Annotated in this window: 51 protein-coding genes (1 of these 51 cut by a window edge); 38 read left to right on the forward strand and 13 right to left on the reverse strand. The window is 38.5% G+C overall.

From position 1 onward, the window contains the following. Positions 1 to 252, forward strand: a 252-nt coding sequence (locus XM47_RS11690) for a hypothetical protein (protein WP_172656527.1), incomplete at its 5' end; no start/stop codon positions are given. Between the two features lie 405 nt (positions 253 to 657). On the opposite strand, the gene asnS is transcribed toward XM47_RS11690, so the two are convergent. Further along, the gene (asnS, locus tag XM47_RS11695; RefSeq protein ID WP_048692691.1) at positions 658 to 2,052 is read right to left on the reverse strand and encodes an asparagine--tRNA ligase; all 1,395 of its coding nucleotides are present in this window, start codon (positions 2,050 to 2,052) and stop codon (positions 658 to 660) included. Between the two features lie 179 nt (positions 2,053 to 2,231). Here asnS and XM47_RS11700 point away from each other — a divergent pair, with 179 nt between their 5' ends. Together XM47_RS11700 and XM47_RS11705 are read left to right on the forward strand one after the other, a co-directional pair. Continuing rightward, positions 2,232 to 2,606, forward strand: a complete 375-nt coding sequence (locus XM47_RS11700; RefSeq protein ID WP_048692693.1) for a hypothetical protein — start codon at positions 2,232 to 2,234, stop codon at positions 2,604 to 2,606. 117 nt (positions 2,607 to 2,723) lie between these two features. Next, positions 2,724 to 3,362: an RpiB/LacA/LacB family sugar-phosphate isomerase gene (locus XM47_RS11705; protein WP_048692695.1), complete on the forward strand. Its 639-nt coding sequence runs from the start codon at positions 2,724 to 2,726 to the stop codon at positions 3,360 to 3,362. Between the two features lie 54 nt (positions 3,363 to 3,416). Here the strand turns inward: XM47_RS11705 and XM47_RS11710 are convergent, their stop codons facing one another. The 6 genes from XM47_RS11710 to rpsT all read right to left on the reverse strand — a co-directional run bounded on the left by XM47_RS11710 (position 3,417) and on the right by rpsT (position 8,357). Continuing rightward, a complete protein-coding gene (locus XM47_RS11710) occupies positions 3,417 to 4,205 on the reverse strand; it encodes a phosphotransferase (protein WP_048692698.1) in 789 nt (262 codons plus the stop codon). Position 4,206: 1 nt separating this feature from the next. Further along, the gene (gene pnuC, locus XM47_RS11715; RefSeq protein WP_048692700.1) at positions 4,207 to 4,779 is read right to left on the reverse strand and encodes a nicotinamide riboside transporter PnuC; all 573 of its coding nucleotides are present in this window, start codon (positions 4,777 to 4,779) and stop codon (positions 4,207 to 4,209) included. A 7-nt stretch (positions 4,780 to 4,786) separates the two neighbouring features. Then, positions 4,787 to 5,047 (reverse strand): YkoF family thiamine/hydroxymethylpyrimidine-binding protein, encoded by a 261-nt coding sequence (locus tag XM47_RS11720; protein ID WP_048692701.1) that lies wholly within the window; start codon positions 5,045 to 5,047, stop codon positions 4,787 to 4,789. A 65-nt stretch (positions 5,048 to 5,112) separates the two neighbouring features. Beyond that, positions 5,113 to 7,206, reverse strand: coding sequence for a TonB-dependent receptor (locus XM47_RS11725; RefSeq protein WP_048692702.1), 2,094 nt, complete (start codon positions 7,204 to 7,206; stop codon positions 5,113 to 5,115). 233 nt (positions 7,207 to 7,439) lie between these two features. Beyond that, the gene (locus XM47_RS11730; RefSeq protein ID WP_048692705.1) at positions 7,440 to 7,898 is read right to left on the reverse strand and encodes a globin family protein; all 459 of its coding nucleotides are present in this window, start codon (positions 7,896 to 7,898) and stop codon (positions 7,440 to 7,442) included. A gap of 198 nt (positions 7,899 to 8,096) precedes the next feature. Further along, the gene (rpsT, locus tag XM47_RS11735) at positions 8,097 to 8,357 is read right to left on the reverse strand and encodes a 30S ribosomal protein S20 (RefSeq protein WP_048692707.1); all 261 of its coding nucleotides are present in this window, start codon (positions 8,355 to 8,357) and stop codon (positions 8,097 to 8,099) included. Between the two features lie 291 nt (positions 8,358 to 8,648). Here rpsT and murJ point away from each other — a divergent pair, with 291 nt between their 5' ends. The 16 genes from murJ to adk all read left to right on the forward strand — a co-directional run bounded on the left by murJ (position 8,649) and on the right by adk (position 28,418). Then, positions 8,649 to 10,211 carry a murein biosynthesis integral membrane protein MurJ gene (murJ, locus tag XM47_RS11740; RefSeq protein WP_048692709.1) on the forward strand — a complete coding sequence of 521 codons (1,563 nt, stop codon included), beginning with the start codon at positions 8,649 to 8,651 and terminating at the stop codon, positions 10,209 to 10,211. 115 nt (positions 10,212 to 10,326) lie between these two features. Next, positions 10,327 to 11,253: a bifunctional riboflavin kinase/FAD synthetase gene (ribF, locus tag XM47_RS11745; protein WP_048692710.1), complete on the forward strand. Its 927-nt coding sequence runs from the start codon at positions 10,327 to 10,329 to the stop codon at positions 11,251 to 11,253. Between the two features lie 37 nt (positions 11,254 to 11,290). Continuing rightward, positions 11,291 to 14,101: an isoleucine--tRNA ligase gene (gene ileS, locus XM47_RS11750; protein ID WP_048692712.1), complete on the forward strand. Its 2,811-nt coding sequence runs from the start codon at positions 11,291 to 11,293 to the stop codon at positions 14,099 to 14,101. 20 nt (positions 14,102 to 14,121) lie between these two features. After that, the gene (lspA, locus tag XM47_RS11755; protein ID WP_048692714.1) at positions 14,122 to 14,643 is read left to right on the forward strand and encodes a signal peptidase II; all 522 of its coding nucleotides are present in this window, start codon (positions 14,122 to 14,124) and stop codon (positions 14,641 to 14,643) included. Position 14,644: 1 nt separating this feature from the next. Next, complete coding sequence (gene fkpB / locus XM47_RS11760) at positions 14,645 to 15,079, forward strand: FKBP-type peptidyl-prolyl cis-trans isomerase (RefSeq protein ID WP_048692716.1); 435 nt, start codon at positions 14,645 to 14,647, stop codon at positions 15,077 to 15,079. Positions 15,080 to 15,099: 20 nt separating this feature from the next. Continuing rightward, on the forward strand, positions 15,100 to 16,029 hold the full coding sequence (gene ispH / locus XM47_RS11765; RefSeq protein ID WP_048692717.1) for a 4-hydroxy-3-methylbut-2-enyl diphosphate reductase: 930 nt from the start codon (positions 15,100 to 15,102) through the stop codon (positions 16,027 to 16,029). A 334-nt stretch (positions 16,030 to 16,363) separates the two neighbouring features. Then, positions 16,364 to 16,909 (forward strand): type IV pilus modification protein PilV, encoded by a 546-nt coding sequence (gene pilV, locus XM47_RS11770; protein ID WP_048692718.1) that lies wholly within the window; start codon positions 16,364 to 16,366, stop codon positions 16,907 to 16,909. Between the two features lie 10 nt (positions 16,910 to 16,919). Then, positions 16,920 to 17,981 carry a PilW family protein gene (locus XM47_RS11775; RefSeq protein ID WP_245623462.1) on the forward strand — a complete coding sequence of 354 codons (1,062 nt, stop codon included), beginning with the start codon at positions 16,920 to 16,922 and terminating at the stop codon, positions 17,979 to 17,981. Continuing rightward, positions 17,969 to 18,454 carry a pilus assembly PilX family protein gene (locus XM47_RS11780; RefSeq protein WP_048692721.1) on the forward strand — a complete coding sequence of 162 codons (486 nt, stop codon included), beginning with the start codon at positions 17,969 to 17,971 and terminating at the stop codon, positions 18,452 to 18,454. The genes XM47_RS11775 and XM47_RS11780 overlap by 13 nt, the downstream gene beginning before the upstream one ends. A gap of 14 nt (positions 18,455 to 18,468) precedes the next feature. Further along, on the forward strand, positions 18,469 to 22,179 hold the full coding sequence (locus tag XM47_RS11785; protein ID WP_245623463.1) for a pilus assembly protein: 3,711 nt from the start codon (positions 18,469 to 18,471) through the stop codon (positions 22,177 to 22,179). Further along, the gene (locus tag XM47_RS11790) at positions 22,179 to 22,622 is read left to right on the forward strand and encodes a type IV pilin protein (protein ID WP_048692725.1); all 444 of its coding nucleotides are present in this window, start codon (positions 22,179 to 22,181) and stop codon (positions 22,620 to 22,622) included. The genes XM47_RS11785 and XM47_RS11790 overlap by 1 nt, the downstream gene beginning before the upstream one ends. Before the next feature lie 31 nt (positions 22,623 to 22,653). After that, a complete protein-coding gene (locus XM47_RS11795) occupies positions 22,654 to 22,908 on the forward strand; it encodes a TapY2 family type IVa secretion system protein (RefSeq protein WP_412731124.1) in 255 nt (84 codons plus the stop codon). A gap of 378 nt (positions 22,909 to 23,286) precedes the next feature. Continuing rightward, a complete protein-coding gene (gene tkt / locus XM47_RS11800) occupies positions 23,287 to 25,281 on the forward strand; it encodes a transketolase (RefSeq protein WP_048692728.1) in 1,995 nt (664 codons plus the stop codon). Positions 25,282 to 25,356: 75 nt separating this feature from the next. Further along, positions 25,357 to 26,364 carry an erythrose-4-phosphate dehydrogenase gene (gene epd, locus XM47_RS11805; RefSeq protein ID WP_048692824.1) on the forward strand — a complete coding sequence of 336 codons (1,008 nt, stop codon included), beginning with the start codon at positions 25,357 to 25,359 and terminating at the stop codon, positions 26,362 to 26,364. A 58-nt stretch (positions 26,365 to 26,422) separates the two neighbouring features. Then, positions 26,423 to 27,598 carry a phosphoglycerate kinase gene (locus tag XM47_RS11810; RefSeq protein WP_048692730.1) on the forward strand — a complete coding sequence of 392 codons (1,176 nt, stop codon included), beginning with the start codon at positions 26,423 to 26,425 and terminating at the stop codon, positions 27,596 to 27,598. A gap of 175 nt (positions 27,599 to 27,773) precedes the next feature. After that, positions 27,774 to 28,418: an adenylate kinase gene (gene adk, locus XM47_RS11815; RefSeq protein ID WP_048692732.1), complete on the forward strand. Its 645-nt coding sequence runs from the start codon at positions 27,774 to 27,776 to the stop codon at positions 28,416 to 28,418. Between the two features lie 82 nt (positions 28,419 to 28,500). Here the strand turns inward: adk and XM47_RS11820 are convergent, their stop codons facing one another. Further along, a complete protein-coding gene (locus tag XM47_RS11820) occupies positions 28,501 to 30,567 on the reverse strand; it encodes a beta-propeller domain-containing protein (protein ID WP_048692733.1) in 2,067 nt (688 codons plus the stop codon). Between the two features lie 164 nt (positions 30,568 to 30,731). Between XM47_RS11820 and XM47_RS11825 the strand changes: the two genes are divergently transcribed. The 19 genes from XM47_RS11825 (at position 30,732) to flhB (ending at position 47,915) form a co-directional block, all read left to right on the forward strand. Further along, positions 30,732 to 31,694, forward strand: a complete 963-nt coding sequence (locus XM47_RS11825) for a MipA/OmpV family protein (RefSeq protein ID WP_048692735.1) — start codon at positions 30,732 to 30,734, stop codon at positions 31,692 to 31,694. Beyond that, the gene (locus XM47_RS11830; RefSeq protein ID WP_048692736.1) at positions 31,684 to 32,088 is read left to right on the forward strand and encodes a DUF3019 domain-containing protein; all 405 of its coding nucleotides are present in this window, start codon (positions 31,684 to 31,686) and stop codon (positions 32,086 to 32,088) included. The genes XM47_RS11825 and XM47_RS11830 overlap by 11 nt, the downstream gene beginning before the upstream one ends. Before the next feature lies 1 nt (position 32,089). Continuing rightward, positions 32,090 to 32,788, forward strand: a complete 699-nt coding sequence (locus XM47_RS11835) for a response regulator (RefSeq protein WP_048692738.1) — start codon at positions 32,090 to 32,092, stop codon at positions 32,786 to 32,788. Positions 32,789 to 32,790: 2 nt separating this feature from the next. Then, positions 32,791 to 34,056, forward strand: a complete 1,266-nt coding sequence (locus XM47_RS11840; protein ID WP_048692740.1) for an ATP-binding protein — start codon at positions 32,791 to 32,793, stop codon at positions 34,054 to 34,056. Between the two features lie 104 nt (positions 34,057 to 34,160). Beyond that, positions 34,161 to 34,499 carry a flagellar hook-basal body complex protein FliE gene (gene fliE / locus XM47_RS11845; protein WP_048692741.1) on the forward strand — a complete coding sequence of 113 codons (339 nt, stop codon included), beginning with the start codon at positions 34,161 to 34,163 and terminating at the stop codon, positions 34,497 to 34,499. Between the two features lie 20 nt (positions 34,500 to 34,519). Beyond that, entirely contained in the window at positions 34,520 to 36,232 is a 1,713-nt protein-coding gene (gene fliF, locus XM47_RS11850; protein WP_048692743.1) for a flagellar basal-body MS-ring/collar protein FliF, read from the forward strand. Then, a complete protein-coding gene (gene fliG / locus XM47_RS11855) occupies positions 36,225 to 37,253 on the forward strand; it encodes a flagellar motor switch protein FliG (protein ID WP_048692745.1) in 1,029 nt (342 codons plus the stop codon). The genes fliF and fliG overlap by 8 nt, the downstream gene beginning before the upstream one ends. A 42-nt stretch (positions 37,254 to 37,295) precedes the next feature. After that, positions 37,296 to 38,087, forward strand: coding sequence for a flagellar assembly protein FliH (fliH, locus tag XM47_RS11860; RefSeq protein ID WP_048692746.1), 792 nt, complete (start codon positions 37,296 to 37,298; stop codon positions 38,085 to 38,087). A 113-nt stretch (positions 38,088 to 38,200) separates the two neighbouring features. Next, positions 38,201 to 39,523 carry a flagellar protein export ATPase FliI gene (gene fliI / locus XM47_RS11865; protein WP_048692747.1) on the forward strand — a complete coding sequence of 441 codons (1,323 nt, stop codon included), beginning with the start codon at positions 38,201 to 38,203 and terminating at the stop codon, positions 39,521 to 39,523. Next, positions 39,523 to 39,957: a flagellar export protein FliJ gene (fliJ, locus tag XM47_RS11870; RefSeq protein WP_245623464.1), complete on the forward strand. Its 435-nt coding sequence runs from the start codon at positions 39,523 to 39,525 to the stop codon at positions 39,955 to 39,957. Before fliI ends, fliJ begins: the two co-directional genes overlap by 1 nt. Positions 39,958 to 40,088: 131 nt before the next feature. Then, on the forward strand, positions 40,089 to 42,419 hold the full coding sequence (locus tag XM47_RS11875) for a flagellar hook-length control protein FliK (RefSeq protein WP_048692748.1): 2,331 nt from the start codon (positions 40,089 to 40,091) through the stop codon (positions 42,417 to 42,419). Positions 42,420 to 42,502: 83 nt separating this feature from the next. Continuing rightward, positions 42,503 to 43,045, forward strand: a complete 543-nt coding sequence (gene fliL, locus XM47_RS11880) for a flagellar basal body-associated protein FliL (RefSeq protein WP_048692750.1) — start codon at positions 42,503 to 42,505, stop codon at positions 43,043 to 43,045. A 30-nt stretch (positions 43,046 to 43,075) separates the two neighbouring features. Continuing rightward, positions 43,076 to 44,149: a flagellar motor switch protein FliM gene (fliM, locus tag XM47_RS11885; protein WP_048692751.1), complete on the forward strand. Its 1,074-nt coding sequence runs from the start codon at positions 43,076 to 43,078 to the stop codon at positions 44,147 to 44,149. 27 nt (positions 44,150 to 44,176) lie between these two features. Further along, a complete protein-coding gene (gene fliN / locus XM47_RS11890) occupies positions 44,177 to 44,581 on the forward strand; it encodes a flagellar motor switch protein FliN (protein WP_048692752.1) in 405 nt (134 codons plus the stop codon). Between the two features lies 1 nt (position 44,582). Continuing rightward, the gene (gene fliO, locus XM47_RS11895; RefSeq protein WP_048692753.1) at positions 44,583 to 44,960 is read left to right on the forward strand and encodes a flagellar biosynthetic protein FliO; all 378 of its coding nucleotides are present in this window, start codon (positions 44,583 to 44,585) and stop codon (positions 44,958 to 44,960) included. Continuing rightward, on the forward strand, positions 44,957 to 45,697 hold the full coding sequence (gene fliP, locus XM47_RS11900) for a flagellar type III secretion system pore protein FliP (RefSeq protein WP_048692754.1): 741 nt from the start codon (positions 44,957 to 44,959) through the stop codon (positions 45,695 to 45,697). The genes fliO and fliP overlap by 4 nt, the downstream gene beginning before the upstream one ends. A gap of 38 nt (positions 45,698 to 45,735) precedes the next feature. After that, complete coding sequence (gene fliQ / locus XM47_RS11905) at positions 45,736 to 46,005, forward strand: flagellar biosynthesis protein FliQ (protein WP_048692755.1); 270 nt, start codon at positions 45,736 to 45,738, stop codon at positions 46,003 to 46,005. Beyond that, positions 46,005 to 46,778 carry a flagellar biosynthetic protein FliR gene (gene fliR / locus XM47_RS11910; protein ID WP_048692757.1) on the forward strand — a complete coding sequence of 258 codons (774 nt, stop codon included), beginning with the start codon at positions 46,005 to 46,007 and terminating at the stop codon, positions 46,776 to 46,778. The genes fliQ and fliR overlap by 1 nt, the downstream gene beginning before the upstream one ends. A 3-nt stretch (positions 46,779 to 46,781) precedes the next feature. Then, positions 46,782 to 47,915 carry a flagellar biosynthesis protein FlhB gene (gene flhB / locus XM47_RS11915; RefSeq protein ID WP_048692758.1) on the forward strand — a complete coding sequence of 378 codons (1,134 nt, stop codon included), beginning with the start codon at positions 46,782 to 46,784 and terminating at the stop codon, positions 47,913 to 47,915. Between the two features lie 148 nt (positions 47,916 to 48,063). Here the strand turns inward: flhB and XM47_RS11920 are convergent, their stop codons facing one another. From XM47_RS11920 to aceE, 5 genes are all read right to left on the reverse strand, one after another. Continuing rightward, positions 48,064 to 49,671 carry a cation:proton antiporter domain-containing protein gene (locus XM47_RS11920; RefSeq protein ID WP_048692760.1) on the reverse strand — a complete coding sequence of 536 codons (1,608 nt, stop codon included), beginning with the start codon at positions 49,669 to 49,671 and terminating at the stop codon, positions 48,064 to 48,066. 175 nt (positions 49,672 to 49,846) lie between these two features. Beyond that, positions 49,847 to 51,934 (reverse strand): RICIN domain-containing protein, encoded by a 2,088-nt coding sequence (locus XM47_RS11925; RefSeq protein WP_048692761.1) that lies wholly within the window; start codon positions 51,932 to 51,934, stop codon positions 49,847 to 49,849. 577 nt (positions 51,935 to 52,511) lie between these two features. Next, positions 52,512 to 53,945: a dihydrolipoyl dehydrogenase gene (gene lpdA / locus XM47_RS11930; RefSeq protein ID WP_048692762.1), complete on the reverse strand. Its 1,434-nt coding sequence runs from the start codon at positions 53,943 to 53,945 to the stop codon at positions 52,512 to 52,514. A gap of 64 nt (positions 53,946 to 54,009) precedes the next feature. Further along, positions 54,010 to 55,926, reverse strand: a complete 1,917-nt coding sequence (gene aceF, locus XM47_RS11935; protein ID WP_048692764.1) for a pyruvate dehydrogenase complex dihydrolipoyllysine-residue acetyltransferase — start codon at positions 55,924 to 55,926, stop codon at positions 54,010 to 54,012. A gap of 16 nt (positions 55,927 to 55,942) precedes the next feature. Continuing rightward, positions 55,943 to 57,671, reverse strand: the 3' portion of a protein-coding gene (aceE, locus tag XM47_RS11940) for a pyruvate dehydrogenase (acetyl-transferring), homodimeric type (protein WP_048692766.1). Its footprint extends 941 nt past the window's final position; the window shows 1,729 of its 2,670 coding nt (coding positions 942-2,670); the start codon falls outside the window, past its right edge; it ends in the stop codon at positions 55,943 to 55,945.

Below are 57,671 nucleotides of genomic sequence, written 5' to 3' on the forward strand. Positions count from 1 at the left end.
GCTGAAGAGCAAGTGATTAAAATGGAAATTTTAACTGGTATTGAAAGCCCTAGCGATTGTCTTGATAAGCGTATGACATTACAAGTTCAAATGTTGTCGAATAAGTTAAATGAAGGTGAAGAGCTTACGCTTGATAGCTTACTTAAGCAGTGGCTTAATGCGACTCAGCTAGATAACTCAACTCTGGCGAAGGCACAATTTGATAGAGTAAAAGCTGCAACATTGGCGAGCTTATCGGCAGAAAGTAAGTAGCATCGCAATTAGAAGTTTAAATACTTACCTGAGAAATAGACTTGGGTAGGTTGCTTAATTCGTTTAATCGTTAGAGCTAAATCAATATAAATAGCGATAGTCAGCTGGAGATAAAAGCCATTTAGGCAAGGCAAGTTGGCACAGGCATAGTGGTTCTATGCCAAGCCGACTTAACGCAGAATAAATGGCTTTTAGCCCAGCCTTTCAGGAACCTCACAGACAGCCCACTTCTGTGTTGTATCATTTTGAAAGGTGCCTACATTCCTGCAATGATACGCCTTGAATTGAACTGTCTGTGATGGCTCTGATACTCGCAATTTATATTGACTTAGCTCTAAATCAATTATTAGATAAAAAAATGCCGCTATATTTAGCGGCATTTTTATTTGTTGAGCTAAGAAAAATTTAGAAGTTAGCTGATTTAGCTGCTCTTGGGAAAGCGATAACGTCACGAACGTTTGCCACGCCTGTAACATAAGAAACTAAGCGCTCAAATCCTAAGCCAAAACCACCATGTGGGACAGAGCCATAACGACGTAAATCTCTATACCAGTAATAGTCTTCTGGATTTAAGCCAGATTCAATCATACGCGCGTCTAAGATATCTAATCTATCTTCACGTTGACTACCACCTATAATCTCACCTATACCAGGCGCTAAAACATCCATAGCGGCAACGGTTTTATTGTCGTCATTCATACGCATATAGAAAGATTTAATTTCTTTTGGATAGTTTTGCAAGATAACTGGACCACCTACGTGCTCTTCAGCTAGATATCTTTCGTGTTCTGAAGATAAATCGACTCCCCACTCAACAGGAAATTCGAATTTCTTACCACAATTTTTCAATATCTCAATTGCGTCTGTGTAATCCATGCGAACAAAACTTGTTTCAGATAAAGTTTCTAAGCGTTGGATTAATCCTTTTTGTACACGTTGATCGAAAAATTCTAAATCGTCTTTACGCTCATTTAGTACTGCTTTAAATACGTACTTAAGCATGTCCTCAGCACACTGAGCAACAGTTGCTAAATCAGCAAATGCAATCTCAGGCTCTACCATCCAAAACTCTGCTAAATGGCGACTTGTGTTTGAGTTTTCCGCGCGGAAAGTTGGACCGAAAGTATAAACTTTAGACAGTGCACAACAGTATGTTTCAACGTTTAATTGGCCAGAAACAGTTAAGAAAGCTTCTTTACCGAAAAAGTCTTGGCTAAAATCAGTTTTACCTTCATCCGTTAATGGTGGGTTGACTGAATCTAGTGTTGATACGCGGAACATTTCACCAGCGCCTTCACAATCACTTGCAGTGATTATCGGTGTTGCTATCCATTGGAAGCCGTCTTCATTGAAGAATCTATGAATCGCTTGCGCAAGTGTATTTCTGACACGTGTTACAGCACCAATTAAATTTGTACGTGGGCGTAAATGCGCATGTTCTCTTAAATATTCTACAGAGTGGCGTTTTGGAGCCATAGGGTAAGTGTCTGGGTCTTCAACTAAACCTATGATTTCAATAGAGTCAGCCTGTATTTCAAAAGATTGGCCTTTACCTTGAGATTCAACAATTTTACCTGTAACGCTAAGTGAACAACTGGTTGTTAACTTCATAATTTCAGCGTAATTGCTTAAATTTTTATCTGCTACAATTTGAATAGGATCAAAACATGAACCATCATGTAAATTAATAAATGAAAAATTAGGATTAGCACGTACAGTGCGGATCCAACCTTTTACTGTGATTATTGATTCAACTGGGTATTTACCCGCTAACACATCACTTATTGAGCTGTGACTCATGTTTGATTTGCTCCGGCAATTAGTTATATTGGTTATTTATAGCCAAGCTATTTTTGATTGCACAATCGAAAAATTGACGCAATAACCTTGGATATTTTTAAAGCGGATATGTTACCGATTGAAATAGGATTAACAAGCTTAAAAATGAAATTTAGCCTAGATTCACTAAGATTTTTACAATGAAAGTAGCAGATAAACGTAAAGGACCAGATTGGGTAATCAAAACACTCTGGATTTTAACTGTTTTAGCTTGGCTTGGCTTTATTCTGTCATTATTTTCATATCACTTTGCTCGGCCCGAATTAGTGCCTGGCTATGCTGAATATATACAAACAACCCAAGAGTATAGAACTGAGTGGCTCAAAGACTGGACTGCCATTTTAACCTATCAACTTATCTTTTCTGCAATTGTGAGTTTGTTAGCGATTATCGTCAATTCACGAAGGCTTAAACGTAAAACTGATAAATTCCATTTTAACCTAGTCTTGCTTGCATTGGCCTCTGTATCTGCCTTTAGTTATATTTGGGTTGAAGTTTTACCTTTATTAGCTTGAGACCAAAAACTAATGGCTTAAGATTGATATGGCAGCTAATTTATGTACAATTGACACCGGTGGCAAGGTGGTGAGTGATACCATTTTGAAGAATGAAATTTAAATAAGGGTAAATCCATGAAAATCGCATTAATGAACGAGTTTAGCCAAGCGGCTAAAAACGCGACAGTCTTAAAAGAACTGCAAGCTGTAGCTCAAGAACAAGGTCATGATGTGTTTAATGTTGGTATGAGTGATGATAATGATCACAGATTAACTTATATTCACTTAGGTATAATTGCGAGTTTATTATTAAATTCAAAAGCGGTTGATTTTGTCGTGAGTGGTTGCGGTACTGGGCAGGGGGCTTTAATGTCTTTAAATGCATACCCAGGCGTTACTTGTGGCTATTGTATCGATCCTGCAGATGCGTTTTTATTTGCACAAATTAATAATGGTAATGCTTTAGCACTGCCATTTGCGAAGGGCTTTGGCTGGGGTGCAGAATTAAACATTCGATATATTTTTGAGAAAGCTTTTACGGGCGAAAAAGGCCAAGGTTATCCACCTGAGCGTAAAGAATCTCAAGTCGAAAATGCGGGCATTCTAAGCCAAGTGAAATCTGCGGTCGCGAAAGACTTTTTAGCAGGTTTAAAATCTTTAGATCCTGAGTTAGTCAAAACTGCTGTTGGTGGTGAAAGGTTCCAAGCATGCTTTTTTGAAAACTGCCAAGATGAAGCTATCGCTGAATTTGTCAGAAGTGTGATCGACGCTTAATTTAAAGTTAAAGAAAACGTTAGTTTAGATAAGCTAACGTTTTATTTAAAACTGCTAGTCGCTTTCGCTAAGGTGCCATAACTTGTTGATTTCAGTAAACACAATTTGATAATCAGTTATTTTATCTATAGAGATTCGCTTGTTCGCCATTGCTGCTTGATACTTTTCAATTAAGCTTTGTTGTTGCGCTAGAGTCAATTGATTGATGACAATTGAGCTGGCTAAATCGTATTCTACTTCTGCTAACCTAGCATATTCCCAATCAATTATTTTGTTTTCACTGCCTAGTAATAGGTTTTGAAATGACATATCACCGTGACAAAGACAATTGAGCTGACTGTTTTCGTCCAGTTTTTTACAGAGTTGAATTAAATTTTTGTAGTCTGCAGTTGACCGCTGCGCTCTTGCTATGAGTAGAGACGACTCGTGAGTTAAATCTTGTTTTGTTAATTTAGTGTGCGGTTGTAATGCTTGCTGGTGTAATCGAGCTAAGCAGGTGGCAACTTGCTGTATTTTGTCATCCATTGCTAAGTTAGAGCTTGCAAGATCGCCCGCCACTTCAAAGCGCTGAATGAGTAGGTTTAATGTTTGGCTGTAAAAAAATGTCAGAGGCGATAAATTTACACTTTCTGCCCATTGCCTAACTTGTTGCTCGTTTTGAATGGCCTGTTTATCTAATCTGCTGAGATTAAATTTTTTAACGAAGAATAACCCAGTTTGGGTTTTTACTTTAAAGCAGTTGTTAGTTAAACCTGAGGTTAAAACCTTGATAGAGTGAACTGAGCCGACTTTCTCTTCAATCCACTTGATATCTTCAGCGCTGATTTGTGTTGGCTTAATCATTCTATTGCTTAAGGTAGGTTTGTCGCCATTGCCAATAACCCCAGATTGCAATCAGGGTGTAACCAATAAATAGGTAGCTTGTGGTGTCGAGCGATTTAGAGGTATATAGATAGACTGAAATAGCATCTATCACTATCCAATATAACCAGTTTTCTAAAACTCTCTGTGCAACTAGATAGGTTGCAAACACAGCAAAAACAGTCGTTAAAGTATCTAAATAAGCAAAATCTGCCTGAGTATAATTCGCCATGATAAACCCTAGCGTCAGTGTTAATAAGCCTAGGGTGGTTATCCAGATAAGGTGTTGTTTCTTACTCCAACTTTTTATTTGGATTTGAGCTTGGTTTTGGCTCTGGCTTTTTTGCCAGTTAAACCAGCCGTAGATGGCCATAGCGATATAGTAAACTTGTAGCCCACTGTCCATTAAGAGGTTTACATCGAAGAATAACCAAGTATAAATCGCAGTTGAAACCAGTGCAGCTGGCCAGCACCAAATGTTCCCCTTAGCGGCAAGTAATACATATATTAGACTAAGCAGTGCTGCTAGGTTTTCTAAAGTTACAATAGCGTCCATGCTCTAATTATTCTTCAACACTGGATCTATCACCTGGAACGTATTTGCAGACAAAAATTGCAGTGCCAGTTTGTTCGTAGGTTGCTTTAATTTCTTTTTGCAGACATGCCATTACGTCGTCATATTCTCCAAACACTTGGCTACTCATGCCGTTTGTGACTATGTGAATGTTTGAGTATTCGCGAATGCGTTTTATAAAAGCCCAAATTAAGTCTTCGAACTGAGTTTCGGCAAGCGGGTATAAACTGATTTCAACAGACAGTTGCATTGTTTCGCCTTATTAGGTGAACCGCTAACTTAGCTGTTTAAGCTAGCGGTAAAGTTGTAAGAGAATTAAAAGCTATATTCAGCTGTTACACCAAATACGCGAGGCTCACCGTATTGAACCCAAGACTGTTCTGGATATTCAGTTCTCGGGTCGTTAGGGAATGAAAAACCTTGCGTGTAGGTATCTTGATCAAATAAGTTTCTACCCCAAACTTTAACTGTTAGTGCGTCGAACTCTATATTTAATGAAGCATTGACTAAGTTTTTACTGAGCGACATGGTATCGTGATCATCAGAGAATCTAAATTCATCTTTTCTATCTAACTCTAGATTTAACCAAAGTTGATCTGTAATACTTAAGTTTAGCCCTAGGTTTAAAGTATAAGTTGGTGTTTGTGAAAACTCGCCCGCTTCAATTGCAGCAAAGTCACCTTCAGCAGGTAGATTTTCAAATTCAGCGACTAGATAACCAAGGTTTAAGTACATCTCTAATGCGTTGGTTGCAAACCAGTTAGTTTCTAACTCCAAGCCTTTAGAAAAGCCAGTTTCTGCATTGGTTGTATAAGGGATAAAAGTGGATGAATTGTCTTCATTAGTAATAACTTTATTTCTGGTGATTTGAGCCGCCTCTCTATCCATATAAAATGCTGCTAATCTGACGAATAAGCTTTCGTTTTGATATTTTAAACCTGTTTCGTAATTCCATAAAAACTCTGGTTCAAAAGTTCTTTCTTGTTGTGTTAGGTTAGCATCTAAACTAACACCACCTGTCATATAACCGCGGCTAACCAGTCCATAAGCATACAAATCTTGAGTGAGTTTGTAGCCCAATGAAACTTTACCGCCTAGCATATTATAATCTGGTGAGGCAGTGATCTTGTTAGAGTCAGCAAATGTCATTTGGTGCTGCTCATATCTGAAACCGACACTTAAATCGAAATTAGCTGAAAGCTGGCTATTAGTTTGTACAAATAAAGCTTGTTTTTCATTTTCAAAGTTAGAATCAAAGTAGGTGTAAGACGGTGTTTCTGTGTCTATATCAAATTTGGTATACCTGTGATTTAACTCATCTTCTGATTTTTGATAATAGGCGCCAATAACCCAGCTAGTTGTATCGTTAAAAATCAAACCGGCTTCTTCAGACATAAATCTAAATTCGCCAGTGTAATTAGATTTATCTCTTAAATTTTGTTCGTATTGACTGTATTCCCATCCTGGCGCTATGCCGATATATGACCAGTCGATATCAAACTCGTAAGCGATTTCACTTTCTGCATAGGTGAAAATAGATTGGAACGACGCTGAATCAGATAACTTGATCTTTAAATTAGAGCTGATGGCATTACTTTTTTGTGCATCACGACCTGGCTGGTCAGAGTAAGTTACCCGAGTATTATCTAAACTGAAAGCATCGTAGCTATTATCAATATTGATATGATACAGGTTTAAATCCCAGACAAAGTCTGCTGACGGGCTAAACCTGAGGGTTCCTTTTAAACTCAGTTCATCTCTATTATTGGTGTCTTCTGCTTTTAGATAATCATTTCGGATAAAACCATCATTTTTAAATTGATGAGCTGATACACGATAGCTGAGGTCTTTGGTGAGCCCATTAGAATAAGCTAAACCGATTTCTTTGGTATTGTAATTACCAACACCTAGCTTTAATTTTCCTGATGCTGTGTTAGTTGGCGCATTAGACTTTAAGTAAATTAAACCAGCAAGCGCGTTTGCGCCAAATCGAGTGCCCTGTGGCCCTCTAAAAACTTCCACTTGGTTAACGTCAAATAAGGTTGCACCAGATGCCATCACACTAAAATCAATGTCATCTATATATAAACCTACTGGATAATTAACAGGTGCAAAGTATTCGCCTTGAGCACCTAAACCTCGGATTTGAAAAAATCTTGCGCGAGAAGTACCGCCTGCAAAATTTAGATTAGCCGCACTTGTTAATATTTCTTCTAGATGCGTTGCTGATTTTCTGTCGATTGCTTCACTACCTATTATACCGATAGAAGCGGGGGTAGATTTTAAGTTTAGAGTTTTAAATTCACCTTTTACTTCTATTACCTCAATATTTTGAGTATCTTCGGCAAAAGCTGGAAAATGTAAGCTAGATAAAATTGCGCTGGTTAAAACGGCTTTGTTGAATTTCATGCGTATCTCTAAATTATACGCTGAGTTGAGAAGAGCATCCTTATCCATCCCTCATCAGCATTATCTAATGGGTAAAGGGTATTATCTCAGCCATTTACACTAAATTGTAAAAGCACCCCTTGGAATTTTCGCGAACTATACCACATAGGCGCTAGTCAGACGAGTAAATCAAATTATTGGCTTGGATATCTCTATTTTTGAAGGTACCAAGCTATTCATTTCTGGACCTTGAGTTAGTGATTATAACTTTTATGATTTTTGTAAGTATTGGGATTGAAGTTTGGATAGGCCGCAGAGCGCATAACATCAAAAACAACTTTTAACAGACTCGTCCATGCCTGCTTTAATTCAGGGGTAAAAGCAGAACCTAATCCTTGCTTTAGAGTATAAATTAGAGCATTGCCAACCGGTGTATAATCATCAACTTTGACCCCATAATCTAAGTGTTTTATAGCCAATTTTTCAAGTACAGGCACTAAAGCATTTAAGTCTCGCAAAGCACCAACAGCAACGCCTAAGGTTTGCATTAACTTTTTGCCTTGTTCATTTAAGTTAGTTTTAAATAATCTTCTTAATTCGGGGTCATATTCAAATAACTTATTATAAAAAATGTTAGCGGCTTGGTCCGCGATTGGAGCTACCTGACTAAAGCTTGCTTGAATTAATTTTATTTGTTCGTTCGACAAACTCATATTATCTATCCTTAGCGATTCATTTTGATTAAGAAGGTACTTGAATAAATAATAGACCTAATTGAAAAACTTGCAGTAGAAGATATCGAGGAAATGGAGTTGACAGGTTTTGTTAGCTGAAATTTAGATATAAAAAAACCAGAACTAGGTTCTGGTTTTTAGTTAATTAGATAAACTAATTAGTGCTTAGATATTTTATTAAAGCGCTTTAATTTGAGCAGCTAAACGGCTCTTATGACGAGCAGCTTTATTCTTGTGGATTAAACCACGAGAAGCAAAACGATCTAAAATTGGTTGTACAGTAGTGAAAGCTGCTTGAGCTTCTTCTTTTTTACCTTCAGCAATAGCTGAAACTACTTTTTTCAAATATGTGCGCATCATTGAGCGGCGGCTTGCATTGTGCTGACGACTCTTCTCAGATTGAACCGCACGTTTTTTAGCAGACTTGATGTTAGCCAAAACTAAACTCCTAAAATTCGATGATCAGGGAGACCTGGTATAAAGGCGCGAGAATATGCCTTTAATCAGGTCAAATGTCAATTATTTTCGTTTAAAAAATAAACTTAAATTAGCTTCTTTTAAATATCGCCTGATTTACTTTACTTTTACTTGGAATAAAAATTCAAATTTAAAATTAAGTTCAAACAACAAGCATTTTAAAATAAAGCGAAACAGGTATACTCGCTGGCGCATATTTTACTGATTTTTTAGGTACTGCATATATCTAATTGCAGATTTTAGGAAAAAATTTTGGCTAAAGGTTTAATTCGTTCTGGTTTATGGTTCAGCGCCATGACTTTAGTATCACGTATCTTGGGTTTAGTGCGTGATGTGGTTATTGCAAATATTTTAGGGGCTACTGCAGCAGCAGACGTCTTTTTACTCGCAAATAAAATACCTAATTTTTTACGCCGTTTGTTTGCGGAAGGTGCATTTGCGCAAGCTTTTGTCCCCGTTTTAGTTGAATATAAAGAAGGGAAATCAATAGACGAGACTAAGTTATTGATTGCTAAGGTTGCGGGTACTCTGGGAACTTTAGTCTTTATTACAACCATATTGGGTGTGATAGGTTCACCTCTTGTTATTGCATTATTTGGCACCGGCTGGTTTTTAGATTGGTTATACGATGGTAACGGGGCGGGCGCAGATAAATACTTATTAGCCAGCAGTATGCTAAAAATCACCTTTCCTTATTTATTCTTTGTTGCTTTAACCGCGTTAGCTGGTGCGATTTTAAATACTTGGGGAAAATTTGGCGCGGCGGCTTTCACTCCCGTGTTGTTAAATATATCAATGATAAGTCTTGCCGTTTTTGGCGCGGATCACTTTTCTGAGCCAGCTTATGCATTAGCTTGGGGGGTCTTTTTTGGCGGATTTTTACAATTGTTTTTTCAAATCCCTTTTTTGAAAAAAGCAGGCGTTATTGTAAAACCTCAGTGGGGCTGGAATGATGCAGGGGTTAAGAAAATTAGATTGCTGATGATCCCAGCTTTATTTGGAGTGTCAGTGAGCCAAATTAATCTATTATTTGACACTGTATTAGCGAGCTTTCTGCAAACGGGTTCTATTAGTTGGCTTTATTACGCTGACCGATTGCTTGAGTTCCCGTTAGGTTTGTTTGGTATTGCGATAGCCACCGTTATTCTACCTCAGCTGTCGAAAGACCATGTTAAATCTAGCCCTGAGTCTTTTCAAAATACGATGAGTTGGGGCGTACTCATGGTTGTATTGTTGGGGTTACCATCTAGCATTGGCTTAATTCTACTTGCTGAACCTATGTTGATGGTTTTATTTATGCGGGGTGAATTCACCGCTTTAGACGCAGCTCAAAGTCAATCAAGTTTAATTGCCTATGCGAGTGGTTTATTATTTTTTATGCTAATCAAGGTATTGGCATCTGGCTTCTTTTCTCGTCAGGACACTAAAACCCCAGTTAAAATAGGTATTCAAGCTATGGTTGCCAATATGGTATTTAACTTAGCTTTAATTTTTCCTTTACAGCATGCGGGTTTAGCACTTGCGACTACCTTATCCGCATTAATGAATGCGAGTTTACTCTATTATCATTTAAATAAATTAGGTGTATTTGTAATTACACTTGAGTTACGTAACTTACTAATTAGAATTGTGCTAGCCGTTATAGCCATGAGCGCTTGTTTATATGTGTTAATTCCTAGCAGTGCCGATTGGTTGTCCTTTAGTCAGTTAGAGCGCATTTCTTATTTAACTATTTATATAGGCCTTGGCGGCGGCATTTATTTGCTCTCTTTATTTATGATTGGATTTAGACCAAGGCATATAAAAGCTAAATAAGCAGAAGCTTGTTAAGAAGCGAGATGATGAAAGTTGATTTTGATGCTTGCTAAACTCGCATTAACAGGCCTTTTGGGTATATAATCCACGAGTTTTTTAGATTAGACGGTTAAGCATGCAGTTAATCCGAGGCATTCATAATATAAAACCAGAACATTCTGGTTGTGTATTAACAATTGGCAATTTTGATGGTGTACATAAAGGTCACCTATCAGTTTTGGCGCAATTGAAAAAAAAAGCTGAACAGTTAGCATTACCAGCAGTTGTGATGACATTTGAACCGCAACCTGTTGAAGTATTAGCGCCTGAATTTGCTCCGGCGAGGCTGAGCCGTTGGCGCGATAAATACCAGCTATTGTCTAATCATGTTGAAAGAATGCTATGCGTTCGATTTAATCCTGAATTTGCTCAATTAACGGCGGACCAATTTATTGGCGAGCTATTAGTTGAGAAACTAGGAATTAAACATATTGTCGTAGGTGATGATTTTAGGTTTGGAAAAGGTCGCATTGGAGACTTTGAAAAACTTAAGCAAGCGGGCAAAGTCTTTGGTTTTACCGTTGAAGATACCCAAACCTGTGAACTAGAAGGCAAGCGTGTCAGCAGTACAGAAATTCGTAAAGCTATTGCAGGTAATAATTTTGAATTAGCTGAACAGTTATTAGGTCGTGAATTTAGTGTTAGTGGGACTGTTGTCCATGGCGAAAAGCGCGGTCGAACCATAGGCTTTCCGACTGCAAATGTGTTATTACATAGGAAAGTGTCACCTGTATCTGGTGTATATGCAGTTCAAATTCAATTTCAAGATCAAGTATTTAATGGCGTTGCCAATGTTGGTTCAAGACCGACTGTTAATGGGCAGCGCCAACAGTTAGAAGTACACATTTTTAATTTTACTGGAGATTTATACCAGCAAAGAGTAAATGTGTTGTTTAAAAGCAAAATCAGATCAGAACACAAGTTTGCATCATTTGATGCTTTAAAGAACCAAATAAAACTAGATGTTATTGCTGCGCAAGATGTTTTAAATTGTGCGCAATGAAATATACAACCTGAGTTGTTAGGAATAGATTAATCTAATGAGTGATTACAAACATACTTTAAATTTACCGCAAACTGACTTCGCGATGCGCGGAGACTTAGCAAAACGTGAACCAAAAATGTTAGCTGCATGGCAACAAAAAGGTTTGTATAAAGCAATTAGAGCTGCACGTTCTGGTCGAGACCAATTTATTGTGCATGATGGCCCTCCTTATGCCAATGGTAATATTCACTTAGGTCATGCGGTAAATAAAGTACTGAAAGATGTGATTATTAAAGCGAAAACTTTGTCTGGCTTTGACTCTCCTTATGTACCAGGTTGGGACTGTCATGGTTTACCAATTGAATTACAAGTTGAGAAAAAAGTTGGTAAGCCAGGTCGTAAAGTGACAGCTGCTGAATTTAGAGAAAAATGCCGAGCTTATGCAACTAAACAAGTTGATGGCCAAAAAGCGGACTTTATTCGTTTAGGTGTATTAGGTGAATGGGAAAATCCATATTTAACTATGGATTACAAATTTGAAGCTAATATCATTCGCTCGTTAGGTAAAATCGTTAAAAACGGCCACCTAGAAAAAGGCTTTAAACCGGTTCATTGGTGTACAGATTGTGGCTCTGCTTTAGCTGAAGCTGAAGTTGAATATCAAGATAAAAAATCACCAGCAATCGACGTTAGATTTAAACTCGCTGACTCTATTATAGAAAAGTTCTCTACTACTGAGAATCAAGGTGAAGGCGATATCTCTATTGTTATCTGGACGACAACGCCTTGGACTTTACCTGCAAACCGAGCGGTTGCTGTTCATCCTGAATTGGAATACAGCTTAGTACAAGCGGGCAGTGAAAGATTAGTATTAGGTACAGACCTAGTTGCATCTGCAATGCAAAGATACGGCATCGAAAGCTATGAAATCTTAGGCCACTGTAAAGGTAGTGACTTAGAATTAAGCCAAGCGCAACATCCATTTTATGATTTTACTGTACCTGTGATTTTAGGTGATCATGTTACAACTGAATCAGGTACAGGTTGTGTACATACTGCGCCAGGCCATGGTCAAGACGATTTCGTGGTTGGTAAGCAATACGATTTAGAAGTGGCAAATCCAGTAGGCCCTAATGGGGTTTATTTAGAAGGCACAGAGGTGTTTGCTGGCCAGCACGTGTTTAAAGCTAATCCGAATGTAGTTACTTTACTTGAAGAAAAAGGTTCTTTACTACTACATAAAGAATACGAGCACAGCTACCCGCATTGTTGGAGACACAAGACTCCGATTATTTTCCGCGCGACGCCTCAGTGGTTTGTTGCTATGGATAAAGCTGGATTACGTCAAGATTCAATTGAAGCGATTAAACAAACTAAATGGATTCCAGCTTGGGGTGAAGGCCGAATCCATAACATGGTTGAAGGTCGTCCAGATTGGTGTATTTCACGCCAACGTACTTGGGGTGTGCCGATCGCTTTATTAGTTCATAAAGAAACCGGTGAGCTACATCCAAATACACTTGAGTTAATCGAGAGCGTTGCAACTCAAGTTGAAGAAAAAGGCATTCAAGCTTGGTTCGATCTAACCGCTGAAGATTTAGTCGGTGAAGATGCTCAAACTTACGTTAAAGTACCAGATACCTTAGACGTATGGTTTGACTCTGGTGTAACTCATGCTTGTGTTATTGATGCTCGTGCAGAAACTTTTGGTAAATCAGCTGATTTATATCTTGAAGGTTCAGATCAACACAGAGGCTGGTTCATGTCATCTATGATGACTGGCATAGCGATGAAAGGCGAAGCACCGTACAAAGAAGTATTAACGCATGGTTTTACTGTTGATAAAGATGGTCGCAAGATGTCTAAATCAATTGGTAATACGGTTAGCCCGCAAGAAATAATTAATAAATTTGGTGCTGATATTTTACGTTTGTGGATAGCATCGACTAACTACACTGTTGATATCACAGTATCTGATGAAGTATTCAAGCGTTCTGCGGATGCTTACCGTCGTATTCGAAATACAGCTCGTTTCTTATTATCAAACTTAAATGGTTTTGATCCTAAGACAGATATGGTTGCGCCTGAAGATATGGTTGAGTTAGATCGCTGGGCTGTGGCTAAAGCAAATCAAATTCAACAAGAAATTATTGAAGCTTACGACGAATATCAATTATTAGTGGTTGTGCAAAAATTAATGCATTTCTGTTCAATTGATATGGGTAGCTTCTATTTAGACGTGATTAAAGATCGTCAATACACAGCGAAATCTGATGGTTTAGCTAGACGTTCATGTCAAACCGCACTTTATTTAATCGCAGAAGCACTAACTCGCTGGATGGCGCCAATTATGAGTTTTACTGCTCAAGAAATTTGGCAATCATTACCGGGTGAAAGAGAAGAATTTGTTTTTGCTCAAGAATGGTATCAAGGTTTAGCGCCATTGGCTGAAAACTCAGAATTTAATGATGAGTTTTGGTCTCAGGTTATGTCGGTAAAAGATGAAGTAAACCGTGTTATTGAAGCAGCTCGTCGTGAAGAGTTAGTAGGCGCTAGTTTAGCTGCTGAGGTAACTTTATATGTTAAACCTGAGTTACAAGCTGTTCTATCTAAACTTTCAGATGAATTAAGATTTGTTCTCATTACATCTAAAGCTGCCATTGCCGAATTTGAGCAAGCACCTGCAGATGCTAGAGAAACTGAAATTTCAGCATTAAAAGTACAGATAGAAAAATCAGCTGGCGAGAAGTGTGATAGATGTTGGCACCACAGAGAAGAGGTGGGCACAATTGAAGCTCACCCTACAATTTGTTCTCGTTGTGTTACTAATATTGAAGGCGAAGGCGAAGCTCGCCAATTCGCTTAGTACTTAATATAGGAAAGTTAATGAGCCAATTTAAAAACACTGGCATAGCTTGGATTTGGATTGCGATTTTAGTTTTTATCTTTGATCAGGTAACAAAAATCGCAGTTTTACAAAATTTTGCTTTGTATGAAAGTGTCAAAATTACAGACTTTTTTAATCTGATCTATGTTCAAAATTTTGGTGCAGCATTTAGTTTTCTAGCAGATCATAATGGTTGGCAACGCTGGTTTTTTACAGCGATTGCAATTTTTGCTGTTGGCTTAATTAGCTATTGGTTAACTAAAACTGAAAAAAATAAATTGTTATTGTGTATTGGCTTTAACTTAATTTTGGGTGGTGCGTTAGGAAACTTATATGACAGAGTTGCTTATGGCTTTGTTGTTGATTTTCTTGATTTTACGATCCCTCTATATGGCCGTTGGCCTGCATTTAATATTGCAGACATGGGGATAGTAATTGGTGCTGGCTTGATTTTATTGGATTCTTTTAAAAATCCAGAAAATGCCGAACAAGATAAAAAAGAACAAACAGCAGGAAAGTAAGATGACGACACAAATTAAAGCTGGCAGTGAAGTGGTGATGCACTTTTCGATCAAACTAGAAGACGGCACAGCGGCAGAAAGTACAAAAGTTGCAAATAAGCCTGCCAAGTTTGTTATGGGTGATGGTTCATTAACTAAAAGTTTTGAAGATTGCTTACTAGGATTAACAGAAGGCCAACAACAAAGTTTCAAGCTTGCGCCTGAAGATGCTTTTGGTTTATCTAATCCGGATAATATTTATCATTTAGATCGCAGTAAATTTTCGTCGGATACTCCGGCGGAAGAGGGATCTATTGTTGCTTTTGCTCAGCCAGATGGTTCTGAGCTACCAGGCATTATCCGAAGTGTAGCTGGGGATTCAGTTACGGTTGATTTTAATCATCCTTTAGCTGGTTTAACTGTTGAGTTTGATGTTGAAATCCTGTCTGTAAATTAGTCGCTTAAAAAGAGTTTATTATGCAAATTGAATTAGCAAACCCACGTGGCTTTTGTGCTGGTGTAGACAGAGCAATTAGTATTGTTGAAAGAGCACTAGAGATATTCGAAAAGCCGATTTATGTCAGACATGAAGTTGTACACAATAAATACGTTGTAGATGGCTTACGTGAACGTGGTGCAGTTTTTGTTGATGAGCTTAATGAGATCCCAGACGATAGCATAGTGATTTTTAGTGCTCATGGGGTTTCACAGGCTGTGCGCAAAGAAGCAAAAGATAGAGGTTTGAAAATATTTGATGCAACTTGTCCTTTAGTCACTAAAGTACATATGGAAGTGACACGTGCCAGTCGAAAGGGGATCGAGTGTATCCTAATTGGTCATCATGGTCATCCTGAAGTAGAAGGGACTATGGGCCAGTATTCTAATGATGATGCCGGTATTTATTTGGTTGAGAATGTTGAAGACGTTAGCAAATTAGAAGTGAAAAATGCTTCAAATTTATATTATTGCTCACAAACGACCTTATCTGTTGATGATACTTCTGACATCATAGATGCTTTACGCGCTAAGTTTCCTGAAATTAATGGTCCACGTAAAGACGACATTTGTTATGCAACGCAAAATCGTCAAGATGCAGTTAGAACCCTAGCTCAACAAAATGATGTAGTTTTTGTGGTTGGCGCAAAAAACAGCTCGAATTCAAACCGTTTAAGAGAATTAGCTGAAAAAGTAGGCTGTAAAGCGTTTTTGATTGATACAGCAGAAGACATTGAATCTGACTGGCTATTAAATGCTAAATCAGTGGGTGTAACAGCAGGCGCTTCTGCACCTGAGGTATTGGTTCAGCAAGTCATTGATAAATTGAAGAATTACGGCGGTGTTTCGGTAAACGAAAACCAAGGTATCGAAGAAAATGTAGTTTTTTCTTTACCAATTGAACTGAGATAACGGTACTAATTCTCAAAAGTTTAATTAACATTTCGCACTCTCTCATTTCTTGACTATAGTTAACTGTGGTTTTAAAAATTATTTAGGAATGAGAGATTGTGTTGTACTCATTTTTCAGCAAACTTAATTTATTAAGTTTACATTCATTTTATGGCGAATTTAAATTCGCTCTGATCTACAAGCTTTTTATTAAAAAGTGCTTTTTGCATAAAGCCTTTAATAAAATCAGGCTTGCACCTTCATTATCAACACATTTCAATTTATATTCTAATTTAATCAATATTCCCTTAAATGCGAACAGCACTCTTTTAGTTACTAATTAAGGATAGTCAGTATGAGGTGTAAAAACTCAGGTTTTTCATTTGTTGAATTGATGATAGCTATGGCTGTGATGGCGATTGGTATTGTTGGCGCTGTTGCAACACAGGCGACAGCCAAAAAAAATGGCATTGATGCAACGCAAAGATCACTAGCGCTTTATATGGCCAATGATATTTTAGAAAAAATGCGTTTAAATAAAACCTTATTGGAATCATACCAAGGCTCAAGTTATGGCACTGCTTCTTTTTCAACAGAGTCGGAAGCTAATTGCTCCATGGCTAATGTATGCAGTGCAGAAGATATGGTGACTTACGACACAGTACAGTGGCACTGGATGCTAAAAGGTGCCAGCGTACTTGATGGTGAAAATCGAGTGGGAGGGCTTATCAAGCCAACGGGTTGTATCGATCATACTAATGGTTATGTCACTGTAGTTGTTAGTTGGTTGGGCCGTAAAGAAAGTATTGACGGTGCATTAAACGCGACTGAATTTGAAGAAAGCTGTGGTACAGGTAGTAATAAACGCCGCCAAGTTACTTTAGCTGCACATATTTATTAATTGGGTAAAAATGATGAGACATAAAATTAAATTTATCCATCCTAGCTATCAAGGCAATAAGGGCTTTTCACTGACAGAAATGCTGGTCAGTATGACAGTGGGCATGCTTGTGTTTGCTGGTGTTATAGGTTTACTTGTAGCGTCAAATGAAACGGTAAGTGACACAGTGCAACGAGGTGAAATGCAAGAAAATGGTCGATTAGCGCTTACTTTAGTCTCTCAAGACATTATGTTGGCAGGTTATTACGGTCAATTTACCGGTATGGATATTCACGAAGCTTCAAGTGCAGATACTGAAATTGTAAAACTGAACCAAGTTAATGGTAACAAGGTTGCAGTGGAAGGGACTGATTGTGTTGGCGACGGAGAAAACAACGGCACTTTTTTTGTTGAGAATAGCGATTTCTTTTTCCGTCATATATGGAGTACGCACACAGAAAGCAGCAGTATTTTTAATTGTATCTCTAGTGCCATTTCGAATACGGATGTTTTACAAATCAAGCGGGTACTTGGTGATGAGATATCAGCAGGAGAAGAATTAGACACTCGATATTATCTTATTTCAACGGATAACCAAGCCGTGTTTTACGCTGGCTCAGATGCCACACCAGTTGTAAACAATGGTGTGATATCTGAATACCAGCATCATATTTACTATATTGAAAATGAGTCTAGAGGCAGTGTTTCTGTGCCTATTTTAAAGCGTAAGTACTTATACAAAACCGAAAATTCAACTGGAAATCAGGCCAAGTTAAAAGCACAAACTTTAGTTGAAGGTATAGAGCGTATGGGCTTTTTATTCGGTATTGACTCTGATAGTGACGGGACAGTTAATTATTATGCTAAAGCAGAGGAATTAACTCGCGAGCATTGGGAGAATGATGGCAGTGAAATATTAGCGATTAAAGCCTATATTTTAGTGCGGGCATTGGAGCCGGATAACAAGATAACCAATACTAAGGTTTATGACATGGGCAGTTATTTATATACGGTGAATGATAACTACCGTCGGATGTTGTTTATTAATACAGTTAAAATTATTAATGCGGGTAAAGAAGTATGGCGCAGTTAAAACAAATAAAAAATAGCCAAAACCAACAAAAAGGCGCCGCGCTTGCAGTTGCCTTAGTGTTGATGACTGTATTAACGACCTTAGCCGTTACTTTGCTTTATAACACTTCGCTAGATACAAAAATGGCGAATGCGGCTGTGCTTAAAAAATCATCTTTGAATGCGGCGATTGGTGGCTCAGATGAATTTGTTGATAAAGCTCACCAAAACGATGAAATATTTGGGGGGGTAAATCCATTAACTAATAATACGGATGTCGATGAAGTTGCTTTAGGTGGCAGTGTGATTGCCGAAGCCGATTCTTTAACTGAGCGGCCAACGACGTGCCCACATTTTAGCCGAAGTGATGCGAATGATGCTTATATTCAATGCAATCGATTTGTCATTGAGGTTGAACATGCCTTTGGCAAAAATGGCAAAGGAAGTACTCAAATTGAAACCGCTATTGCGAGTCAAATTCAAGTTAACAATTAATTAGGAAGTTCATGATGTTTAAACTGAAATCAATGTTGTTGATAGTGACACTTTTGTGTTCTGGTCAATTGATGTCGGAAGATATTGAACTCTATGTTCGGAATATAGGCGATAGGGTTGGTACTGCACCGCAAGTATTAGTCATATTTGATAACTCTGGCAGTATGTCCAGAAGTGAGACGGTAAAATCAGCATACGATCCCAGCCAAACTTACTCAGGAAAGTATACCAATGGTGCAAATGATAGAGCTGTATTTTTTACCGTTGGAGCTGCTGGATTAGAAGACTTGCCTGATCCAGATACAACAGCACGACGATTTAATGAAGCGATTAATGCCTGTAACCAATCTCTTATTCCCTTGTATGGTTTATGGCAACATAACAGTACAAGTGCTGAGTTAACTGGTTATGAAATTGAACAAGCGGGTGACAGCCTGACAGATTACACCTTAATAGAAGGTGGAGAAGGGTATTATGTAGATAGGGTTGGGGAATATTACTCCAATGGACAATTTAAGCAAACTTGGCGCAGTTTACGTGAAAATAATGGTATGAATGCAACCGATATCATGGATTGTTTGCGAGACATAATGGAAGTTGATCAAGCTAACCCAGGTGAATACGGTGCGCAAAATGGAAATGGAACGCCTGTCGGAGACGGATTACCAGTTAATGGTTATTCAACAGGTAGTGGTAAGAATAAAGATGCTAAGTCGCATTATTTAGTTGCTAACCCAAGTGATATTGAAAATGATGCTGGTTACCAACAATACAAATCCCCCTTCACAGACGTTGCTGTGGTGACCCTCTATACAGGTAATTATTTAAATTGGAAAACATCTGCTACAGAAGATGTTGGGACAGATACTAAAAGTCGATTACAAATTGCCAAAGAATCAATTACATCGGTAATTAATGCAACTGCTACTGTCGACTTTGGTTTAGCTCTTTTTAATATTAATTACCCATATGAAGGGCGTAATGATGGCGGTCGGATTGTTTCTAATATTAAGGAACGTAATACGGCTGAGACTAACGATTTAATCGATACTATTAATAGTATACGAGCTGAAACCAATACACCTTTATGCGAAACCTTATATGAAGCTTATCGATATTTTGGTGGTAAATCGGTTAAATACGGAAATGAAAATGGTAACTATGTACCTTATTGGACCAGTGCTAATTTTGTTCATATAGAACCGGATAAAGACACATCGGCAGAATCTGGCGGGAGCTACATTTCTCCTTTTGGTAATAACTGTCGTGACGAAGCTTATGTTATTGTTATTACTGATGGTTATCCAACGCTCGATAATAATGCTAATTCTTTAATAAGTGGCTTGTCTGGCGCTAACTCAAACTCAAGAGTAGATAATAATTATTTACCTGTACTTTCAGAGTGGATGTTCAATCATGATGTAAATAACAATCTAGATGGCGATCAAAATGTGGTTACTTATACGATTGGTTTTGGCGAAGATGCAGTTAGTGCTGAAGCTATATTAGCTGCAGCAGCTGAAAATGGTGGTGGTGAGTATTTCCCTGCTACAGATCCTGATGAACTATCGACCGCATTACAGAAAGCCCTGATTAGTATATTAGAGCAAAGTGCTTCTTTTACTTCACCTTCGGTTGCTTCAAATAATTTTGATAGAACGCGAAGTTTAGACAATGTCTATTATTCAATGTTTTTTCCAGAAGATAAGCCTAGGTGGCCGGGCAACCTGAAGAAATTATCCGTGACCAATAATGTCATAGTTGATTCAAATGGTACAACAGCCATTGACCCGAATGGCAATATAAAAAGCACATCATATTCTTATTGGGGAGCCTCTGCTAATTGTCTAGATGGTAATACGGTTTGTGCTGATGGCAATGATGTTGATCGAGGTGGTGTTGCTGAATATATGGCGGGATTAAATCCAGATGGCCGCCAAATTTATTCTGATATTGGCAACAATAACTCGCTGGCAAACTTCGTTTATGGTAATGCTGCAAGTGCAATCCCTGATTTAGCCGGTACATTGAATGTTTTAGCAGGCGAAGAGGAAACATTATTTAAATGGGCTAGAGGTATTGATGTTCATGATGAAAATGGCGATGGTTCTTCAATCGATACTCGCTCTGACTTATTTGGAGATCCACTACATTCTAAACCTTTGGTGATTAACTATGGTGGTACAGCCGAAAATCAAGATTTGAGAATTGTAGTTGGGACGAATGCTGGCTTCCTGCATATGTTTGAAGATGAAGGCAGCACAGTGAAAGAGAATTGGGCATTTATACCTAAAAGCCTTTACCCTAACTTGGATTTGCTAAGGGATAATATTCCCAATTCAGGTAAAGTTTATGGCGTCGATGGCTCACCAGTCGCTTATGTAAAAGATATTGATGGCACTATTAATAGTGGCGATGGCGATAAAGTTTGGCTATACACAGGTATGCGCCGTGGTGGAAATCAGTATTTTGGCTTTAATGTGACGATTCCTACTTCGCCAAGTTTGATGTGGACAATAACAGGTGGCGGATCTGAGTTTCCAACCCTTGCCAATACATGGTCGCAACCGTCGATTGCTTTGATTAATAAAGCGGGCCATGATGCTTCTGCTCCGGTTCTTATCTTTGGTGCAGGTTATGTTAATGATAGCGATACCTCTTCGGCTACGACACTGGGACGAGGAATTTATATTGTCGATGCTGAAACGGGTGAAAGAATCTGGAGTTTTACGCCTGATGCAAATTTATCGAATAATACTCAAACCAGCATGATAGACGCCATGCCCGGTAAAATAGCGACTTTAGATTCAGATTTTGATGGTTTAGTCGATCGACTATACGCAAGTGATTTAGGTGGTAATGTCTGGCGTGTCGACTTATACGGCAGTGACCCAAGTAATTGGAGTGTGATTAAATTAGCCGCTTTAGCCGGCTCGACTGCAAGTGAAAAACGTAAGTTTTTTAATGAGCCAACAGTGGTTCGAACTTTCTTTAACGTTAAAAAACGCGTCAGTTTAGAAGGTAATGAAGACTCGGATATTATTGTATCTAAAGAAGTGCCTTACGAAGGAATATTACTTGGCAGCGGTGATAGGGCGCATCCAAATAGCTCTAGCGTTAATGATACTTTATATTTAATCCAGGATAGAAATATAGTTACTCAGTCTTTCACGACAGCCCCAACTTGGAGCAATATAACGGAAGCTGATTTATTTGATATGACAGATGATCCAATCAATACGGCGAGTAATGACACAGATTTGCAAGAACTCTTGATCAATATGTCGACTAAGAAAGGCTGGAAAATTGAGTTGTCAGGCACCAACGAAAAATCGCTTTCTTCAGCGCGAGTGATAGGAGGTGTTGCATATTTCACCTCGTATACCCCACCTGCTTCCGGTGTTTTAGCCAATAGCTGTGCGATAAAAGCTGGGGTTGGGACGCTTTATGCGATGGATTTGAGCTATGGTACGCAAATTTATGATTGGGGAACCTCAATGGAAATAGGCAACCGCATACCAGACACGCCAGTTACTTTTGCTGGTGAAAATGATGCTGGAAAAAGTTTACTATCCTTCATTGGCGTTGGCCAAGGGGAAAACCAAACTGGCGTGATACAAGCTAGAAAATCGACAGGTGAGCCAGGTATTCAATGTACAGGTGACTGTGATCCTGAATATGGTTTAGGAACTTATAAATTACATACAAAAGTAACGGAAAATTAATGAAAAAACAGAATAAAATAATGGGGTTTACTTTAGTTGAACTCATGATATCAGTCGGCATTTTGGGTATTTTAGTCATGTTTGCTTATCCAGCGTATGTAAACTACTTTGCTCAAAGTTATCGTGCCGATGTATTGAGAGAATTAGTCAGAGCTGTCAATCGGCAGGAAGAGTACTTTGCGGATCAGCTCACTTATACCGATTCTATGACCAATTTAGGTTTTTCAGCAGACCCTTATACAGTCGATACGGGGATGTACACAATTGATGTCGTTGTCACAGAAAGTACGGATTTAACCGCCGAATTTTTATTGCGTGCTACGGCATCTAGTCAACAATTGTCAAATGATGAAAATTGTAAAACGATAAGTATTAATCACCTAGGTGAAAAAACTGCTACGGATGTAAATAACAATGACTCTACGAATGATTGCTGGTTTTAATATGAAAAACATTGCTTTAATGCTTGCCTGTTTGGCAAGCTTTAACGGCTGGTCGAATGAAGAATATAAGTGCTACTTGTCTTTATCAACAGGTGAAAAAAGAGTGGCTTTGGCACCCAAATCCAATTCGCTTAACCAAATGAAAGCGAATTTAATATCGACAGGTATTTACGCTAAAGACGGTAAAACCAAGCTAAAAGTAACGAAAGTGCATGAATGTGTCCGTTTTAGTCAAAAATTTAGTAACGATAAAGCTCGGACTTTAGATGAAAGAAGCTTATTTTAATTTGTCCATTTTTAATTGGTTCATCGGGGCTGTTTATAATTTGAGTTGATAGCAAATGTAATAATGCTTGTAACAGCTTGGATTTAGTCACAGGGTCTGTATGTAATTAATTTCAGCTAATTTTATTTCGCTCATATCAGCATGGATCAAGTATAATTTTTTATAGTCTATTACTAATTTTTCTTTGCCTTCTTACAAGCCTTCCTACAATTGTCATATTTATATCTCATTATGCTGGGTATAAGTGATAAATATTTGCACTTGCCCTAGTAATTAAGCGAAAATAGCGCTCGATTTTATAAGCTGGCCTAAATTTCTCTTTAAGAGCCAGCCAAGTATTTATAATAAATAATCTTTTTAATATTTTGAGGAGTCAAAATGGCATCACGTAAAGATCTGGCCAACGCGATTCGTGCTTTAAGCATGGACGGTGTTCAGAAAGCAAAATCTGGACATCCAGGTGCACCTATGGGTATGGCTGATATCGCACAAGTATTATGGTGTGATTTCTTAAACCACAATCCAACTAACCCTAAGTGGTCAGACCGAGATCGTTTCGTTTTATCAAACGGCCACGGCTCTATGTTAATTTACTCTTTATTACACTTATCTGGTTATGCTTTACCAATTGAAGAGTTACAACAATTCCGTCAATTACACTCTAAAACACCTGGTCACCCTGAATACGGTTACACAGAAGGTGTTGAAACAACAACTGGTCCATTAGGCGCAGGTATCTCTAATGCAGTTGGTTTCGCAATCGCTGAAAAAACATTAGCGGCGCAATTTAACCGTGAAGGCCATGACATAGTTGACCATTTCACATACTGTTTCTTAGGTGACGGTTGTTTAATGGAAGGTATCTCTCACGAAGCTTGTTCTTTAGCTGGTACTTTAGGTTTAGGCAAATTAATCGCATTTTGGGATGACAACGGTATTTCTATCGACGGTCACGTTGAAGGTTGGTTCACAGAGAACGTACCTGGTCGTTTCGAATCTTATGGTTGGCATGTAATTGCTGATGTTGATGGCCATAACCCAGAAGCTATCGCAGCTGCAATTGAAGAAGCTAAATCAGTAACTGATAAGCCAACAATGATTTGTTGTAAAACTATCATTGGTTTTGGTTCACCAAATAAATCTGGTAGCCACGACTGTCACGGTGCTCCACTAGGTGATGAAGAAATCGCTGCAGCACGTGAATTCTTAAACTGGCCACATGCACCTTTTGAAATTCCTTCAGACGTATATGCTGGTTGGGATCAAAAAGAAGCGGGTACAGCTAAGCAATCTGCTTGGGAAGCTAAGTTTGAAGCATACAAAGCAGCATACCCTGAATTAGCGGCTGAATATGAGCGTCGTGTAATTAAAGGTGACTTACCAGCTGATTTCGCTGAGAAAGCAAATGCATTCATCGCTGAAACACAAGCTAAAGGCGAGAACATTGCTTCACGTAAAGCATCACAAAACACAATCGAAGCTTTCGGTGCGTTATTACCTGAATTACTAGGTGGCTCTGCTGACTTAGCAGGTTCAAACTTGACTTTATGGTCAGGTTCTAAAGGTATCCAAGACGACGCTGCTGGTAACTACATCTTCTACGGTGTACGTGAATTCGGTATGTCTGGTATCATGAATGGTATCTCTTTACACGGTGGTTTCATTAACTACGGTGCTACTTTCATGATGTTTATGGAATACGCACGTAATGCGGTACGTATGTCTGCATTAATGGGTATCCAAAATATCTTCGTATATACGCACGATTCAATTGGTCAAGGTGAAGATGGTCCAACTCACCAACCTGTTGAGCAATTAGCTAACTTACGTTTAACACCAAACATGTCTACATGGCGACCAGCTGATGCGACAGAAGCGGCTGTTGCATGGAAAGCAGCTGTTGAGCGTCAAAATGCGCCAACTTCTTTAATCTTCAGCCGTCAAGGTTTACCTGCTCAAGCTCGTACTGCTGAGCAAGTTGCGAACATTGAAAAAGGTGCTTACGTATTAGTTGATTGTGAAGGTACTCCTGAAGTTATCTTAATCGCAACAGGTTCTGAAATTGGTTTAGCGGTTGCATCTGCTAAAGCATTAGAAGCTGCTGGTACTAAGACTCGTGTTGTTTCTATGCCTTCTTGTGATTTCTTTGATGCACAATCTGCAGAATACAAAGAATCTGTATTACCTGCTGCTGTTACTAAGCGTGTTGCTATCGAAGCGGCTCATACTGACTTCTGGTACAAGTATGTTGGTTTTGCTGGTGGTATGGTTGGTATGCGTACATTTGGTGAATCAGCACCAGGTGGCGAGTTATACAAACACTTCGGTTTCACAGTAGAAAACGTAGTAGAAACAGTTAAAAAATTAGGTTAATTCTTAGTTTTTTGTTGTGAAAGGCAGACCTAGGTCTGCCTTTTTTGACTCTTGGTGTTAATTGCTGGAGATTGGATTATTATTCGCATTGTGATTAATGGCTTTGGCCGAGTTGGCCGGAGTATTGTTAGAGCTATTTACGAAAATGGCTTACAAGATGAGATTCGCATTGTTGCGATAAATGAATTAGCCGAACCTGAGGCGATTGTTCATTTATTGAAATATGATACTACCCACGGCCGATTTAAGGCTGATGTATGTATAGAGAATAACAGATTAAAAGTGAATGATGATTCAATTCATTTGTTGAATGAATCAGATTTAACTCAACTGCCATGGATGAACATGAGAGTTGATGTTGTAATGGAATGTAGTGGTGTTGTTCGAGGTTTTGAAGATTCATATATTCATGTAAGGCAGGGGGCTAAAAAGGTATTATTATCTCACCCAGGCGATACTCACATGGATGCCACCATAGTTTATGGGGTAAATCAGCAAAGCTTGAATGCTAAAGATAAGATTGTTTCGGCAGCGTCTTGTACTACTAATGCATGTGTACCTGTCATTACTGTCTTGGATGATGCATTTGAGATTGATAGCGGTAGTGTCACTACGATTCACTCTGCTATGAATGATCAACAAGTCATTGATGCATACCATACAGATTTACGCAGAACTCGCGCAGCAAGCCAATCTATTATTCCTGTAGATACTAAACTGGCTGTGGGTATAGAAAGAATTTTGCCAAAATTTGCGGGCAGGTTCGAAGCTATTTCTGTAAGAGTTCCAACAATTAATGTCACGTCTTTGATTTTGACTGTAACTGTAAAAGACGAAGTTAAAATTCAAGATGTAAATAATGCAATAAAAAAAGCGGCAACAGGGGCTTTAAAAGGTATACTCGATTATACTGAAGACCCACTAGTATCATCCGATTTTAATCACGACCCTCATTCATGCATTGTTGATGGCACACAAACTCGTGTCAGTCATGGCAAACTTGTTAAAGTACTAATTTGGTGTGATAACGAATGGGGTTATGCAAATCGCATGATAGATGTATGCCGAGCAATGATGAAATAAATCGACAGATTTGACACAAAGTAAGACTAAAATAAATATATAATTATCGGAGAGAAACATGTCAGTAATAAAGATGACAGACTTAGACTTAAACGGAAAAACAGTTTTAATTCGTGAAGATTTAAACGTTCCATTAAACGAAGGCGAAATCACTTCAACTGTTCGTGTTGACGCTGCTATCCCTTCTATCCAAGCAGCATTAGATAAAGGCGCAGCTGTTTTAGTTATGTCTCATTTAGGTCGCCCAACTGAAGGTGAATTCTCAGAAGAATTTTCTTTAGCGCCAGTTGTTGCTTACTTAAACGAAAAGTTATCAGTACCAGTTACTTTAGCGAAAGATTACCTAGATGGTGTTGATGCTAAAGCGGGTGAAGTTGTTGTTTTAGAGAACGTTCGTTTTAATCTTGGCGAAAGTGCTGATGATGAAGTGTTATCTAAAAAATTAGCTGCATTATGTGACGTGTTCGTTATGGATGCATTTGGCACAGCACATAGAGCACAAGCTTCTACTCACGGTGTTGCTAAGTATGCACCTGTTGCAGCAGCGGGTCCTTTATTAGTAAATGAATTAGATGCATTAGGTAAAGCTTTAGGTAACCCTGAGCGTCCTTTAGTTGCTATTGTAGGTGGTTCTAAAGTTTCTTCTAAATTAACGGTTTTAGACGCATTTTCTAAAATTGTTGACGTATTAGTTGTTGGCGGTGGTATCTCAAATACTTTCGTTGCTTCAGCGGGTAACGAAGTTGGTAATTCTTTATATGAAGAAGACTTAATTCCAGAAGCTAAACGTTTACGTGAAACTACAGAAGTTATTTTTGCAACTGACGTACGTACAACAAAAGATGGTTTCAGCGATTGGAGTCATGACTCTAAAACTGAAACTAAGAAAGTTAACGAAATTCAAGCTGACGAAGAAATTATCGATTACGGTCCAGAATCAGCAGCTAAAGCGGCTGAAATTATCAAGTCGGCTAAAACGATTATTTGGAATGGCCCTTGTGGTGTTTTCGAATTTGATGCTTTCTCTAAAGGTACAGAAACAGTTGCACGTGCAATTGCTGAAAGTGAAGCTTTCTCAATTGCTGGTGGCGGTGATACATTAGCAGCAATCGATAAGTTTGATCTAGCTAACGACATCTCTTATATCTCAACAGGTGGCGGTGCATTCCTTGAGTTTGTTGAAGGTAAAGAGTTACCTGCAGTTAAGATTTTAGAAGAAAGAGCAAAAGCTTAATTTCTCTCTATTTTTTGACTTTTAAAAGCCACTTTCGAGTGGCTTTTTTGTTTTTAGTCTTGGTAGATTGTAAACTATTTATCGCGAAAATTAGGGTGCCAGAACAGTTTCAACTTGTAAAAATGGCATATTTTGTGTATCTTTCGCGCCAGTTAATTTTCACTTAGAGGTTATTATGCGAATTATTTTATTAGGTGCTCCGGGCGCTGGTAAAGGTACGCAAGCCCAGTTTTTAATGCAGCAATATGGTATTCCGCAAATTTCTACGGGTGACATGTTACGCGCAGCAATTAAAGCTGGCACTGAAATGGGTTTAGCAGCCAAAAAAGTTATCGATGCAGGTCAATTAGTTTCAGATGAAATTATTATTGGCTTAGTTAAAGAGCGTATCGCTCAAGACGACTGTAAATCTGGCTTTTTATTAGATGGTTTCCCAAGAACGATTCCACAAGCTGACGCTATGCTAGAAAGCAAAATCGATATCGATTTTGTACTAGAATTTGATGTGGCAGATGAAGTTATCGTAGAGCGCATGAGTGGCCGTCGTGTACACCCAGGTTCTGGTCGTGTTTATCACATGGTTTACAACCCACCTAAAGTGGAAGGTAAAGATGATGAAACAGGCGAAGATTTAATGATTCGTCCTGATGATGAGCCAGAAACAGTTAAGAAACGCCTAGATATTTATCATGAGCAAACAGAACCACTAGTTGCTTATTATCAAGATTTAGCTGGCAAATCTTCAACTCAGTATCATAAATTAGATGGTACGCAAGCAGTTGATGCAGTTAGCTCACAATTAAAAGAGTTACTAGGTTAATTCTTAGTTTAATTTCGAGAATTTAAAAACCCCGTTTAGGTTAACCTAAACGGGGTTTTTTATTACATGGGATTAGAAACTACTAATACGGACCATTGGTGACACTAGGATCGTCCCAAGTCGCATGCCAAAATTGATTACCGTGTAGGTAGAAGATACTATCTAACGACAGGCTATCGTCTTTATGTAGTATGGCTCTGTCTTCGTAGCTGCCGATATAAGCATTGCCATCTAATGCTGGCTGCACACTGGATTTATGGTTTAGTGCTGTACTCGAATCCTGTGTCTTAACTTCGAATAAAGCGAGTTCTGTCGTTTCACGCCAAACACCAGTGTCAGCAGTCTGAGTGACCCCCCAGGTTTGTATCGGTAGGGCAAACCTGTGCTCATCATCTGATATTTTTAGGTAAGTTAAAGCATGGTAATTGTATTCGGCAGGGGTGTAACCATTGGGGAATATTTTTTTACCAATTTCTGTTGGGTTTTGTGGATCACTGACGTCAAACAATACAACTTTGGCACCTTCTTGCGTTGGTGGTGCTATGCTAATGTTGTCAGGAGTTGGTTCCCTTAAAAATCGGTTTTGATCAATTTCTTGGCCAATTGCGAAAATGAGCTTGTCAGAAATTGGGTGCAAGTAAGATGAAAACCCTGGGATTTCTAATTCACCAACAATTTTGGGTGCAGTTTCGTCTGATAAGTCGATAACATAAAGCGGGTCTATTCGCTCAAAAGTCACTATATAGGCTTTATCACCATAGTAACGTACCGCATAAATATCTTCATTTGGTTTACCGATAGGGTCGGTTTCAGTTTCATTTGGTAAGTTAGCGATTAAGTCTAAGTTTTTAGTTGCTGTATTGGCTTTCAGTATGTGTAGTTTGTGCTCTAGTCTGTCATTTTCGTTGTTGTTTCTCAGGCTGGTGACAACCCGTAAATAGCCATTGTATTCGCTAAATCTAAGGTTGGTTTGGTTCCAACCAAAGTGTCCTGTTAGCTCAGTTGATGCGATATAGTCTATGTCTTGGCTGCTTACATTAAATTGATGGATAAAAGATTTTTGGTTGTAATCACTACCATACATATAGATTGAGCTGTCAGAGGCGTATATGCCCTGTATATGGCTATTAACGCAGACAGAGTTAACTTCAGCTGGGTTGTCTAAATTAATGCTTGTTAGTGTGACTATTGCGTCATATCCGTCTTTGTCACTGGCATCAGCCGGCAAGTAACAATTATCACTTGAAACTAAGAGTTTGGTTTCGCCGTCTTGGTTGGTATAACTTGGCATTAAGTCAGATTCTTGCAGGCTAAGGACTTTTTTGTAATTTTCGAGTTCTTCATCTTGAGTTTGAGCAAAAACTAAATTATCCACATTTGGACTAAAGCTGCTGATGATAAAGAGCTTATTATCAATTCTTCGGCTAGAAATCATATAGCCTTCAATTTCATAGCTAACTTGGCTGCTTGGTATACTAGGGGTTGTGACATCAAAAAGTGAGAAATTAAACCTTTGTTGTTGACGACGCCAAACATCAATTGCTAAATCTATATACTGATAGTAGTTATATTGTTCAGACAGGACACTAAGCTTGTTATCTGCAAGGTATAGTCCTTTTATGCTCGAATTTGTCTCTGAACTACCAAGCTCGATTTTAGAGAGTTCTGTTAGGCTTTTATCTGCTTCTCTTTGCATTACTCGAATGTGCGAATTAGCGACTGTTTGATTTTCTGTTGCTGGGTTTAAATCATCAGAAAATACAAAATTAGAATACCGATTAGCAGCAATATAAAATATATTACCATCGTATTTTACTCTGTCGGCTTCATCTACCCCTGCTTCTTGAGTAATGGTTTGTGAAAAACCGCCGCTGGCGTTGTCTGATGCTGCGTCTGCTACCATTTCTGGCGCATAGTTTTTGTAATATTGAGATGAAGCGTTTATGTAAACCCCATTTTTTAGGTAGGTTAAAAACTCATTGTTGTTGCTGGGTCTCAGCGCTGTAAATGACAGTTCGCTAGGGTTTAAGTCTGGTACCTTGGTAATTTGAGTTTCAGTGTCGTCAACCGACACTGATGAGCCGTTACAAGCGGTTAAGCCTATTAAGCTGGTGTAGCCCAATAGCGTTATTAAGGGTATTAATTTCATGCCTCTATTCCTTGAATATTGAAAAATGGTAAGTTAAATATAGTGTAGGCTTAGGCATTTTCAGTTGCCAAGTGCAACCAAATGTTATCAAGTGTTACCGAAGACTATGATTGATGATTTAAAGTGCTAAATTTAGCATAGTATAATTTTACGTTGGAATTGTTGTGAAGCTTAAATGCCTATTACCATTATTGTTTGTTTTTGCGCCATATTCTCTAGCGAGTGAGGCTGAGGTGGCGGCTGATCAAAGCTTGGTTAAGTTAAATACTTGGCATATCTCAGTTGCTATGGGTTATGGAGTGAAAACCAATCCCCTACATTCAGGTGATAATTTTCCACTCATCCTTGTTCCTAGCGTAAAATATTATGGTGAACAAATTTACTTTGATAATGGTGATCTGGGTTACACTTTTAATGAAACAGAATCATATAACCTCAGTTTAGTTGCTAAGTTAAATAGAGAGTTTGCCCATTTTGTCGATTGGCATCCAACCAATATCTTAGGATCTGTCTCTTTTAGCTCTGGTCATTCATTAAGTGTTTCATCTGATAACCTAGATCAAACCATATCTGAATTAGAAAAAATTGCGGGTGAAGGCGATTTTGTCACAAACCCAGGCAATGGTGATCCAATAGATGCACCAGCAGACAGTAAAAATTATAAATTAAGTTTCGCTGAACTGTCTAAACGCCAATGGTCAATTGATTTAGGGTTACAAGCTAATTGGTATTTTGCGCAGCAAAGTCAATTAAGTTTAGGTATTTATACTGATGTGTTTAACCGTCATGGCGGACAAAATATAAACTTAAATTTGAGCCATTATAGCTATTATTTCAATCGTTGGAAGGTGAGGTACAAGTTAGGGATAGAATGGCTCAGCTCTGATTTAGTTAATTATTATTATGGTGTTAGCGCGGCAGACAAAGTGCACTCAGATTATTATTATCAAGCTAAATCGGCTGTTTTACCTTATGTTTCGATTAGTCCTAGTTACCCAATTTCGTCTTCATGGCAAATACTAGGCTCTTTTAGTTATCAAAAGCTAGATGAGTCGATTAAATCCAGTCCAATTGTAATCAAAGACAATAGAATGACTCTCTTCGCTGGGGTTAATTATGTTTTTTAGCTTTGGTCGGCATTTAGTAATGCTCCTGGCGTTAATTTGCATAACGACTAGCCTTTTTAGTCATGCTTATACTTCAATTCAAGCTGAATTTTATGTTAAGCCGATTACTTGTGTGGTTTTAAAGCAGGGAGACAAGTGTCGTTTGTTAGCTGAATTTAGTTGGCGTTTACCAGATGCCAAAGCTGTGTGTATTTGGCAAGATGATACCAAGTTAAATTGCTGGAGAGCAAGAATGCAAGCGGTTGAACGTATAATGCTAGAGTTAAATCAAACCAGTCGATTTTATTTACGGACAGAATCTGAACAAGTGATTGCAAAACAAGAGATTCAACTTAATACCCTACAAGCCAAGCAGTACAGACGCAGATTACATTCGGATTGGAGTTTATTCTAGTATGTTACATATTGCTTTAGTCGAAGATGATCAAAGGCTTGCACAGTTAATTAGTCAATTTTTACGCCAAAATCAATTTAAAGTGACAGTGATTGACAGAGGGGATCAAGCGATTGAATTTATTCTGGGCCAAAAACCCGATTTAGTGATACTAGATATAAACTTACCTTACCTTGATGGCTTTACGATTTGCCGCTCAATTCGTAATGTTTTTGCCAGCCCCATTTTATTTTTAACCGCTAAAGACAGTGATTTTGATCATGTTTCTGGATTAGAAATGGGCGCGGATGACTACATTATCAAACCGATTGAACCACATGTTTTATTAGCGCGGATTCATAATGCGTTAAGGCGAGGTCAGCCAAAAATAGAGTCTCAGTCCAACAATCACAAGCTACAATTTGGTAAATTGAGTATAGAAAAACATTCCCGTATTGTGACTTATGATGGACAAGACATCGAGTTGACTAGCCATGAATTTGAGTTGCTCTGGTTACTCGCCAGTCACGCTGGTGAGGTGCAAAGCCGTGACTACATACATAAACAAATGATAGGGCGAGAATATGATGGCTTAGATCGTAGTGTTGATGTTCGCGTCTCTAGGTTAAGGAAAAAACTATTTGACGACATTAATAAGCCCTACCGATTTGTGACGGTTTGGGGGAAAGGGTATGTATTTAGTGCAACTGCTTGGGATTAAATTTGACTCGGTTATTTATTAGTTTATATCTGTTGATTATAGCTGGACTGCTGAGTATTGGCTGGCTTGGTGAACAAGTTTGGCAGGCTTATCAACCCAAACAGGATAATAGATTAGCTTTAATCAAAGGCTACACGGCTTTATTACCAGATTTATTACAGCATGCGATTGTACAAGGTAATGACGAAGCGCTGACTGATAAACTTCTAGAAATAGAAACTAAACTTCAAATACAGCTACAAGTGATAGCCAATGACAAGATTCAACTCAATTTCCCTGATCATCAAGAAGCTATCATTAGTTATACAGACGATAATCAAATGATGATTTATCAAAGCTGGCCTGCACATCATTCATTAATCCAACTTGGCCCAATTAAGTTAGAGCAAGATAAAAGTCACTTAAAATCTGCGTTTCAAGTGTTTAGTTATTTGTTGCTCGCGTTTTTCATTGCAGCTTGGACTTGGCCGCTATGGCGCGATTTAAGAAAACTGCAATCCTCTGCCCAATATTTTTCACAGGGTGAATTTGATTATAAAAACGATATTCACCAACAATCTGTGATTAAACCCATTTCAAATAGTTTTGAAGCTATGGCTGCGCAAATTAAGAGTTTATTAGCAGAGCAAAAATTATTGGTTAATTCAGTAAGTCATGATTTAAGAACACCTATCTCAAGATTAAAGTTTGGCCTAGCTTTATTACCTGAATCTAGCCAAGCAGCTTTACCTGAAATTAAGCAAGATATTAGCGACTTAGAAAACTTGATTGATGAATTACTAAGTTATGCTCGATTAGAACAAGATTCTAAACAACTCAATTTAGAAATGGTAAATGTATCTGAATTATTACTGAATCAAGTTGAAAAACTAACCAAAACGACAGCACTAAAATTAAATACTGATCAGGTTAAGGAATCTAATTGGTTATGTGATGGCCACTTAATTGAACGTGTTATTCAAAATTTACTGACTAATGCAATACGTTTTGCTCGCGAACAAGTACAGTTAAGTGTCTCATCTAACAAGGCGTACTTAGTTATCGTGATTGAAGACGATGGTATTGGCGTTGAATCTAAAGACTATCAAACTGTATTTAAAGCTTTTTCAAGGTTAGATAACAATCATAAAAAATCGAGTGGATTTGGTTTAGGCTTAGCTATAGTCGAAAAAATCTGTGTGTGGCATCAAGGTTACTGCGAGCTGGCTAAATCCGATTTAGGCGGCGCTAAATTTAGTGTTTATATCCCTAAACAATCCATTAATTAAGCCATAGACTTGATTTGCTCACCAAATAAGTTAACTTGGCACACCATCTGCATTAACCAAACTAAATTGACATAAGTTCAATATTTTGACGTTTGGAGACTGTGATGAAAATTGGTGCTGATAATCTATATGCTGAAATGCAAAGTATGGCTTTAAAAGCCAACCAAACTATTCGTCCAGAAATCTCAGTTGAAAGTACGCAAGCCGTCAACCCAAGTACTAATCAGTTTGGCGATTTATTGAGCCGTGCAATCAATAATGTTAATGATCTTGGCCATAGTGCAAAAGAAATCACCAATAGATTCGAACTAGGCGATACTAATGTTTCATTGGCTGATGTTATGATAGCGAAAGAAAAATCGAGCTTAGCATTTGAAGCGACTGTTCAAGTACGCAATAAAGTACTTGAAGCTTATGAAAAAATTATGCAAATGCCTGTTTAATTAGGTTGGAGTAATATTAAGTGGCAGAACAAGCAGCAACAACAGATATCGCGGTAAATGATGGACCTTACGAGGGCTCAGAAGCATTGCCGGAAGAGCAAAAATCTGGCTTTTTAAGTTCATTTACTGGCGTCGATATGTTACGCCAAGTTACCCTTATTTTAGCCTTAGCCATTTGTTTAGCCATTGCCATTTTCATTATCGTTTGGGCCCGAGAACCTGACATGCGTCCATTAGGTAAAATGGAAATGCAGGAGCTCATCGAAACCTTAGACTTCCTAGACACACAAAAAATTGAATATCGTTTAGATGGCGATGTTATCTATGTTATCGAAGATGAATTCCAAGATATAAAATTGCAAATGGCTCGTTCTGGTATGAGCAGTGAGCCAGCAACAGGTGCTGATATTTTATTGACAGATATGGGATTCGGTGTCAGTCAAAGGGTTGAAACTGAAAGATTAAAATACAGCCGTGAGCAAAGCTTAGCTAGAACAATTGAAGAGTTGCACACGATTCAACGTGCTAAAGTTTTACTCGCTATTCCAAAAGAAAATGTATTTGCCCGCCACGAGAAAAAGCCAAGCGCGACTGTTGTTTTGACAATGAAACGCGGCAAAATGTTATCAGCAGAAGAAGTTGATTCTGTTGTTGATATGGTGTCTTCAGCTGTACAGGGAATGGAGCCAACTAGAGTCACAGTGACAGACCAGAATGGTCGTCTATTAAACTCGGGCTCGCAAAATGATTTATCTGCTAGATCGCGTAAAGAATATGAAATAGAACAGCAAAGAGAAGCTGAATATATAGAAAAAATTGACTCTATTTTAATTCCAGTTATTGGTTTAGGTAACTACACTGCACAAGTTGATGTGACTATGGATTTCACTTCGACAGAACAAACTCAAAAACGCTATAACCCTGATTTACCCGCTGTTCGTAGTGAAATGACGTTGGAAACTAATTCGTTAGGCAATGGAGCTATGGGCATTCCGGGCGCTTTAAGTAATCAACCACCGGTCGAATCTGATATCCCAGCAATTGCGAAAGCAGGCTCATCAGCAGGCGCATCACCTAGTAAAAGTCACAGAGAAGCCACTAGAAATTACGAATTAGACACTACCATTAGCCATACGCGCCAGCAGTCTGGCGTTATTCGTCGCTTAAGTGTTTCGGTAGCTGTTGATTACATTGGAAAATTAAATGACAACAATGGTGAGATGGAATTTGAACCAAGAGGTGCGGCTGAATTAACCAATATTCGTCGTTTATTACAAGGTGGGATAGGTTTTGATATTCAACGCGGTGATACCTTAGAAGTTGTTACTATTCCTTTTGCTAAACCAGATTTGGGTGATTTAGAGAAAACACCATTTTGGAAAGAACCTTTATTCTTTAAAATGGTTAAGCTAGCCTTAGGCGCAATCATTATAATCGCTTTAATCTTTGCTGTTGTACGTCCAATGCTACGTAAACTTATCTACCCAGAAGATGTCACTGATGAATTTGATGATGCTTCTATATCATCAGGTGTTGATTTAGGTGACGAAACCATTAGCATGTTATCTACTGATTTTGATGAGAGTGCTGTAGGCTTTAATACAGATGGTACTTTAATGTTACCTGACTTACATCAAGATGAAGATGTATTAAAAGCAGTTCGTGCACTAGTTGCTAACGAACCTGTATTATCCTCACAAGTTGTAAAAGCGTGGTTAAGCGAAGATGCCTGATTCTGAAGAAAGTGGATTTGATATTTCGCGCCTAGATGGCGTTGAAAAAGCAGCAATACTATTACTGAGTTTATCAGAAGAAGATGCTGCTCAAATATTAAAACATTTAGAGCCAAAAGAAGTTCAAAAAGTGGGTATGGCAATGGCGTCAGTCGATGACTTTAGCCAAGCTAAAATTACCGCTATCCACAAACAGTTTATTGATGATATACAGCAATTTAGTACCATAGGTTTCCAAAGCACAGAGTTTGTTCGTAAAGCTTTAACTGCCGCTCTAGGTGAAGATAAAGCCGGTAATTTAATTGAACAAATCGTTATGGGTAGCGGTGCTAAAGGCTTAGATTCGCTTAAATGGATGGATTCTAAGCAGGTAGCTAACATTATTCGAAACGAGCATCCGCAAATTCAAACTATCGTATTAGCTTACCTTGAACCTGAACAGTCCGCTGAAATTATGAGTCAGTTCTCTGAAAAAGTTCGATTAGACTTAATGATGCGTATCGCCAATTTAGAAGAAGTACAGCCAGCTGCATTACAAGAATTGAACGAAATTATGGAGAAACAGTTTGCGGGTCAAGCGGGCGCTCAAGCTGCGAAAATGGGCGGCTTGAAAGCTGCTGCGGACATAATGAACTACCTAGACACGAATGTAGAAGGTCAGTTAATGGATTCAATCCGTGAACATGACGAAGAAATGAGTCAACAAATTCAAGACCTTATGTTTGTTTTTGATAACTTGGCAGATGTGGATGATAAAGGCATACAAGCTATACTTCGCGAAGTACAGCAAGAAGTATTAATGCGCGCGATTAAAGGTGCAGATGAAAGCCTTAAAGATAAAATACTGGGTAACATGTCTAAACGTGCTGCCGAATTGCTATCTGATGATTTGGATGCAATGGGACCAATTAGAATTAGTGAAGTAGAAGCAGCCCAGAAAGAAATTCTTTCACTTGCACGACGCTTAGCTGACTCAGGCGAAATTATGCTTGGTGGCGGTGGTGGTGAAGAGTTCTTATAACTTAGTGATTAATTGCCAACCTTTTTGTGGGATCAAAACCTAATGAGTGATGATTTAAAATTTAGACGCTCGATCCCTAAAGATGATAAAGCGTTAGAAAAACTGAAAACTTGGTCCATTCCTCAAGTCGAGAATGAATTAACCAAAGCCGAACAAGAAAAAACCAATGCTTTAGGTAAAAGTCGAACTTGGGTTTATGAAGCACCTGAGCCAGAGCCCGAAGAAATAAAGCCACCGACGCTAGAAGAAATAGAAGCGATTCGCAAAGCGGCTTACGAAGAAGGCTTTGCTGAGGGTAAAGCGGAAGGTTTTGAAGCTGGTCAAGCCGAAGGCAAAGAAGTTGGACATAAAGAAGGTTTTGAAGCTGGCCAAGTAGAAGGTCACGAAGCTGGATTGGCAAGCGGTACGAGTTTAATGGAAGAGAAAGCTCAAACTTGGAACATGCTGATCGAACAACTCGATAACCCATTAGAGAAAATGGATCAAATTGTTGAAATGGAGCTTGTACAATTATGCCAAGCTTTAGCTAAATCTGTCATTAAAACAGAATTAGTAACCAATCAAGATGTTATTTTACAAAGCCTAAAGTCAGCTGCAGAATTATTACCCTTTAATCATCAAGCCTGCCAAATTTTGGTTAATCCGGAAGACTATCAAGTCATCTCTGAACATTACACTGAAGAAGACCTCACTAAACGTAACTGGCGAATTCATGCAGATCCGACCATAGCTCGAGGCGGTATTGATATTAAAACTGAACTATCTAGTATCAGTTTTTTAATGGATGAGCGGATTCAGGAAATATTCGACGAGTTTAATAACCAATCTAATTAAAAAGCCTAGCAAGTGCACTGAGCTAAATTAATTTAATTAGTCAATTTGGCAAAGCACTTGCAACACCACAGAATAATCTTATTTTAGCCATAGTTGCGTCAGGTTTTTGACTTATGTCACTTGCTCAAAGAATTTCACAATATCAAAGCCAAATACCTAGCTGCCGACCAAAAGTAGCAGGACGGTTAACTCGTGTGGTTGGTTTAACGCTGGAGGCCATCGGTTGCCAAGCTGCTATTGGAGATTTATGCCAAGTCGAAACCAGTACAGGCTATATTGATGCTGAAGTTGTGGGCTTTGAAGGCGAAAAAATCTTCTTGATGCCGAATGATACTATTTCGGGTGTACTACCCGGCGCCAAAGTTATTCCTAAATTAGGTCAAGTTGACTTTCCGTTATCTTCTGAGTTACTCGGTAGAGTAATAGATCCACTTGGTAAACCTTTAGATGGTAAAGGTAAATTAGCTAAATCAGATGAAAAATATAAATCTGTTAAAATTAATCCATTGAATCGCCGAGCAATTAAACAGCCTTTAGATGTTGGTATTAAAGCAATCAATGCTTTATTGACAGTTGGTATGGGGCAAAGAATTGGTTTGTTTGCCGGTTCAGGTGTTGGTAAAAGTGTATTGCTGGGAATGATGACTCGAGGTACGGTTGCTGATGTTATCGTGGTTGGATTAATTGGCGAACGTGGTCGAGAAGTTAAAGAATTTATTGATGAAATATTAGGTGAAGAAGGACGAACTAGAGCCGTTGTTATTGCTGCACCAGCAGATCAAGCGCCAATGGTGCGATTAAAGGGTTGTGAAACCGCATTGACAGTTGCTGAGTACTTCAGAGACCAAGGTTTGAATGTTTTATTACTGGTTGATTCTATTACTCGGTATGCGCAGGCACAGCGTGAAATTGCTTTGGCTGTTGGCGAACCTCCTGCAACTAAAGGATATCCGCCTTCAGTGTTTGCTAAATTACCGGCTTTAGTTGAACGAGCGGGTAATGGTGGAGAAGGTCAGGGCTCAATTACTGCATTTTTTACCGTACTTTCGGAAGGTGATGATTTACAAGATCCGATAGCGGATGCGACTAGAGCTATATTAGACGGTCATATTGTTTTATCGCGAGATTTAGCCGATCAAGGGCATTACCCTGCAATTGATATATCCAAATCTATTAGCCGTGTAATGCCTGCTGTTACTAGCCCTGAACATCAGCAACAAGCTCAAATTGTTAAGCGTTTGTATTCAGCTTACGAAAATAGCCGAGATTTAATTACTATAGGTGCTTATACCAAAGGATCAGATCCCGTTGTTGATTCTGCGATTAAATTAAAGCCGAAAATGGATCAATTTCTTCAACAGGGCATGCTAGACATAATTCCATATGATGATGGTTTAACGAATCTAGCTAATATTACCGCGAGTTTTAGACCCTAATGGTGAATAAACAATTACTCCTTATTGCTGAAATTGAGCAAAAAAAAGAAGACCAACTCGCATTGCAGTTTGCTCAAGCTCAGCAAGCTTTAACTGCTCAATATGAAAAAATGGCTGGTTTAGAAAAATATCAGCGTGATTATATGGAAAATATTATTGAGCAGGGGAAAGGTGGTATCTCTAGTACGAGTATGTCTAGGTTCCAAGCGTTTGTTTCTCAATTAGATAAAGCCTGCGGACAGCAAAAAGATAATATTGAAAAAGCAGAAAAAGTCGTAGATCAAAGACGTGCTTTATGGTTGCAACAACAAAGGAAAAGGAAGTCGATCGAGCTAGTTGTCGAAAAGCAAAAGAAGTTACATCAGGTCAAATTAGGGCGTGAAGAACAAAAAATGTTTGATGAGATAGTGACTAATAGGTTCGCAAGACGCTAGGGCTTTTTGCTCTTTTGGTACGAAAATTGTAACACATTTAAATACGTTACTAAGTTAGTCAGAATTTTTACTAAAAAATTATTATTATATTTTAACTAATTGAATTTTATTGTTATTTTTGAGAGGGTGAAATGCAGTACATTGCCAATACACAACCAAATATTGCCGCATTAACTGTAGCTAAAACAAATAAGCCTGCTGAGGTTGTTTCAGACTCGAAGGAATTTGATAATTTAATCAATCAGGAACAGCTAAAGCATCAAGCATATCAGGATAAGCCATCTCCTCGATCAGCTAACCGACCTATCGAAAATTCAGTGCCTAAACAAGAAGCAGCCTCGACTTCGAAAAACCCTCAAAGTCATACTGAAAATGCGACTGATACGAATGCAAAAAATACTCAGGGAGAAAATAAACAGATTCAATCTGAGGCTGATTCAAATAAAGCGACAGAAAATAAATCAGCAGAAGGTAAAACATCAGATTCGACAAAGCCGAATCCGGCATTAGTTTCAGAGAACAAAGAAAAAACATCAAAAAATGAAGCAGAATCGAAAGCGGATTTTAAAGATAATAATTTGGATAACACTAACTTAGAATCCTCTGACGAAGCATCCACTGAATTCGATTTACTCAGCTTTCTGAATAATTCTCAACAAGTTAAAACCGATACTAAGTTTTCAGCAGAGTCAAAAGCCACTAAAAATGCAGATGTTTCGGTAATTAGTAAAGCTATCTTAGTTGAAAAAGAAGCTGGTAAAGCTGAAGCCACCGGAGAACTAACCAAAAAAGCAGGGTTAGATGGTTTATTTGAGACTGCAAACAAGGCTAAATCTGTTTTTAATGCCAGCACCAATGAATTCGCAAAGCACTTACCCAAACAAAGTGAAAAACCTGCTAGTTCAGATGCAGTGGATTTGTTAACCGCAAGCAAAGGTAAACAAAGTGAGGAAAAGCCGGTCGAGACTAAGTCTGTGATGATTGATAACTTGGGCTTGAAGAATCAAGATTCACTTAAAGAAACAGATTCGGGTAAATCACATGCTGCCAAGACAGATATAAAAGAAGCAATAAAATCAGAAGCTAAACCAGAATCTAAATTAGAGACTAAAACAGAAGCTAAAACAGAAGCTAAAACAGACCAAGATAAGGCTGAAGTTGAAAAATTGGATACTAAGCTGGCAGCTAAAGGTACAGATAGTACAGAGACCAATTTAAAAGGTGATGAACAGGTAAAAGACAGTCAGGAAGCAAAACTAGCGAAAGCCAAAGATTCAGAATTGAGCCAGTTAGATAAAGTAAATGAAAAGCTGAACGATAAGAAAAATAGCGAAGACGAAAAACAGGCGGCACAAGTAAAAGTAGATAATCAAGCTAAGCCTGATGCTCAAACCGTCGTAATGGTGGATAAAAAAGCCAATCAAACCGAAGAGAATTTGAAGGACGGTAAAACTCAGTTAAGCCAAGAAGAACTAAATCAAGTGAAATTAAAACCAGCACAGGATGGAACTGAAGGCGAGAGCAAGCCCGTTAAATCGGAAGCTGAAAATAAACCTGCAGAAGCTAATAAAGGCCAATTAACTAAAACCGAAATTGATAAATTAAATCAAGACGCAGTTAAAGATAAATTGAATAATGAAAAATTCGCAGCTGAATCTAGATTGGCCGAGAATCAAGTTGCTAATAGTCAGGAGGGCGAAGTTAAAAACCAAGATGTTATCCAAGCAAAAGACACTAAATCGAACCTGAGTAGCAAAAACCAAAACCAGCAGGGACAAGCTGACGCTAAATTGACTAAACAAGAAAATTTAGAAAAACAATCAACTAAGCCAGACCAAGTGGCAGAACAAAGATCGAATCAAGCGGAAATTGAACAAATACAAATGAGCCAGTTTGCAAATCAATCAGCTCAGGTAGAACAAAGAAGCCAGCAGCTAAATACTCTTGCTGCAACGGCTACTACTCAAGTTACGCAAACAGAACAGCAAATTAAACAAGCAGAAAAGGTACTGGAAAAACAAACCTACAGTTTGAAAGAGCAGATTCAGTTAAGTAAACCAGAAGCCGCATCCCAACTGAATGATTCGGTCAAATTTATGATGAACTCAAGCTCCCAAATGGCCGAGCTGAGGTTAGATCCGCCAGAATTAGGTAAAATGCAGATCAAAATTAGTATGAATGGTGATGTTGCAAGCGTTAGCATGGTGGTGCAGAATCAGCAAGCTAAAGAAATGCTAGATCAAGCAGTGCCTAAACTGAAAGAATTACTTGAAGAGCAAGGGATACAGTTAGGTGAATCACATGTTTCACAGCAGCAACAAGAATCGGGTGGTAAATCGGCTACTGGTCGGAATGGTCAAGGAGCTAATCCAGATAATACGACTGGAATAGACGGAGGCGAAATAATCTCTGAGCAAAAAATTGTTAATGGTCACCTAGGTGAAGTTGATTATTATGCATAAAATGATTTTGCTTCGCTAAAAATCCGTTAAACTAAGATAAGTTATCAAAATTGTTGTGAAAATTTTAATCAGGAGATTTTTCCATGGCGGCAGAACAAGAAAAAGAAGAACTACAAGTAGAAGAATCAGGCGGTAAGAAAAAGCTCATTATCATAGTTGCAGCTGTACTTGTCATTGTTTTAGGTGCTGGTGCTTTTTTCTTTATGAGTGGTAGCGATGAAAGTGAAGCGGCAACTGCTGAAGAAGTTACGTTAGACGAAGCCCCCGCTGTTGCAGAAAATGCGGCACCAGCTTCGGTTGATTTAGGTAGTGCTTTATATGTCGCTATGCCGAGGCCTTTTGTATTTAACGTTCCAGGCGCGAGTCGCGATAGATTAGTACAAATTAAAGTTCAGTTATTAGTTCGTGGTGCAGACAATGAAGAAGCAGCTAAAAAACACATACCTTTAATTGAAGGTACATTATTACGAGTGTTTAGTGGCGCAAGTGCTGATGAATTGGGTACAACTGCGGGTAAAGACGCATTAAAAGCGGGTTCATTGAAAGCGGTTCAAGATGAATTATTAGGTATTTCTGGTAGAACAGTCATTGAAAATGTACTCTTTACCGGCTTTGTAATGCAGTAAGCGTTAAAACAAGAAAAACGAATTTAAACTATGACAGACCTATTATCCCAAGACGAAATTGATGCGCTACTACATGGTGTCGACGATGTTGAAGAAGAAGATGTAGAGGAATCGGCTGGTACCCCTGGAAGCTCGGTTGCTAATGCATCTGAATACGACTTTTCGTCTCAAGATCGAATCGTTCGTGGCCGTATGCCCACATTAGAAATTGTAAACGAGCGATTTGCCCGTCATATGCGGATAAGTTTGTTTAATATGATGCGCCGAACAGCTGAAGTCTCAATTAATGGGGTTCAGATGATAAAGTTTGGTGAATATGTCCATACACTGTTCGTACCAACGAGTTTAAACATGGTTAGATTTCGTCCGTTAAAAGGAACGGGCTTAATCACAATGGAAGCTAGGCTAGTGTTTATCCTAGTGGATAATTTTTTTGGTGGTGATGGTCGTTATCATGCCAAAATTGAAGGTCGAGAGTTTACCCCAACAGAAAGACGGATCATTCAGATGCTACTTAAACTAGTATTTGAAGATTATAAAGAAGCTTGGGCACCTGTTATGGATGTATCTTTTGAATACTTAGATTCTGAAGTAAATCCAGCTATGGCTAATATCGTTAGCCCAACCGAAGTAGTTGTCATCAGCTCTTTTCATATTGAATTAGATGGCGGTGGTGGGGATTTTCATATTTGTTTACCTTACTCTATGCTGGAACCGATTCGAGAACTACTTGATGCTGGTGTTCAATCAGACAAGGAAGATACAGATCTTAGATGGAGTAAAGCGCTTAGAGATGAGATCATGGACGTTAAGGTAGACGTCATGGCTAAATTACTGGAATTTGAACTTTCACTTCAAGAGATCATGGATTTAAAGCCAGGGGACGTTATCCCTGTGGAAATGCCAGATCATGTGACAGTCTTCATTGAAGATTTACCGACATACAGAGGTAAAATGGGACAGTCACGTGAGAGCTTGGCAATTAAGATTACTGAAAAAATTAAACGACCAGCTTCGGTTAAATCTGAACTTCAGATGGTAACTCGAGGTGGTAGACGAATTGATGCAGAAGCAGAGCTGCGAGAATTAGAAGATTTTGAATAATTGGCCTAGCCAAGTAGAGAGTATGTTATGAGTGATGATATGGACGATTGGGCAGCAGCAATGGCTGAACAAGCTGAAGCTGAAGAGAATGAAGCAGGCGGTGAAGGCGATGCTCAATTAGCTGAATTAGAAGAGTTAAGTGAAGATGGTCCACCCATTTCAGCTGAAGAAAAACGCAAACTAGACACAATTTTAGATATCCCTGTGACCATCTCTATGGAAGTAGGGCGCAGTCAGATTAGCATTCGCAATCTTTTACAGCTAAACCAAGGTTCAGTGGTTGAATTGGATAGAGTAGCAGGTGAGCCTTTAGATGTTTTAGTTAATGGTACGCTTATCGCTCATGGTGAGGTTGTTGTAGTTAATGACAAATTTGGTATTCGTTTAACCGATGTAATCAGTCAAATTGAACGCATTAAGAAACTTAAATAACGTGAAATTTTTCAGCGCTTTTATTCTAGTTTTAATGGTGTTTCCTGCCTTTGCAGAAGCACCAACGCTGGCTACGTCCATTCCTACTTTATTATTGTCATTAATTGCTATGTTAGCTTTGATTTTTGTCTTAGCAACTTTAGTCAAGAAAACTAATCTAGGCCAGATGAAGTCGGGTGCAATGCGGGTGGTTTCAGTTTTGCCTTTAACGGCTAGAGAGAAAGTGATATTGATTGAAGTTGGAGATAAACAAATGTTACTTGGCGTTTCTGCTCAGTCAGTTAACTTACTTAAAGAGCTTGATGAAAAAGTAACCGTACCCGAAACAGACTTTCGTCAAACTATGTCTCAATTTTTGTCTAAAGGGAACAAAGCATGATAAGGATTTTGCTACTCGCGTTGTTATGTTTTAGTCCAAGTTTATTTGCTGACACTGGGATCCCTGCATTTACGGTTGCAGATAATGCCGATGGCGGTAAAGACTACACTATCACTTTACAAGTCGTTGCTTTAATGACAATGCTGAGCTTCATACCAGCTGTTGTGATTATGATGACATCTTTTACTCGTATCGTTATTGTTTTGGGTATTTTAAGGCAAGCAATTGGTTTACAGCAATCTCCTTCAAATCAGGTCTTAGTTGGCATCTCTTTATTCTTAACTTTTTTTATTATGACGCCTGTCTTAGAAGAGATAAACAGCAAAGCAATTCAGCCGTATATTGAAGAGCAAATGACAGCTAAAGAAGCATTTAATATTGCTCAATTTCCATTACGTGCTTTTATGTTGCAACAAACTCGGGTTAAGGATATTGCAACTTTTGCGGAAATAGCTGGCTATGAAAATTTAGATGGGCCAGATGATGTGCCAATGCGGGTTTTAATTCCTGCTTTTGTCACAAGTGAGCTTAAAACTGCATTCCAAATTGGCTTTATGCTGTTTATTCCTTTTTTAATCCTTGATTTGGTTGTTGCATCTGTACTCATGGCCATGGGTATGATGATGTTATCCCCTATGATGGTCTCCTTACCATTTAAACTCATGCTGTTTGTGTTAGTTGATGGCTGGAATTTAACCATGGGCACATTAGCGACCAGTTTTGGCGTTGGGACCTAGCTATTATACATTCACCTTCAATTATTTGAGGCAAACAGATGCAACCAGAAATATTTGTAGATATTTTACAAGAAGCCATGTTTATGGTTATGCTGCTTGTTAGTTTAGTTATTGTGCCAAGCTTAGTTGTGGGTTTAATCGTGTCAATTTTCCAAGCAGCAACCTCGATTAATGAACAAACCCTAAGTTTCTTACCTAGATTATTAGTGACACTAGCAGCGATTATGTATGGTGGCCACTGGGGAATTGGGCGAATGATGGAGTATACAATAGATATGTTTAATCGCGTTTCCCAAGTTGTTGGCTAATGAGTTTTTCTTTACCTCAAATTATGCAATGGCTAGCCGATATTATGCTGCCATTTGTTCGTATCTCAGCGTTACTTGTTACCATGATAGGTTTTAGTGGTAAAACTGTCTCCACTAAAGTTAAGTCCTTATTAGCTGTACTGATTGCCTTGTTAATTGCGCCGACAATACCTAGTTCAGGCTTTAATGAGTTATTTTCGCTACAAGGTTTTTTATTGGTCATGCAGCAAATTTTGATTGGCGTGACCATAGGTTTTTTATCACAAATATTCTTGAACACATTCGTTATGGTTGGCCAAACGATAGCGATACAAACGGGTTTGGGTTTTGCGACCTTAGTTGACCCAGTAAATGGTATCAACACTGCGGCTATTGGTCAGTTTTATGTAATTTTAGCCACCTTAGTATTTTGGGCAATCGATGGTCATTTAATGATGATTAAAATGATAGCCTTGAGCTTTGAAGCTATGCCGATTAATAGTGGCTGGCTGACGCCAGACCAAATTTATAAAGTGATCGACTGGGGTAAATGGTTGTTTATCGCAACGATAACAATGGCGCTAACTCCGATTACCGCTATGCTCGCAGTCACGTTAACCTTTGGTATTATGACTAAAGCGGCTCCTCAGTTAAATATTTTTTCCATCGGCTTTCCGATAACCCAGTTAACAGGTTTAACTGTTGTTTGGTTTAGTTTATCCATCTTTATGCTGCACTTTGAAACAATATGGGAAAGTGCCTCTAAAACCATGTGTAATATTTTGGGGTGTTAGTAGATGGCAGCAGATAAAGACGAACGCACCGAAGACCCCACCGAAAAAAAGAAATCCCAAGCAAGGGAGAAAGGCCAAGTTGTGCGCTCAAAAGAGCTTGCCACTATGATGGTGCTTTTGGGCGGTGGTTTAGGCTTTTTATTTTTTGGTCATTATCTTGCGACTGCCTTGATGGTTGCTTTTAAACAAGGTTTTAAACTCGAAAAAGAAGATGCATTTGATCCGTCTCGTATGTTTGTGCAAATGCAAAATATTCTTGAATTGGTTGGCTTACCTCTATTTGGTATTGTCGTTATGTTGCTCTGTTTTGCTGTAATTGGAAATTTAGCTGTGGGTGGTTTTAATTTTACAATGAAGGCAACCAAAGCCAAATTTAGTAAGTTAAATCCAATTAGTGGGCTTAAAAGGATATTAGGCGTTCAAGGCTTAATTGAGTTAGTTAAGTCGATTGCTAAAGTATTAGTTGTGGTTGGCGCTGCTTACATGTGTTTTCAAATTTATAAAGATAAAATGATGCGAATCAATATAGAAACTATGCCGAGTGGATTGTTTGATGCGCTAGATATCCTATTGTGGATTTTTATTATTTTGTCTATGTCTTTACTAATTATTGCTTTGATTGATGTGCCTTTTCAGATACACCAACATACTGAACAGCTTAAAATGACAAAGCAAGAAGTGAAAGATGAGCATAAAAATTCCGAAGGTGACCCTATTGTTAAGGGACGAATTCGTAAGCTTATGTTTTTAGCCTCTCGCCGTCGGATGCTCGCTGATGTACCTAAGGCTGATGTTGTTGTGACTAACCCGACACACTATGCAGTTGCCATTCAATATGACCCGTTAAAAGCGGGTGCGCCTATGTTGATAGCTAAAGGTGCTGATGAACTCGCTCTGTATATTCGAGAAATTGCAGAAGCGCACGAGATCCCTATCTTAAATGCACCTCTATTAGCTCGTTCAATTTATTACACGACTGAATTAGAAGAAGAAGTGCCTGAAAAACTCTTCTCGGCAGTTGCACAGGTACTCGCCTATGTTTTTGCATTGAAAGAATATAAGAAAGGTAAAAGCAAAAAACGACCTAAGGACTTTTCTCCAAATAAACTGGAGATACCACCAGATATGCGTTATTAAAACTTCTTACTAGGTGAAATATCCAATTCAGGGTTTTAGTTAACACATTTTACTTAATAAGCTTAAATCAAATCGGGCAGGGCAGATGCTTAAGTAACCCAAGTACTTAAACATCTGCAAAATCAGACTAACTTTTGTTACAGTTAATTTAAGCTTTAGCCTCTTGATCTAGGTTGATATCTTGAAAATCCTTAATCTCGATTAAAGATAGGCTTTCTTTCGCAAAGCCCGTTCCTATCTCTTGATGATAATTAAATACAGAATGCGCACCGTATTCAATTAAAGCTTCGCCTTCATCTTTATATTGAGAAATCGCAGCTATTTGTCCCTGATATTGGCACATTTTTAACTGTTGGATAACATTTTTCATATCGGGTAGATTCGGAAGAGCTAACATAATAAGTTTTACTTGGTCTAAATCTACTTGCTCCCAAAATTCAATATCCTCAGCATCCGCTAAGGCAACTGAACGATTCTCTAATTTATGCTTTTCAATCCTATCAGAGTCAGCATCGACCCCCCATACTCGACTACCTATCTGTTTGGCTAGCGCATCATAACTACCACTTCCGACTCGTCCCATACCAACCACTAAAACCTCAGCGCTAACCGGTAAGTTAGGACAGGTATTGTTGACTGTATCAGCGACTTCATATTTGATAATAGACGGTTTATATTTACCAAAATAGTAATGAGCATGTTTGAATATAAAGCTGCTTAAGATAAAAGAAATCGTTACGGATAAAGCAATTGCCACTAACCAGTCAGGTTCCATCCAGTTTTTATCCACGCAAATTTTTGCAACTATAAGACCAAATTCACTAAAATTCATTAACGCCATTGCACTTAAAAAGCTGGTTCTGGCTCTTAACTTAAGCTTGGTGAGGATGGCAAAAAAGATGACAAACTTGATTGGCATAAACAGGATTAATGCAAATGCTAAAGTTAAGGTTTCGTATGTTGGTAGTGCGGTAAAGCCAATCGATAAAAAGAAGCCAATTAAGAATAAATCCTTAAAGTTCATTAACGATTTATAAAGTTCGTTTGATTTTACATGTGAGCTGAGCAACATACCGAATAATAATGCACCTAAATCACCTTTCAGATTTACTGCGTAAAATAATTCGTAGCCACCTAAAGCAAAGCAAAAACCGATCAGAGGTAATAACTCGCCATGACCTGATTTGTCTAATAATTTACCTATATAAGGTCTAAGTGGTATGAGTAAAAATAGGGATAGTGCCCAAATGCTAGGTATAGTGCCTAGTGCAGCGACTAAAAATAATACGGCCGCGAAATCTTGAATTACGAGAATACCAATAGATATTTTACCGTGACGGGTTTTTAACTCGCCTTTTTCTTCTAGAATTTTGGCGATGCAGACCGTACTTGAAAAGCTTAAAGCAAAGCCAATTAATGAAGCTGTTTGCCATGAAATATCAAACATACTAAACAGCCCGATAAAACTAATCCCTATGCTTACAGCGGCAACAAACGCGGTTATTAACACCATAGGGGCGGTAGAACCGACTAATACAACTCTGTCGGTTAGGTCTTTAATTCTAACTTTTAAACCGATTGTGAAGAGTAATAAAGTTATGCCTAAATCAGCTAAAGTAGCTAAATTCTCTAATGGTGAAATGCCATAAGCGTGCATTGCAAAACCAGCAACTAGATAGCCTATCATAGGTGGTAGACCAAATTGCTTGAGTACAAAACCGAAAAGGAAAGTGATGAGGATCCAGTAAAAGTCCATGTTTTTCTTAAATAAGTAAAATCTGGCTTTATATTAAAACACTTAGCTTTAGCTGTTAACTCTATTCTTAGGTTTATTTTGAAAAATTAGTTTAATTTACTATTAGCAAGCGAAGTGCCTAACTCATAGCTTGTAAAACACTATGAGTTAGGTTCAGTGCACTTTTAATGAACCATTAATTCTCAATTAATTTAAATTGTTGATTGTCAGAGTTGCTGCAACCCCATTGATGGATATTTGCCCCGTTATCTTGGCTATTCGCTGAAACATCAACACACTTATCGCTGAGTTTATTACGAATAATGTAATAACCATTGTTTTGCGCTTCAAACTTAAATAGCTGGTTATCATTTCCTGAATAGCCCCACTGATGTATATTGCCACCATTTTGAGTAGAGAAAGAAGCGACATCTAATGCTTTGCCGCTTAATGTATTAATGAGTTTGTACCACTCTCCACTGATCTGAGTTACTTGCCATTGTTTTTGTGTGCCTTGTTGACCAGACCATTGTTGAATGTTGCCCCCGTTGTCTGTGTTAAAACCTGCAACTTCAATATATTTACCACTATGTTTAGCTTCAATATAATAAGTACCATTTACAACACCAGTATTACCAGTATCGTCTGTTGAACTTATATTTAAATAAGCTGAATTGATTAAATTGTTTCCTTCAAATAGTGAGTTATTTGAACGGTCTGAATTCGTTAAGTAATTACCGTTGATTTTTATATTGTGTAAATCAATATTTTTAACTTCAAAAGCGCCATCGGATTGAACTAAATTGGCTTCTTTAACATTGCCATAAATGGTTAAGTTACTGATACTAACATTGCGTACACCTGCATTGTAGGATTGAGCTGACCAGTTAGGAGATTCATGGCGTCTACTACTTGGTTTTAGGTTTAAAATAGCAATAGGATCGCCCCAAACTTGCATGTTGTCGATAGAAATACCTGTACACTCTTGAGTATCACCTAGTTGTGAAGCGACAATACCGTTGTTATTTCCTTTACCTGTCCATTCAGGATAAATGACCTTAGTATTGGTTAATTGGATTCCACCGGTATTATATTTACCTACCCAACCAGCAGTGACGATTGCGCCATTATAACTTGGCCATATTAGGTTGTTGTCACCAGTCATGCCAAATGCGTAGAAGGCATCATCCACTGGGCGGATGAAGTTGTTTTTAACGATAGAATTATCACCAGGTCGCATTCCGTCATTGTTACCGTGCCAGCCCCAAATTTTAACTCTGTCTATAACAGCATCACTTCCAACAACAATGCCGTGCCACATAAGATCTCCAACAATAATGCCACGAATGTTGACGTTTTTAGCGCCATTCAAAGAGATGGCTTCTGTCATGGCACCAGAATGAACAAAATCTGGATCATCTGGACGCCAGAAAGGACCTGAATTAGGTGAGTTAGGATTATTTCTATGTTCTCCCATATAAAGTAAACCACGGCCATAAATTTCGACATTAGGCGCAACATTAAATCCAGTTTGGTTATTTGAATTAACGCCGGCGATTGAACCTGCAACGACAGCGCCAGGGGCTAACCATACTTTAGCGCCAGATGTAATTCTGATTCCATCATTACCGAAACGGCTAACCACGTTATGATAGCCATCTCTGAAAACTATGATATCTGCATTTCTTAGTTGAGTCTGACTCGTACTGGATGAGTAAACTACTTTGTTTGAACCACTTGGCTCGTTTAGGTCGTTGTTGATAGGATCAGCAAACAACATCATCATATTTTTAACGACAGTATGGCCATTATTCGATTTTTGGTTGTCACTTAGTTTAAAGTTGATAGCAACATATTTAGGGTTATTGAGTTTAAATTCTATGGTGTTGTCATTAATTTTCTTAATGGAGCCGTCGGAGTTAATAACCTCAATATTAGATAAATTTGTCGCTAGGCTACCTGACATATTTTTTTTAATCACTCGGACAGTAATCGCCCCGGCACTAGGATCAAACGAAAAAGCGGAAAAATTAAAGCTTCTCTGCTTGAAAAGGTTATTTTGAGATGAGGCGATTAATTCATCTTGTGATTCTGTCATAAGTGTTTTAACAGTCATAAAACTACCTGTCGCTTGTTTTACCTTTACTGTGTAGTAACTTGATGTTTTCAAATAACCTTGATCGCTAGGCCAGTTGGGGATGATAACCTGAGCGTTTAATTGTGTTATCGCAAGAGATAGCACAACAAGACACAAGATGTAAGCATGTTTGAAATAGTTAACCATAAATTCCTCATTAGTTAGCTTGAATATAGCTTTATGTTATTAGGTGACTTCAGTGTTAACTGTATGTTTATTTTATGTAACGCGTGATGACTAGTTGTTCCTAAATGACTGACTTAATGTGTAACGATATTTTCTTTATATTAATCATTAAATTAAGCTATGAATGACACCCTTCTTGGTGAATTGCTAATGGCGTTTTTAATAGCTGAGATATTTAAGGTTATTGTAGGTTTAACCCACTACGCTTCATTTCGAGTAAAAACTTGCCAATAATTGGTTTAGAAATTTTTAGTCATGGATATTTCAATGAGTAAATAGGTACTTAAAGAAGTAATGTTAGATAGTGTATTTCGTCGTGAGTGTTACAGCCTGCTTGCTGCAGGTATCAGCCTCTTTATAAGGAAATATGTAGAGTTATGGTCATCAAGTTTCCTTAAAATTTTATAATAGAATTATTAACTGATGGCGGGAAAATACTAGATTTGGTTAATTATTGCGTGGGTTTTAGAAGTCTTAGCTAAAAACAAAAACGCCAGCATAAAGCTGGCGTTTTAACATTCAAACAAGCTGAATTAAATTACTTCTTCTTTTTCGCTTTTGCGTTAGGTAAGTCAGTAATTGAACCTTCAAAAATTTCAGCCGCTAAGCCAACTGATTCATGAAGAGTAGGGTGAGCATGGATAGTTAATGCGATATCTTCAGCATCTGCGCCCATTTCAATTGCTAAACAAACTTCACCTAATAATTCACCTGCATTGCTACCAACCATAGCGCCGCCTAATAATCTTTGATTATCTTTATCAAAGATCATTTTAGTGAAACCATCAGTTGCATTAGATGCGATTGCACGACCAGAAGCCGCCCAAGGGAATACAGCTACTTCGTAGTTTAAGCCTTGCTCTTTTGCTTCTTTTTCAGTTAAGCCAGCCCATGCAACTTCTGGGTCAGTGTAAGCAATAGATGGAATAACTTTTGGTTCGAAGTAATGTTTCTTACCAGCAATAACTTCTGCTGCTACGTGTGCTTCATGTACCGCTTTGTGTGCAAGCATAGGTTGACCAACTAAGTCACCAATTGCAAAAATATGAGGTACGTTAGTACGTAATTGCTTGTCTACATTGATGAAGCCACGATCTGTTACTTCAACGCCTGCTTTTTCTGCGTCAATTAAACCACCGTTTGGTGTACGGCCTACAGCAACTAATACTGCGTCATATTTAACTGGCTCTGCTGGTGCATTTTTGCCTTCAAAACTAACGTAAATACCGTCTTCTTTTGCTTCAACAGCAGTTACTTTAGTTTCTAACATTATGTTGTTGAACTTTTTACTAATTGATTTAGTAAAAGTTTTGATAATGTCTTTGTCAGCAGCTGGGATAAGCTGATCCATAAACTCAACTACGTCGATTTTAGCTTCTAATGCGCTGTATACTGAGCCCATTTCTAAACCGATAATACCACCACCTAGGATAAGCATGTTACCAGGAACAAATGGCATTTCTAATGCATCTGTTGAATCCCAAACACGTGGATCATCATGTGGAATGAATGGTAATTTAACTGGGCGAGAACCAGCAGCAATAATTGCGTTGTCAAAGTTTACACTTGTAACTGAACCATCTTCAGCTTCAACTGCAATCGTGTTAGGGCCTGTAAATTTACCGTAACCGTTAACAACCTTAACTTTACGCATTTTGGCCATGCCGCCTAAGCCACCAGTTAATTGACTGATTACTTTATTTTTGTGTGCACGTAATTTATCAACATCAACTTCAGGTTTACCAAAAGTAACACCTTCATGTTCCATGTTTTGTGCATCTACTAAATGTTTAGCTACGTGTAATAATGCTTTAGAAGGGATACAACCTACGTTTAAGCAAACACCACCTAAAGTGCTGTATTTTTCGATTAAAACAACATCTAAACCTAAATCTGCAGCACGGAAAGCTGCTGAATATCCACCAGGGCCTGAACCTAAAACGACTACCTGAGTTTTAATTTCGTTACTCATTTTTATTCCTTAGCTATCAAATGCGGACTTTATTAGCCCGCATTGTTCGTTAGGGCTTAGTTAATTAAAGAACTAAGCGACGAATGTCAGATAAATTTGCTGCTAAATCAACTGAGAATTTAGCGCCTAATGCACCATCGATTACTCTATGGTCATACGATAAGCTTAGTGGGCACATAAGTTTAGGCACAAACTCGCTACCATTCCATTTAGGTTTCATTTCAGCTTTAGAAACGCCTAAAATTGCAACTTCTGGCCAGTTAACTATAGGTGTAAATGCTGTACCACCAATTCCGCCTAAGCTAGAAATCGTGAAACAACCACCCTGCATATCTGCAGATTTTAATTTTCCGTCACGCGCTTTTTTGCTGACTTCGATTAACTCGCGAGATAATTCTTCAATACCTTTCTTATCAACATCTTTAATCACAGGTACAACTAAACCATTAGGTGTATCTACTGCGATACCTATATTGATGAATTTCTTCAATATTAGGTTTTCACCGTCTGATGATAACGAAGAGTTGAAAGTAGGGAACTTAGCTAAAGATTTAGCTGCTGCTTTCATAACAAACACAAGTGGCGTGATTTTTAAGCCGCTTTGAATTTTTGCATGGTAAGCATTTTGTTCTTTACGGAAAGATTCAACGTTTGTGATATCTGCTTCATCAAATTGAGTAACATGTGGAATCGTAACCCAGTTTCTGTGTAAGTTTTTACCTGAGATTTTTTGAATACGAGATAATGGTTGCTCTTCAATTTCACCAAACTTGCTGAAATCAATTTTTGGCGCTGCAAGTACTTCAAAACCGCCAGTATTTGCATTAGAAGATCCTGCCGCTGCTTTTGGTTTAGCAAGTTCAGCTTTAACCCAGTTTTGAACATCTTCTTTTAAGATTCTACCTTTACGACCCGTTGCAGGGACTAAAGTTAAATCTACACCAAATTCACGTGCTACACGACGAACTGAAGGTGAAGCATGTACATTTTTGCTTGGCTTAGCTGGCTCAACTGCTGCTGCAGGTTCAGCTTTAGCTGGAGTTGCTGCCGGAGCAGGCGCCGCCGCTTGAGCTGGAGCACTTGCTACAGGTGCTGGAGCCGGTGCAGAACCTTGAGTCTCAACAATAACAATCAAGCTACCTTCTGAAACCTTGTCACCAACCGCAACTTTAATTTCTTTAACTGTACCAGCTACAGGCGCAGGTACGTCCATAGTTGCTTTATCAGTTTCTAAAGTAATTAAGCCGTCTTCTTTCGCAATTTCATCGCCAACAGCAACTAAAACTTCGATAACATCTACATCAGCATCGCCGCCGATATCAGGCACAAAAATTTCTTTAAGTTCTGATGCTGTCGCTGCTGCCACAGGTGCAGCTTGTTCAGCTACAGGAGCTGCCGCAGGTGCTGGGCTGTCAGTTGCTTGGCTTTGTGTTTCAAGAATTAAAACTAAAGTACCTTCAGATGCTTTATCACCAACTGCTACTTTTAATTCTTTAACTGTTCCAGCTGCAGGACAAGGTACGTCCATAGTTGCTTTATCAGTTTCTAAAGTAATTAAGCCGTCTTCAGCTTCAACTGTATCGCCAACTGCAACTAATACTTCGATAATTTCAACATCTGTATCACCACCAATATCTGGTACTGTTACTTCAATTGTTGAAGTGCTAGTTGCTGCACTTGCCGCTACAGGAGCAGGCGCTTGCGATACAGGCTCAGCTGCTGGCTCCGAAGCAGGTGCTTCAGAGCTTGCATCTTCAACTGTCACAATTAAAGTACCTTCAGATACTTTATCGCCGACTGCAATTTTAATTTCTTTTACTGTGCCAGCAAATGGTGCTGGAATATCCATTGAAGCTTTATCGCTTTCAACTGTGATAAGAGAATCTTCAGCTTCTACTGAATCGCCAACCGCGACACAAAGCTCAATTACTTCTACTTCATCACCGCCCACATCAGGGACTAATACGTCTTTAATTGCCATCTATCCTATCCCCTAATTAAGCGTAAAGTGGGTTAAGTTTTTCTGGATCAATATTGAATTTAGCAATCGCCTCAGCAACAACTTTCTTTTCAATCTCGCCGCGTTTTGCTAATTCATATAATGAAGCAACAACTATGTAGTGCTCATTAACTTCGAAGTGAATTCTTAAGTTTTCACGGCTATCTGAACGACCAAAACCATCAGTACCTAATACGCGGTAATCAGTTGGTACGAAACCACGGATTTGATCAGCATATTGCTTCATGTAGTCTGTTACAGCGATAACTGGACCAGCGCTATCTTTTAATACTTGAGTAACGTATGGTACTTGCTCTTCTGCTTCAGGGTGTAACATGTTGTAGCGTTCGCAAGCTAAGCCGTCGCGAGCAAGTTCATTGAATGAAGTTGCAGAATAAACATCAGAGCTGATGTTGTATTCTTCAGCTAAGATTTTAGCCGCAGCACGTGCGCGCTCTAAAATAACACCAGAAGAAAGTAAAGAAACATTAGCAGTTGGTTTTTTAGCTGCAACGTTTTCTAACTTATAAATACCTTTCTTAATACCTTCTTCTACGCCTTCAGGCATAGGTAACTGAACATAGTTTTCGTTCATTACAGTTAGGTAGTAGAAAATGTTCTCATTGTCGCCGTACATACGCTTGATACCGTCTTGTACGATAACTGCAATTTCATAACCATAAGTTGGGTCATAAGTAATACAGTTAGGTACAGTACCAAAGTGTAGATGTGAATGACCATCTTCGTGCTGTAAGCCTTCACCATTTAGTGTTGTACGACCCGCAGTACCACCGATTAAGAAACCGCGTGCTTGTAAATCACCAGCAGCCCAAACTAAATCACCTACACGTTGGAAACCAAACATAGAGTAGTAGATGTAGAAAGGAATCATAGGTAAATCTGAATGCGAGTATGAAGTCGCTGCAGATACCCAAGAAGCCATTGAACCTAGTTCGTTGATACCTTCTTGTAATACTTGACCTTTCTTGTCTTCACGGTAGTAAGCAACTTGGTCAGCATCTTGAGGTGTATATTTTTGGCCTTCGTGAGCGTAAATACCAACTTGGCGGAATAAACCTTCCATACCAAATGTACGCGCTTCATCAGGAATAATTGGAACGATATTTTTACCGATCTTCTTATCTTTTAATAAGGCAGTTAATACACGAACAAATGCCATAGTTGATGAAATTTCACGACCTTTAGAACCATCTGTTGTTGCTTTAAATGCTTCAATACCTGGTACTTCTAATTTAACAGTCGAATTTTCAAGACGCTTAGGCATAGTACCGCCTAACGCTTCACGACGTTTCATCATGTACTTGTATTCAGCGCTGTTTTCAGGGAAACGGTAGTAAGGTAAGTTTGCTAAATCTTCATCTGCAACTGGTACATTGAAACGATCACGCATGTGACGAATTGCTTCAATATCCATCTTCTTAACACCGTGAGCGATGTTTTTACCTTCGGCAGCATCACCCATACCATAACCTTTAACCGTTTTGGCTAAGATTACGCTAGGACGACCTTTAGTCGCTTTTGCTTTTGCGTATGCTGCATAAACTTTAACTGGATCATGACCACCACGGTTTAAGCGCCAGATGTCGTCATCTGACATATTCGCAACCATTTCTTTTAACTCTGGGTATTTACCAAAGAAATGTTCACGAGTGAATGCACCGCCTTTAGCTTTAAAGTTTTGGTATTCGCCATCAACAGTTTCATCC

Source organism: Catenovulum maritimum, from assembly GCF_001050375.1.
Lineage (GTDB): Bacteria > Pseudomonadota > Gammaproteobacteria > Enterobacterales > Alteromonadaceae > Catenovulum > Catenovulum maritimum.

What these genes read in the sequence shown, in the direction of transcription:
- asnS (WP_048692691.1), bottom strand. Translation starts at nt 2,052, where the DNA reads ATGAGTCACAGCTCAATAAGTGATGTGTTAGCGGGTAAATACCCAGTT.
- XM47_RS11700 (WP_048692693.1), top strand. Translation starts at nt 2,232, where the DNA reads ATGAAAGTAGCAGATAAACGTAAAGGACCAGATTGGGTAATCAAAACA.
- XM47_RS11705 (WP_048692695.1), top strand. Translation starts at nt 2,724, where the DNA reads ATGAAAATCGCATTAATGAACGAGTTTAGCCAAGCGGCTAAAAACGCG.
- XM47_RS11710 (WP_048692698.1), bottom strand. Translation starts at nt 4,205, where the DNA reads ATGATTAAGCCAACACAAATCAGCGCTGAAGATATCAAGTGGATTGAA.
- pnuC (WP_048692700.1), bottom strand. Translation starts at nt 4,779, where the DNA reads ATGGACGCTATTGTAACTTTAGAAAACCTAGCAGCACTGCTTAGTCTA.
- XM47_RS11720 (WP_048692701.1), bottom strand. Translation starts at nt 5,047, where the DNA reads ATGCAACTGTCTGTTGAAATCAGTTTATACCCGCTTGCCGAAACTCAG.
- XM47_RS11725 (WP_048692702.1), bottom strand. Translation starts at nt 7,206, where the DNA reads ATGAAATTCAACAAAGCCGTTTTAACCAGCGCAATTTTATCTAGCTTA.
- XM47_RS11730 (WP_048692705.1), bottom strand. Translation starts at nt 7,898, where the DNA reads ATGAGTTTGTCGAACGAACAAATAAAATTAATTCAAGCAAGCTTTAGT.
- ribF (WP_048692710.1), top strand. Translation starts at nt 10,327, where the DNA reads ATGCAGTTAATCCGAGGCATTCATAATATAAAACCAGAACATTCTGGT.
- ileS (WP_048692712.1), top strand. Translation starts at nt 11,291, where the DNA reads ATGAGTGATTACAAACATACTTTAAATTTACCGCAAACTGACTTCGCG.
- lspA (WP_048692714.1), top strand. Translation starts at nt 14,122, where the DNA reads ATGAGCCAATTTAAAAACACTGGCATAGCTTGGATTTGGATTGCGATT.
- fkpB (WP_048692716.1), top strand. Translation starts at nt 14,645, where the DNA reads ATGACGACACAAATTAAAGCTGGCAGTGAAGTGGTGATGCACTTTTCG.
- ispH (WP_048692717.1), top strand. Translation starts at nt 15,100, where the DNA reads ATGCAAATTGAATTAGCAAACCCACGTGGCTTTTGTGCTGGTGTAGAC.
- pilV (WP_048692718.1), top strand. Translation starts at nt 16,364, where the DNA reads ATGAGGTGTAAAAACTCAGGTTTTTCATTTGTTGAATTGATGATAGCT.
- XM47_RS11775 (WP_245623462.1), top strand. Translation starts at nt 16,920, where the DNA reads ATGATGAGACATAAAATTAAATTTATCCATCCTAGCTATCAAGGCAAT.
- XM47_RS11780 (WP_048692721.1), top strand. Translation starts at nt 17,969, where the DNA reads ATGGCGCAGTTAAAACAAATAAAAAATAGCCAAAACCAACAAAAAGGC.
- XM47_RS11785 (WP_245623463.1), top strand. Translation starts at nt 18,469, where the DNA reads ATGTTTAAACTGAAATCAATGTTGTTGATAGTGACACTTTTGTGTTCT.
- XM47_RS11790 (WP_048692725.1), top strand. Translation starts at nt 22,179, where the DNA reads ATGAAAAAACAGAATAAAATAATGGGGTTTACTTTAGTTGAACTCATG.
- tkt (WP_048692728.1), top strand. Translation starts at nt 23,287, where the DNA reads ATGGCATCACGTAAAGATCTGGCCAACGCGATTCGTGCTTTAAGCATG.
- XM47_RS11810 (WP_048692730.1), top strand. Translation starts at nt 26,423, where the DNA reads ATGTCAGTAATAAAGATGACAGACTTAGACTTAAACGGAAAAACAGTT.
- adk (WP_048692732.1), top strand. Translation starts at nt 27,774, where the DNA reads ATGCGAATTATTTTATTAGGTGCTCCGGGCGCTGGTAAAGGTACGCAA.
- XM47_RS11820 (WP_048692733.1), bottom strand. Translation starts at nt 30,567, where the DNA reads ATGAAATTAATACCCTTAATAACGCTATTGGGCTACACCAGCTTAATA.
- XM47_RS11830 (WP_048692736.1), top strand. Translation starts at nt 31,684, where the DNA reads ATGTTTTTTAGCTTTGGTCGGCATTTAGTAATGCTCCTGGCGTTAATT.
- XM47_RS11835 (WP_048692738.1), top strand. Translation starts at nt 32,090, where the DNA reads ATGTTACATATTGCTTTAGTCGAAGATGATCAAAGGCTTGCACAGTTA.
- fliE (WP_048692741.1), top strand. Translation starts at nt 34,161, where the DNA reads ATGAAAATTGGTGCTGATAATCTATATGCTGAAATGCAAAGTATGGCT.
- fliG (WP_048692745.1), top strand. Translation starts at nt 36,225, where the DNA reads ATGCCTGATTCTGAAGAAAGTGGATTTGATATTTCGCGCCTAGATGGC.
- fliH (WP_048692746.1), top strand. Translation starts at nt 37,296, where the DNA reads ATGAGTGATGATTTAAAATTTAGACGCTCGATCCCTAAAGATGATAAA.
- fliI (WP_048692747.1), top strand. Translation starts at nt 38,201, where the DNA reads ATGTCACTTGCTCAAAGAATTTCACAATATCAAAGCCAAATACCTAGC.
- fliJ (WP_245623464.1), top strand. Translation starts at nt 39,523, where the DNA reads ATGGTGAATAAACAATTACTCCTTATTGCTGAAATTGAGCAAAAAAAA.
- XM47_RS11875 (WP_048692748.1), top strand. Translation starts at nt 40,089, where the DNA reads ATGCAGTACATTGCCAATACACAACCAAATATTGCCGCATTAACTGTA.
- fliL (WP_048692750.1), top strand. Translation starts at nt 42,503, where the DNA reads ATGGCGGCAGAACAAGAAAAAGAAGAACTACAAGTAGAAGAATCAGGC.
- fliM (WP_048692751.1), top strand. Translation starts at nt 43,076, where the DNA reads ATGACAGACCTATTATCCCAAGACGAAATTGATGCGCTACTACATGGT.
- fliN (WP_048692752.1), top strand. Translation starts at nt 44,177, where the DNA reads ATGAGTGATGATATGGACGATTGGGCAGCAGCAATGGCTGAACAAGCT.
- fliP (WP_048692754.1), top strand. Translation starts at nt 44,957, where the DNA reads ATGATAAGGATTTTGCTACTCGCGTTGTTATGTTTTAGTCCAAGTTTA.
- fliQ (WP_048692755.1), top strand. Translation starts at nt 45,736, where the DNA reads ATGCAACCAGAAATATTTGTAGATATTTTACAAGAAGCCATGTTTATG.
- fliR (WP_048692757.1), top strand. Translation starts at nt 46,005, where the DNA reads ATGAGTTTTTCTTTACCTCAAATTATGCAATGGCTAGCCGATATTATG.
- flhB (WP_048692758.1), top strand. Translation starts at nt 46,782, where the DNA reads ATGGCAGCAGATAAAGACGAACGCACCGAAGACCCCACCGAAAAAAAG.
- XM47_RS11920 (WP_048692760.1), bottom strand. Translation starts at nt 49,671, where the DNA reads ATGGACTTTTACTGGATCCTCATCACTTTCCTTTTCGGTTTTGTACTC.
- XM47_RS11925 (WP_048692761.1), bottom strand. Translation starts at nt 51,934, where the DNA reads ATGGTTAACTATTTCAAACATGCTTACATCTTGTGTCTTGTTGTGCTA.
- lpdA (WP_048692762.1), bottom strand. Translation starts at nt 53,945, where the DNA reads ATGAGTAACGAAATTAAAACTCAGGTAGTCGTTTTAGGTTCAGGCCCT.
- aceF (WP_048692764.1), bottom strand. Translation starts at nt 55,926, where the DNA reads ATGGCAATTAAAGACGTATTAGTCCCTGATGTGGGCGGTGATGAAGTA.